This is a genomic window from Pseudomonas sp. B19(2017) (assembly GCF_002113165.1).
Lineage (GTDB): Bacteria > Pseudomonadota > Gammaproteobacteria > Pseudomonadales > Pseudomonadaceae > Aquipseudomonas.
In genome coordinates this window covers 1-56,377 of record NZ_NEJR01000024.1, presented here as the reverse complement: position 1 = coordinate 56,377, position 56,377 = coordinate 1, and the positions used below count along the sequence as shown (strand labels likewise).

Here is a 56,377-nt window from a genome sequence, read left to right as displayed (position 1 = left end):
AGGCGACGACCTGTTCCTGCGTGTGCCGGTCGGCACCACCGTGATCGACGCCTCCACCCAGGAAGTGATCGGTGACCTGGTTACCCCGGGTCAGAAGCTGATGGTCGCCCAGGGCGGCTGGCACGGTCTGGGCAACACCCGTTTCAAGTCCAGCACCAACCGTGCGCCGCGCCAGACCACCCCAGGCAAGCCGGGTGAGCAGCGCGACCTGAAGATGGAAATGAAAGTGCTGGCCGACGTCGGCCTGCTGGGCTTGCCGAACGCTGGCAAGAGCACCTTCATCCGCTCGGTTTCGGCCGCCAAGCCGAAAGTGGCCGACTACCCGTTCACCACCCTGGTGCCGAACCTGGGCGTGGTCAGCGTCGACCGCTGGAAGAGCTTCGTCATTGCCGACATCCCCGGCCTGATCGAAGGTGCTTCCGAAGGCGCCGGCCTGGGTATCCGCTTCCTCAAGCACCTGGCGCGCACCCGCGTGCTGCTGCACCTGGTGGACATGGCGCCGCTGGACGAAAGCAGCCCGGCCGATGCCGCCGAAGTCATCGTCAACGAGCTGACCCGCTTCAGCCCGTCGCTGGCCGAGCGTGAGCGCTGGCTGGTGCTGAACAAGGCCGATATGGTCATGGAAGACGAGCGCGACGAGCGGGTCAAGGAAGTGGTCGAACGCCTGCAGTGGGACGGCCCGGTCTACGTGATCTCGGCCATCTCCAAGCAGGGCACCGAAAAGCTCAGCCACGACCTGATGCGCTACCTCGAAGACCGCGCCGACCGCCTGGCCAACGACCCGGCCTATGCCGAAGAGCTGGCTGACCTCGACCAGCGCATCGAAGACGAAGCCCGTGCCCAGCTGCAGGCCCTGGACGACGCCCGTACCCTGCGTCGCACCGGCGTCAAGAGCGTGCACGACATCGGCGACGATGATGGTTGGGACGATGATTTCGAGGACGACGAAGACGGCCCGGAAATCATTTACGTGCGCGACTGACCGGTTGCAGTACACTAAACGCCGCTCTTTGGAGCGGCGTTTTTGTATCCACGGTATCTATAGATTCGACATAGGTTGGAAGAAGATGCGAAGCAAGGTGACGGGCGCCAAGCGCTGGGTCGTGAAGATTGGCAGTGCTCTGCTGACCGCCGATGGCAAAGGCCTCGATCGCGGTGCCATGGCCGTTTGGGTCGAGCAGATGGTCGCGCTGCGTGAGGCGGGCGTGGAGTTGGTACTGGTCTCCTCCGGGGCCGTGGCTGCCGGCATGAGCCAGCTGGGCTGGACGTCGCGACCGAGTGCGATGAACGAGCTGCAGGCGGCTGCCTCGATCGGCCAGATGCGCCTGGTGCAGGCCTGGGAGTCGAGCTTTGGCGAGCACGGCAAGCACACCGCGCAGATCCTGCTGACCCATGACGACCTGTCCGACCGCAAGCGCTACCTGAACGCCCGCAGCACCCTGCGCACGCTGGTTGACCTGGGCGTGGTGCCGGTGATCAACGAGAACGATACCGTGGTCACCGACGAGATCCGTTTCGGTGACAACGACACCCTGGCGGCGCTGGTAGCCAACCTGGTCGAGGCTGACCTGCTGGTGATCCTTACCGACCGCGATGGCATGTTCGATGCCGACCCGCGCAACAACCCCGACGCCCAGCTGATCTACGAGGCCCGCGCCGACGACCCGGCACTGGATGCCGTGGCCGGCGGTACCGGTGGCGCCCTGGGCCGTGGCGGCATGCAGACCAAGCTGCGTGCCGCGCGCCTGGCAGCCCGTTCCGGTGCCCACACCATCATCATCGGTGGCCGCATCGAGCGCGTGCTGGACCGCCTCAAGGCCGGCGAACGCCTGGGGACCTTGCTGTCGCCCGAGCGCGGCATGCTTGCTGCGCGCAAGCAGTGGCTGGCCGGCCACCTGCAGACCCGTGGCACCCTGGTGCTGGACGCCGGCGCGGTGCAGGCGCTGCGCCAGGCCAACAAGAGCCTGCTGCCGGTTGGCGTGAAGACCGTCCAAGGTAGCTTCCGTCGTGGCGAGATGGTGGTGTGTGTCGGCCCGGACGGCGTTGAAGTGGCCCGCGGCCTGGCCAACTACAGCGCGCTGGAAGCGCAAAAGATTATCGGCCAGCCATCCGATGTCATTGAAAGCGTGCTGGGCTATATCGCCGAGCCGGAACTGGTGCACCGCGACAATCTGGTGTTGGTATGAGCCTGTTCAAGCGCGTGATCGGCGTGGCAGCGCTGGTGCTGCCAATGCTGGCCGGAGCGGAGGAAATCGGCCAGGTGTCCACCGTGTTCAAGTTCCTCGGGCCGAATGACCGTATTGTGGTCGAGGCCTTCGACGACCCAAAGGTCGAGGGCGTGACCTGCTACCTGTCGCGCGCCAAGACCGGCGGCGTGAAGGGTGGGCTGGGGTTGGCGGAAGACCGTGCCGAGGCCTCGATTGCCTGCCGTCAGGTTGGGCCGATCAGTTTCAAGGGCGAGCTGAAGGATGGCGAGGAAGTGTTCAAGGAACGCACCTCGCTGGTGTTCAAGACCATGCAGGTGGTGCGCTTCCTCGACAAGAAGCGCAATACGCTGGTGTACCTGGTGTATAGCGACCGCATGATCGAAGGCAGCCCGCAGAATGCGGTGACCGCGATTCCGATCCTGCCTTGGGCGCATTGATAGCCTGATAGTTCGCCGGGAGGCCTTCGGCCTCCATCGCCGGCAAGCCAGCTCCCACAGTTACCTCACAAGCCTCGGGGCTTGTGCAATACCTGTGGGAGCTGGCTTGCCGGCGAAAGGGCCGCAAAGCGGCCCCAATTACCTCAGGCCAATTCCTCGGCCTGATGATCCTCCCGCACAACCGCTTTCACCTCATCCCGACGGCTGATGAACTTCCAGTCCGCTTCGTCGATGTAGATGCCATTCGGCCCGCTGCCACCTTCCAGGTCGATCGCCACGCGCGCCGACACCTGCGGCTTCACGCTCGCCAGAATCGGCACGAAGCCCAGCTGCAGGCTGGTCTCCAGCAGCGCCGCCTGGTTGCGTTCGTCGATGTCCGCCGCTTCGTCCAGGTAGTACGGCAGGCGGATGCGCCCGGCCAGGTCGCGGTCCATCAGGTGCAGCAACAGGTACATGTTGGTCAGCGCCTTGATGGTCATGGTAGTGCCGTTGGATGCCGCACCGTCGATGTCGGCATGGATCACCGGCTGGCCGTTGACCTTGGTAATTTCAAACGCCAGCTCGAACAGGTCCTTCAGGCCCAGTTGGTTGTGGTTGGCCGCCACCAGTCTTGCCAGGTATTCCTTGGCCTCTTCGTTCTTGTTGTCCTGCTCGGCGCTCTGGGTCAGGTCGAATACCGACAGGGTTTCGCCCTCTTCGTACTGACCGGCGCTGTGGATGATCTGGTCGATGTGCTTGAGCGCTTCCTTGTTCGGCGCCAGCACCACGCGGAAGCTCTCCAGGTTCGATACCTGGCGCTTGTTGATCTCGCGGTTGAACAGGGCCAGCTGGTGTTCGAGGCTGTCGTAGTCGCTGCGAATGTTGCGCAGGGTCCGGGCGATGTCGGTGACTGCGGCGCGGCGGGCCTTGGCCAGGGTCAGCGCTTCGTCGGTGCGGTGCGCGTAGGCGTTCACAAGCAGCTGCAGGCGGCGTTCCATGTCGTCTTCGCTGTCGAACTTGGCCACGCCTTTCAGGCGTACCTGGGCGTACAGCGCCTCGATCTGGTTATCCACCCGCTGCAGGCTCTGCCAGCTGTCCTGGTAGTCGTTGAGCAGTGGCAGCAGGTTGTCCATCGAATCGTCGATGGCTTCCATGTACGGCGTGCCGTAGGGCAGGTCGGCCGGCAACAGCTGACGACGGCGCAGGGCGTCTTCCAGGGTGCGCTGCTTGGCCTCGAGGTCGCCGATCTGCCGGCCGACCAGCTGCAGCTTGGCGGACAGTTGCTGGACACGTTCGGTGAAGGCGTCGCTGGAGCGCTTGAGTTCGTCCTGGGCGGCTTCGAGCTGCGACAGCTGTTCCAGTTTCTCGGGCTCTTCGGCGGCCAGGGTTTCGCTGCGGCGGAAGTCTTCCAGCGCTTTTTGCGCGTCCAGTACTTCCTGGTACAGCGTTTCGGTCTGCGCCTTGGAGGCGGAGCGGTCGGCGGCCACGGCTTGCTGGGTCTTGAGCTGCTTCAGCTCTTTTTCCAGGCGCTCTTTCTGGTCACGCAGAGCGGCACGGTCGGCCAGGGCCTGCAGTGCCGGTGGGTCGATGTGCGACAGGTCGATCGACAGCCCCGGGGCTTCGAAGCGTTCGCCTTTGAAGCCCTCGAGCACCGCCTCCAGCGATTTTACCCACAGGTCGCTGTCGTCCAGTTCGATACCGCGGTCGCCCAGCGGCAGGCTGAACAGCGCGCCGTTGAACAGGCGCATCAGGCGGTCGACGTCCTGCTGCGAGAACTCTTCGCGCAGGCGGGCATAGCTGTTGTTGTCGGCGTGGTCGAGCTGTTGCCTGACCTGCTTCAGGCGCTTTTCCAGGTCGCGGACGCGTTCGTCCAGGTCTTCGGCGCTGAACTGCCGCGACTGGGCCAGGGCGCCGGCCAGTTCGTCGTGGGCGTCCTTGGCCGCCAGCAGTTGCTGCTCCAGCACCTTGACGTCATCGACCAGGGCGAAGCGGTGCTTGAGCACCGACAGCTCGCCCAGCCAGCGCTGGATACCGGTAATTTCACGCTCAAGGCGCATCAGTTCCTGGGTGCCACCGCGCTGGTCGTTCTGCAGGCGGTCCTGCTCGCCACGGTAGTGCTCGGCCTGGATCACCAGCTCTTCCTTGCGCGCCATGGCGTATTCCTGCCAGGTGCCCAGCAGGGTGTCGAGCACAGGCGAAATGCGGTGCAGCTTGCCGCGCAGGATGTCGCGCTGGGCCACACCACCGGCCAGGGCTTCGACCAGCGGCCCGGCGGCGACCAGGGCGTTGTAGTCCTGTTCCATGCGGCGCACGTCGCGGAAGGCTTCCTCGCACGCGGCGATGTAGTCGACGCTACCGGAGCGCAGGCTGTGCTCGAAGGCATCGAGGAACAGCTGCTTGAGCTTGGCGGCGGTGATTTCGCGCATGTGCAGCAGGTTGATGAACAGCGCGCGGAAGGTTTTCAGGCTTTGCTCGCTGGTCGAGCGCAGCGGGATCATGGTCAGGTCCAGCGGCACCGAGGTGTGCCCACCGACCAGCAGACGCCGCAGCTCATCCGGCTTCAGCTCGTAGGCCTTGATCCCTAAGCGCTCGAGGTTGGTGAACAGCTCTTTCTGGCGCAGGCAGGTGTCGTTCTTCTGGTAGTGGGCCAGGTCCAGTTCGCCCTTGTAGGCAAAGAACTGGTGGCCGAAACCGCCGCCCGGGCCGCGGCCGACAACGCCGATGACGTGCGGGCCGTGGGGCAGGCTCAGTTCACAAAGAATGTACGAGGTGTCGCTGGCGAAGTAGAAGCGGCGCGACTGCTCGAGGCTGTACTTGCCGAAGCTCATGTCGGACATGCGCGCCAGGATCGGGAACTGCAAGGCGTTGATCGACGCCGATTTACCCAGGTTGTTGGCACCGTAGACCGACAGCGGGTGTTCCAGCGGGAACAGGCCAAGGCTGTAGCCGGCGGTGTTGAGCAGTGCGAAGCGGCGGATGCCGTAGCGTTCCTGGCTCATGCGTCAATCTCCTGTTGCTCTTCGCGGATGGCCCGGGCCAGGGCTTCCTCTTCGCTTTCCTCGCCCTCGAAGGGGCTGAGGTCGAGCGGGTCGTCGGTGCGGTTGAGTTCTTCGGGGCTTTCTTCCTCGACCAGCACCGGGGTCGGCAACGGCAGGTCGCTATGCAGGGTGGCCGCCAGGTCGCGGTCCTGCTGCACGGCCAGGCACACGTCGAGGAAACGGTGCATCGGTGGCAGGAAGCGGTAGATGCCACCTTCCTCGAAGGCGAAGCCGAGCTGGGTCATGCGGCGCAGGATTTTTTCTTCCAGCTCGTCCACGGTCTGCACTTCGGCCTGAAGGAACAGGTCGCGGTACTTGTCCAGCAGCGAGGGAAGTTCGTCACGGCCGATGCTGCCGCCATCGAGCACGGCCATCGGGTCGCGACCCTGGTCGGCCAGGTGTTCGACCAGGATGAAGGTGAACAGCGACAGGCGCTGCGCGGTCTTGTTGACCTGCGCGGCGGTCATGTCCGGCACGAAGTAGTAGAAGCCACGGGTGTCACACACCAGTTCGAAGCCCAGGGCCTTGAACAGGGTGCGGTACTGGTCCTGGAAGTTCGACAGCTGGGCGTACAGCTCGGGGTCGCGGCGGCTGACGTGGAAGCCTTTGAACAGCTCGCGGAAGATCGGCGCGAGCTGGGACAGTTCGGAAAGATCAAGATGCATGGGCTGGGCTCGCGTTGGATTCGGTAGGCGCGCTGGCGGCGTCTTCGCGGCTGGAGGTCAGGGCGAACGAGCGCAGGCTGACCAGGTGTTCCTGAGTGGTGTATTCGCGGCGGTCGAGGCGTTCGCGCTTGAAGCGCTTTTCCCGCGACAGGCGCGAGAACCAGTACAGCAGCTCGTCGGTGGCGCCTTCGGGCTCCTGCTCCAGCAGCCAGACCATCAGGTCGGGCAGCGGCAGGGCCTGTTCGCAGCGTTCGGCCATTTCCTTGACCGTGCGCGGTGCACGGGGCAGGGCGCCGGACTGGGTCTTGTGGGCCTTGGGGAAACGCGCCGGCTTGGGTTCGAAGCGGGCCAGGGCGTAGACGTAGGCCTCGACCTGGCTGGCGCTGCCGAGGAAGGTGCTTTGCGGGCGGGTGAACATCGGCATGGCTGCTTGCGGCACGGCATCGATGCCCTTGCGCCGGATCACCGACAGGGCCAGCGCGGCGCCACGGGTCACGGCGTTGTGCCGGCGGGCTTCTTCACGCAGCGGCAGCAGCAGTTCGCGGGCATGGCGCAGGGTCAGCTGGGCGCTGGTCTGCATTTCCAGGATGCGCGCGTGGGTGCGCAGCAGCATGTCGTCGTCGACCAGGTGGCCCAGGCGCGCCTGTTCGCCCAGCAGTTTCAGCAATACGGTCTCGACCTTGCGTACGCCCTGTTCGAAGGCGCCGTCGGCGTTGACCAGCTGGATCATCGGCTCGACATACTCGTCCCAGGTCGCCAGTACTTCGGCATAGCGCTGGCGTAGCGGGATCTGGCGGTTGCTGGTCTTGGCCCGTTCGGCCACGGCCACCAGTGCCTGCTCGTCGTTGTCGAGCTTCTTCAGTACATCGCGCACGCGCATGTCGAGCAGGCGCAGCTGGCGTGCCAGGTCGTCGCTGTCGCGATTGTCGAAGGCGTCCTGGATATGCCCGGCCAGGCGCTCCAGGTGGCGCAGGTAGGCTTCGATCTCCAGGCACAGGCCTAGCCGGTGTTCGCGGCGCAGGTAGGCGAGGAAGTCGTGGATCTGCGCGTTGAGCTCGAAACGGTTCGGGCTCTTGGCCACCGGGACCAGGATATCCAGACGGATCCACACGTCGAGCAGCTGGGTGATGTCCTGCGGGGTGCTCTCGACCTGCTGGCGGCCCACATGCTGACGCAATTCGACCAGGCTCAGGGTGCCCTGGTCGAAACGCTCGCACAGCGGCTCGATCAGGGCCCAGTGTTCGGCTAGGGCGCGCAGGACGCGCTTGGGTTCGATCATTGGCTTCGACTCGTTGCCAAGAAAAAGGGGGCGATTGTACTGCATCCGGGGGGGAGGTTTTCACCCCTTGGTCTGTAATGAGAGATATCCTTTATCCTTGTAGGGGTTCACTGGCCCTTTCGCGGGTGAACCCGCCCCCACAGGGCCTTGTGCAGTACCTATGGGAGCGGGTTCACCCGCGAAAGGGCCGGTACAGGCAACAAAAATCCGCCGACCAGTTGCGGCACTCGAATGCCAACGGCGTTAGAATGGCCAATTGTCTCCACCCCTCGGAACCCGCACCTTGCTCACCGAACCCCGTCGCCGCGCCTACCTTTCCGCCATGCAAGTGGTGCACTGGCTGCCGCGCGCCGAACTGCCGTTCGCCGCACCGTCGCGGCCCGAGCTGCTGCTGCCGCTGGCGCCGGTCGAGGACCTCGAGTTCGATGTCAGGCCGGCACCGGCTGCCACCGAGGCGCCAGCCACCCCCCAGGCTCGCTCCGGCGAGCGGCCGAAAATCGAGATTCCGCGCCCGGGCAGTGCGCCCAAGCCGGTCGCCAAGCCCGCCGAGGCCGAGGAGCAGGCCGCACCGCCACGCCCGGCCCCGGTGCCGCCCCCACGCTTCTCGCTGCAGTTGCTGCGCGCTGGCAGTTGCCTGCTGCTGGTGGAGTTGGCCACCGGCCAGCCGTTCCAGAGCCGCGACCCGTCCTACCTGCTGCTCAAGGACATGCTGCGCGCTGCCGGCCTGCCCGACGCCCCGCAGATCATCGGCGAGCCGGTGCGCTGGCCGCTGCTGGTGCGCGGCAACATGGACCAGGGCCCGGAGGCGGCGCGCGATTTTGTCCAGGGCTTTGTCCAGGCGCGCCTGGAGGACGCCCCGTGCACTTGCCTGTGGCTGGTCGGCCTGCCGGCGCTGCGCTTTGCCGCCAATGCCGATGGTGACGCCTATTACCAAACCCTGAAGCTCGAGGGCCTGGGCGAAGCCTGGGCCTTGCCGGGCCTTGAATTGTTGATGGACGAGCCGCAGCGCAAGGCGGACGTCTGGAAAGCCATGCGCCAGCTGATGGCGCGCTGGAAGAGCGTTGAATGAGTGACTCGATCAGCTTCCGCCCGATGACCGAGGCGGATCTGGATGCCGTACTTAAGATCGAATATGCCGCGTTCAGTCATCCCTGGACCCGCGGGATCTTTCAGGATGCGCTCAAATCGTACGAAGTCTGGCTGATGTTCGACGGCCAGCAGCAGGTGGGGCATGGCGTGATCAACGTGATCATCGACGAGGCGCACCTGCTCAACATTACCGTCAAACCGGAAAACCAGGGCCGCGGGCTGGGCCTGCGTCTGCTTGAGCACCTGATGGCCCGGGCCTACCAGCTCAATGGTCGCGAGTGCTTCCTGGAAGTGCGTGCCAGCAACCAGTCGGCCTATCGTTTGTACGAGCGCTACGGTTTCAACGAAATCGGCCGCCGTCGCGACTATTACCCGATCGCCGGCGGCCGCGAGGATGCGCTGGTGATGGCCTGCACCCTGCTCGAAGACTGAGCAGGCCTGCACCGGCCCTTTCGCGGGCACGCCCGCGAAAGGGCCGGTGTGTCGATCACAAATCCAGCGGCTGAACCTCGGCCGGCTTGTCCAGCTCGCGCAGGCTTCTGGTCACGCTGCCGGTATTGCATTTGGCGGCCGCCTGCTCCGGCGTGTACTTGCGCACGGTGCGGAAGAATAGCTCGCAAGTCTGTTTCTTCTGCGTTACCTGCCACTTGGTCGAGCAAGCATCCAGCGTCAGCCTGGCATCGGCCCGTTGATTGCGCCCCATCCCTGCCTGCCAGCAGGCCGCAGTCAGGTCCTGCCCCATCATTTTCAGGCCGGCGGCATCGGCTGCATCCTGGTCGCCACCGTGGCTGTCCTTGTTCGCCGCATACCAGATTGCACTAGGGTGGTTGGCACCCAGCACCGGCACCTTGGCACCTGGCTGCGGGCTGATGCTGACCAGACCCAGCACATCTACCCGCGGCCCGTACTGCTGTTGGATCCAGCTGCGTACCGGCGCACCGAAGGCCACCATCGGCAGGGGCCTGGCGGGGTTCTGCAGGGTCATTTCGCTGACCATGCGTACCTGGTAGTCCTTGAAGTAGCTGTAGGTTTCCTTCAGCGTTTCGCCCGCGCTGGCCGGTGCGGCGATGGGAGCGATATCGATGATGGTCTGGTAGGCCGGGGTCTGGCTGGCGTCGACGCCATTGAATGTCAGCAGCTCGGCCCAGCGGTCGGTGGTGTTGGAGCGCAGGTAGTCCTGGGCCTGGGTCAGTGAATAGTCCGGCGGGAAGTGCAGCAGCTCGATGCTGCGCCGGTTCTGCAGGGCCATGCCCAGTGGCAGGAACAGGTACCAGTCGTAGGACCATTTACCGTCCTTGTTCAGCCGGGTGGCTCCCTGATAGGCCAGTTCACCGCTGTCGAGCAGCTTGCGCAGCGGCTTGGCATAGCTTGCGGGTACGCCACTGATGGTTGCGTGCAGGCGGTCATTGTCGCGGCTAACCTGCACTTGGGCGGCGGCATGGCCGTCGCGGCGTACGCTCTGGGTCAGGTAGTGTTCGACGGTCTGCTCCAGGGTCCAGTCGCGATAACAGATCACGTGGCAGTTGTTGGGGTAGGCGAAGAGGCGGGTAACGCGCTGGGCGTCGCCCAGGTCGATGCGTGCGTCGGCGGCGGCAAGGCCGCTGAAGGCCAGGGCGGCGAGGCTCGGTAAGGCAATCTTGTGCATGCTTAACTCCTTGTTGGGCGCTGCCGTGCTCGGCAGTGTGCACATACTGTGGCAGGGGGAGCAGGGATGAAAAGGGCTGGATGGCTGCCGCTGGCACTGGGCATGCTGTGTGCTGCAGTGCAGGCCGATGAGCGTGACTTGTGGTTGTTCGCGCAATGGGCAGGGGACCATCAGACACGGCCGTTTCGCCAGATGCTGGTGGATGCACGCCTGTATGGTGTGGTGCCGATCCATCAGTTGCTGCGTTCGGCTTCGGACTGGAAGCTGTGCCGTGCGTCCCCTTTCGCCGTGCCACCTGCCAGTAACTGGCCGGCCGTGCGGTCGACGCTCGCGCTGATCAAGACGCTCGACGAGCAAGGCATCCTGCGCCAGTTCGAGGTGGTTTCGGCCTACCGCGATCCACGCCTGAACGTTTGCGCCGGGGGGGCCGCCAACAGCGCCCACACTCGCGCCTTCGCCGTCGATATCCTGCTACCCGCCTGGGCGGACCCCAACCCGCTGTGCCGTTTCTGGCAGCAGCATGGCCAGGCCTGGAACATGGGCCTTGGGCGCTATCCGTCCGGGCGTATTCATGTGGATACCGCGGGTTATCGTACCTGGGGTGGTGACGGCCGTTCGGCTTCGTCGTTCTGCATCAAGCCCGGATGAGCCAGGCAGTCCCGGCATTCGCCCATCACCCATGCGGCGAAGCGCTGGCGCTTGCCGCCATCTTCCAACGGCTGCGGGCTGAGCAGGTGGTAGGCCGAGCCGTCGCGCACAAAGCCGAACGGCGCCTGCAACTGCCCGCTGTCGAGTTCATCACGCACCATCAGGGCTGAGGCCATGGCCAGGCCCAGGCCGGCGCTGGCAGCCTGGATCGACAGGTAGAAATGTTCGTAGTCGCTGCGCTCGGTGTGCCGGGCCTGCTGACCGCTCAGGCGCAGCCAGGTGGGCCACGCGCCGGGGCGGGTGGCGCTGTGCAGCAGGCGTTGGCCTTCAAGCTGGATGGGAGCGGTGGGGTGACACACCGGGCCGATCCATTCGTCGCAGATCTTCTGGTGGTACAGCTGCTTGTCCCAGTGGAAGTCATCGCGGCGTATTGCCAGGTCGACACCGCTGCGGGCGAAGTCCAGTGGCCCGCCTGCGGCCACCAGGTGCAACTGCAGGTCGGGGTGGGCGGCATGGAAGCGGGGCAGGCGCGGGATCAGCCAGCGCATGGCGATGGTCGGTTCGCACGACAGCACCAGCACATTGTCGCGGGCCTGTTGCTGCAAATGCTGCACGGCGCCTTCTAGTTGCTCGAAGATCGCCTGGGTGGTGCCCTGCAAGGCACGGCCGGCAGGAGTGAGGAAAATGGCCCGGTTGCGGCGCTCGAACAGCTCCACGCCAAGGCTTTCTTCAAGCAGGCGCACCTGGCGGCTGACTGCGCCATGGGTGACGTGCAGGTGCTCGGCGGCGCGCACGAAGCTCTCGGTCCGGGCGGCTATGTCGAAGTAGCGGAAGGCGTTGAGTGGCGGCAGTTTCATGGCATCCCTGTTTGCCTGTGCCGGCCTCTTCGCGGGCTTGCCCGCTCCCACAGGGTTTCACAGCGACTTGTGGGAGCGGGCGAGCCCGCGAAGAGGCCGGCACCGGCACTACACCTCTGTGAAGAAAACTATCAGATTTGCCTCACTATAAATCGATTTTTCCTGGGCCATAAGCTCTCGATAATTACCTGGTCTGTGCATTTCCATCGCCTATCGAGAGCCACCAGCATGACCGAACTCATCGCCGTCGCCCTGTTCACCCTGCTCGCCGTCATCAGCCCTGGTGCCGACTTCGCCATGGTCACCCGCAGTAGTTATGAACAGGGTCGCAAGGCCGGGCTGGCTGCCGCCGTTGGCATTGCGCTGGGGGTGCAGGTGCATGTTCTGTACACGGTGCTGGGCATCGCGGTGATCATCAGCCAGAGCCCGGCTTTGTTCCTGGGCATGAAAGTGCTGGGCGCGGGTTACCTGGTTTACCTGGGTTACCAGTCGCTGACCAACACCCGGCGCATCAGCCTTGACGGCGTCGCCAGCTCTGCGGCTAGCGTAACGCAGGCCCTGCGCACGGGCTTTCTGACCAACGCCTTCAACCCCAAGACCATGCTGTTCGTCATCAGCGCCTTCACCCAGGTGGTGCAACCCGGCAGCCCGCTGGTACTGGATTTTGCCTACGGCGCTTTCATGTCCGTTGCCCACTGGCTGTGGTTCAGCCTGGTGGCGGTGTTCTTCTCCAGCACGGCATTGCGCAAGGCGATGATCGAGCGGCAAATGCTGGTGGATCGGCTGATCGGCCTGGCGCTGATCGGGCTTGGTCTGGCCGTCGCTGTTACCGGCGTGCGTTGAGGCAGGAGAAGGAGGGCGGGCCTGGGTATTTTTCGCAGGTAAAGAAAAAGGGCTTACCTTGCGGTAAGCCCTTCGTCTTGTTTGGTGGCTACACAGGGACTTGAACCCCGGACCCCAGCATTATGAATGCTATGCTCTAACCAACTGAGCTATGTAGCCGATGGCGCGCATTATTCTCTTGAACGGCCCCCCTGTCAACACTCATTTCAAAAAAAATTTGCACGCTTTCAAAAACTTAGCGGCCAGCCCCAGGGTCTGCCTTGCCCAACGGCATGCCGCCGGCTTTTATCTGCCCGCTGCGCCAGCCATCGGCGGCCTTGAGGTCGGCCTGCTGCACCGGGCCGATACGTTCGCCATCGAAGGTTACCCGCTCGCCCGCCGAGACCATGCGCTGTTCGCCGTCCTGGGTAACCATGACTTTGCCGGTTAGTACCACCAGTTCGTCATGGTCAGCGCGGCGAGCGACCTGCAGGCGGGTACCGAACACCTGGATGCGCGCATCGCCCACCGTCACCTCCATGGCCCGGCCATCCAGCATCACTTCAATGGCAACCTGGCCCTGCACCAGGTGCAGCTGGCGCGTGCGGCCGCGCAGGTCGGCGTTCATCGCGCTGGCACCTTCCAGGTGCAGGAGGGTTCCATCGGCCAGTCGCAGGCTACGGCGCTCACCTGTATCGGTGTGCAATTGGCTACCCAGACGCTGCATCAGCGGCCAGTAGAGGTAGGCGGTAGTACCCAGCCCCAGCAGGAACAGAAGCGCCAGCCCCTTGCCCAGATGGCTGCGGCGGGTGGTGACCGGTCGTGGACGGGGGCGAGCAGGCATCGGGGTCATGGGTTCGGTCTGCTCGCGGGGGCGGTTTCGCCCAATGAAGACAGAGGATTTGGCAAGGATGCTATTTATATTGAGAATCATTTGCAAGTACGCCGCATCAGCGAATTAAAAAAGGTAGCTATGTATCTATTCGTTTCCCGATAATTGGCTCCCAACCTACGGATGGAGACCCAGGCACATGGCTATCAGTAGCGCCTCCACTGCATCCACCAGTACGGCGAGCCAAGCCACGCCGCTGGTGATGCGCATCATCGGTTTCTGCGCTTTGGCGCACCTGATCAATGACCTGATCCAGTCGGTGTTGCCGGCGATCTACCCGATGCTCAAGGCCAACTACGACCTGAGTTTCGCCCAGATCGGCATGATCACCCTCACGTTCCAGATCACCGCCTCGCTGCTGCAGCCCTGGGTCGGCTTCTTTACCGATCGCCGGCCTGCGCCCAATCTGCTGCCGCTGGGCACCCTGTGCACCTTGGTGGGTATCGTGATGCTGGCCTTCGTCGGCAGCTTCCCGATGATTCTGCTGGCCTCGGCGCTGGTGGGTATCGGCTCGTCGACCTTCCACCCGGAGACCTCGCGGATCGCGCGCCTGGCCTCGGGCGGGCGCTTCGGCCTGGCCCAGTCGACTTTCCAGGTTGGCGGCAACACCGGCTCGGCGTTCGGCCCGTTGCTGGCGGCGGCCATTGTCATTCCGTTCGGCCAGACTCACGTGGCCTGGTTCGGCCTGGCTGCGCTGTTCTTCCTCGGCGTCACCCTGATGCTGCGTGGCTGGTACAAGGAGCACCTCAACCAGGCCAGGGCGCGCAAGGCCGTGCAGGCGACCCATGGCATTTCCCGCGGGCGGGTGGTTGCGGCGCTGATCGTGCTGGGCCTGCTGGTGTTCTCCAAGTACTTCTATATGGCGAGCTTCACCAGCTACTTCACCTTCTACCTGATCGAGAAGTTCGGTGTGTCGGTGGCCAGCTCGCAGCTGCACCTGTTCCTGTTCCTCGGTGCGGTGGCGGCGGGAACCTTCTTTGGCGGGCCGATCGGTGACCGCATCGGGCGCAAGGCCGTGATCTGGTTCTCGATCCTCGGCGTGGCGCCGTTCACCCTGGTGCTGCCGTATGCCGACCTGTTCTGGACCACTGTGTTGAGCGTGGTGATCGGCTTTATCCTGGCTTCGGCGTTTTCAGCGATCGTGGTGTATGCGCAGGAGCTGGTGCCGGGCAGCGTGGGCATGATCGCCGGGATCTTCTTCGGCCTGATGTTCGGCTTTGGTGGCATTGGTGCCGCCTTGCTGGGGTATGTGGCGGACCTGCGTGGTATCGAGTACGTGTACGAGGTATGTTCGTTCCTGCCGTTGTTCGGGTTGTTGGCGGTATTCTTGCCGAGTACCGGCAAGCGCTGAGATTGCCGGGGGCTGCTTTGCAGCCCATCGCCGGCAAGCCAGCTCCCACCTCGACCGCATCGCCCTCGAGCCATGCGCAGCCCCTGCAAGACAGTTGCTCTCCACCTGTGGGAGCTGGCTTGCCGGCGATGGGGCGCGTAGCGGCCCCCGACGATTGACGGCCTGACACCCTTGGCCTAGAGTGCCGCCTCTTTTCCCAACCACCTGCGTAGTAGTCAAAGCAATGTGCCGTACCCAGTCCCTGCCAGACGCCCGCCAGCCTGCCTTCCAGGCCCTGCGTCGTGCGTGGCCGAGCGACACGGTGCTCAAGCGTCGCCGCAGCGTGCTGTTTGCCTTCACCTTCTCGCCACACCTCGCCTGAGCTGATCTGCGCTTTCGCGTCGCTCGCCGCCCTGGCGTGCGCGCCTGTGTCTGCACGTCTTTTCGGTTTGCAAGGAGTGGTACATGAACATGCGTTTGCTGGCGGGCCTGTTGTTCGCCGTTTCGGTCGTGGGTTTCAGTCTGGGGGCCAGCCTGCCGCTGGTGTCGTTGCGCCTGCATGATGCCGGTGCGAGCACCCTGGAAATCGGCATCATCTCGGCCATCCCCGCTGCGGGCATGATGCTCTCGGCGTTCCTGGTCGACGCCTGCTGTCGCCACCTCACCCGGCGCACCATCTACCTGCTGTGCTTCAGCCTGTGCACGCTCAGCATTGCCTTGCTCGAGTCGGCGTTCGGCTCGCTGTGGCTGCTGGCGCTGTTGCGCCTGGGCCTGGGGCTGGGCATGGGTATCGCCATCATCCTCGGCGAGTCGTGGGTAAACGAACTGTGCCCGGAGCACAACCGCGGCAAGATCATGGCCCTGTACGCCACCAGCTTCACCGGCTTTCAGGTGCTTGGCCCGGCCATGCTGGCGGTACTGGGCGCCGACAGCCCTTGGATCACCGGTGTGGTCACCGCCTGCTATGGCCTGGCGCTGCTGTGCATCGTGCTGACCGTGCCCAACGACCATGTGGAACATGAAGAGGGCGAAAAAAGCTTCGGCCTGGCTGGTTTCTTCCGTGTAGCGCCGGCGTTGTGCGTAGCGGTTTTGTTCTTTTCTTTCTTCGATGCCGTGGTGCTGTCGTTGCTGCCGGTGTATGCCACCAGCCATGGCTTTGCCGTGGGCGTGGCGGCGCTGATGGTGACCGTGGTGTTTGCCGGTGACATGTTGTTCCAGTTGCCGCTTGGCTGGTTGGCCGACCGGGTGGAGCGCACCGGGCTACACCTGGTGTGCGGGCTGCTGGCAATGGCGATCGGTATCGGCCTGCCCTGGCTGCTGAACCTGACCTGGCTGCTGTGGCCGCTGCTGGCGCTGCTGGGCGCCGTGGCAGGCGGCATCTATACCCTGGCGCTGGTGCTGATCGGGCAGCGCTTCAAGGGGCAGGACCTGGTTACCGCCAATGCCAGCGTGGGTTTGCTGTGGGGTGTGGGTAGCCTGGTAGGGCCCTTGGTGAGCGGTGCGGCGATGGACGTGGCGCCGCATGGTCTGCCCATCGCGCTGGCGTTGATGGCCGGGTTGTTCGTGTGCTTTGCCCGGCAGTCGTACCGGGGCGCGGGGCGGTTGCCGGCAATAGCCGACTGACGCTCAGGAATTGGTCGCGCAAGAACCGGCGTTTGCCCGATGAACGGCTGCGCTAAGCTGGACCTGCAATCGACTTGATGGAGGTGCCATGATCCTGGCCGATCTTTCGCCTGACGCGTACCGCGAGGCCACCGAATACCTGGCGGCGCTCGACCCGGACTGGTCGCGGCATATCGCTGCGACCGGGCCTTGCCTGCACCAGGCCACGCCGGGGCGTGAGCCATACGAGGTGTTGGTACGGGCGATTGCCTACCAGCAGTTGCATGCCCGCGCTGCCGAGGCAATTCTGGGGCGGTTGTTGGCGCTGTTTCCGGACGCCGAGTTCCCTGGGCCGGAACAGTTGCTGGCGGTTACACCGGAAACCATGCGCGCCTGTGGTTTTTCCGCGAGCAAGATGGCGACGATCCAGGGTATCGCCCAAGGCCGGCTGGATGGCCTGGTGCCGACTCGGGAAGAAGCACTGGCCATGCCTGACGAGGCGTTGATCGAGCGGCTGGTAGCATTGCGCGGGGTAGGGCGGTGGACGGTGGAGATGTTGCTGATCTACAGCCTGGCGCGTTCGGACGTTCTGCCGGTCGATGATTTTGGCGTGCGCGAGGGGTATCGGCGGCTGAAGGGGCTGGACAAGGCACCGACGCCTGCGCAGATGCTTTCGCTGGGCGGCGGTTGGCGGCCGTACCGCACCGTGGCGGCCTGGTACCTGTGGCGGGCCTGAGGTCTTGCACTGCCTGTTCTGGCCTCTTCGCGGGTAAACCCGCTCCCACAGGTACTGCATAGACTTTAAAGGCTGTGGAAATTCCTGTGGGAGCGGGTTTACCCGCGAAAGGGCCGGCACAGGCGACAACTTATCTGGAAGCTGACCAATGAACCCCTACACCACCCCCGACCAACGCTGGCAAGCCGTGGCATCCCGCGAAAGCGCCGCCACCGGCCACTTCGTCTACGCCGTGCGCACCACCGGCATCTACTGCCACCCCGGCTGCAAATCACGCCTGGCCAAGCGAACCAACGTCGAGTTCTACGACACCCCGGCCGCCGCCGAAGCCGCCGGCTACCGCGCCTGCAAACGTTGTATAGCCACCACCAGCGCCACGCGCCACAGCCAGCTGGTTACCCGCGCCTGCCGGCTGATCGAAGCCAGCGACCCGGCGCCTAGCCTCGACCAACTCAGCGCCCGACTGGCCGTCAGCCCTTTCCACCTGCATCGCCTGTTCAAGGCCGAAACCGGCCTCACCCCCAAGGGCTACGCCACCGCTTTCCGTGCCCAGCGCCTGCGTGCCCACCTGGAAGATGGCCAGCGCTCTGTCACCGATGCCATCTATGACGCCGGTTACAATTCCAATAGCCGTTTCTACGAAAGCGCCGACCAGCGCCTGGGCATGCGCCCGCGGCAATACCGCGCCGGCGGCGCCGGGGCAACCATCCATTTCGCCCTCGGCCAGTGCTCTCTGGGCGCGATCCTGGTGGCCCAGAGCGAGAAGGGCATTTGCGCGATCCTGCTGGGCGACGACCCCGAGGCCCTGCTGCACGACCTACAGGACCAGTTCCCCAAGGCCCACCTGGTCGGCGGCGACAGTGCTTACGAACGGTTGGTCGCCGAGGTGGTGGGCTTCGTCGAAGCACCCGCGCTGGGCCTGGCCTTGCCACTGGATGTGCAAGGCACTGCGTTTCAGGAGCGGGTGTGGCAAGCCCTGCGCGAGGTGCCGGCCGGCAGCCGGGTCAGCTACACCGACATCGCCGAGCGCATCGGCGCGCCCAAGGCAGTGCGTGCGGTGGCCATGGCCTGCGCGGCCAACCGCATCGCCGTGGCCATCCCCTGTCATCGAGTGGTGCGCCAGGACGGCGACATCAGCGGCTACCGCTGGGGCGTCGAGCGCAAACAACAGTTGCTCAAACGAGAAACGGCACTCTCCTGATCGCGTGAAGCCGCGTAGAATCCCCCGCCAAATCGAATTGTAAAGAGGAATATTCGATGAGGCGTGTGAGCCTTGCCCGTTATTGCCCAGGCCTGATGGTTTTCATGGCCCTGATGCTGGCCATTGCCAGCCCGGCCTGGTCGGCCCCGGCCACGCCCTTGTCCAATCTGGCGGTTGCCGAAGCGAACGTGCTGGATGAAAACGCCAGCATCGAGCAGTTGAGCGAGCGGCTGGACCAGATACGCCAGGGCGTTACCAGCGACGCCAATGACGATCTGCTTTCGCAGTTGCGCCTGGGCGCAATGCAGGTGCAGCGTCAGGCTGATGCGTTGACTGCCCTGCGCACCACTGATGTTGAAAAAGTCGACGACAAGCTCAAGGTCATCGGCCCGGTCCAGCCGGACGAGGCGGCTACCCTGACTCAGCAGCGTAAAGCGCTGGAGGCCGAGAAGAAAGCCTTGGTGGCGCAGCAGGACCAGGCCTCCAAGCTGACCCAGTCAGCGCGCGACTTGTCCACGCAAATCGTCAACCTGCGCCGCAGCCAGTTCAACTCGCAGATCACCAGCCGCGCGGCCTCCCCGCTGAGCCCGGCGTTCTGGCAAAGCATCATTCGCCCCACCCAGGACGATGTGGCACGCCTGCGTGACCTGCGTGGCGAGACGGCTGATGCCATCGGCAGTGCCTTCAGCGCCGAAAATCGCTGGCTGTTCGTTGCCAGCCTGGTGGCAGCAATCCTGGTCTGGACCTTGGTGCGCCGCATGCTCGAGCGTTTGCTGGCCAACGCCATGGTCAGCTGGCTGCCCGAAGGCCGCCTGCGCCGCAGTGCGTTGGCGCTGGGGGTGAGCCTGGCAACCCTGGGTACCATCGCCGGCTCGGTCTCGCTACTACGATGGGGGCTGGAGAGCAGCGCCGAGCTGGGCTCCGATATCGCCAGCCTGGCCAACCATGTACTTGCCCTGGTGGTGTTCAGTGCCTTCATCACCGGCCTGGGCCGCGCCATGCTGATGCTGCAGCGCCCGTCCTGGCGCCTGCCGCCGATTCACGATGAAGTGGCCAGTGCCTTGGGCTGGTTCCCCAAGGTGCTGGCGTTGGCGCTGATGGTCATGATGACCATGGAACGCATCAACAGCGTGATCGGTGCCAGCCTGGCGCTGACCGTGGCAGTCAACGGCCTGACCGCGCTGGTCGTGGCGGTCACCTTCGCCGGTGCGCTGCTGCGTTACCGCCGTACCCTGCGCAAGCATGACCTGGAGCGCCCCACTGGGCTGGCCGGGTTGATCCCGTTCGTGATGGTGATCTGGCTGACGCTGATCCTGCTGGCCCTGCTCACCGGTTACCTGACACTTGCCTATTTCCTGACTGCCAAGCTGCTGTGGGTGGGCCTGGTGGTCACCTGCGCCTATCTGCTGACCACGTTCTTTGGCGACCTCTGCGAAACCCTGCTGTCGCCCCGTCAACCCGGTGGCCTGGCGCTGGCCTCGACCCTGGGCCTGGCGCCACGCCACCAGGCCCAGGCCAGCACCATCCTGGCCGGCATCGGCCGCACCGTGGTGCTGTTCCTGGCGCTGCTGCTGGCACTGATGCCGTCGGGCACCAGCCCCAGCGAGCTGTTGCTGAGCCTGGGTGACTGGGACGGTACCGGCGGCAAGCTGCTGGGCAACATGAACATCGTCCCCCAGGACATCCTGTTGGCGCTGGTGATGTTCCTCGGTGGCTTGTTCGCCATCCGCGTGGTCAAGCGCTGGCTGAGCGATCGCCTGCTGCCGGAAACCGACATGGACGCCGGCATGCGTGCCTCGCTGGTGACCCTGGTGGGTTACCTGGGCTTCATCTTCCTGGCCATGCTGGTGATGTCGACCCTGCGTATCAACCTCACCAGCCTGACCTGGGTGGTCAGTGCCCTGTCGGTGGGTATCGGTTTCGGCTTGCAGCAGATCGTGCAGAACTTCATCTCCGGCCTGATCCTGCTGACCGAGCGCCCGGTGAAGGTGGGCGACTGGGTCAGCCTGGCGGGTGTCGAGGGCGATATTCGCCGTATCAACGTGCGCGCTACCGAGATCCAGATGTCCGACCGCTCGACGGTGATTGTGCCCAACTCGCAGTTCATCTCGCAGAACGTGCGCAACGTGACCATGGGCAATGCCCTGGGCGTGGTCGGCATTACCCTGACCTTGCCGCTGGAAACCGATGCCAACCGCGTGCGTGAACTGCTGCTGGCGGCTTACCAGGAGCACGAGGCGATTCTGGATGCTCCGGCCACGTCGGTGTCGTTCAAGGACCTGACCAGCAGCGGCATGGTGATTGGCGTGAGTGGTTATGTGGCGGGGCCGCGGCAGGTGTCCGGTACGCGCAGCGACCTGTTGTTCACCATCCTTGGGCGGTTGCGTGACGAGGGTATCGCCCTGTCGTCGCCGCAGAGCATGGTGCTGGTGCAGGAGGGCGCTCGCTCGGCTGACGAGTCGGTGTGAGCCTTGGGGGGCGCAAAGCGCCCCCCCCCGGCCTCAATGCTGCTTGGCCTGCCTGATCCTCAGCAAAATCACCAGCAACACCAACAGCACCGGCGGCGCCATGGCCAACAGCCCATCCCGCGCCGTCAGCCCCAACCCCAGCACATTCAGCCCGCCATACAGCAGCTTGAACAAGTTCAGCAGGTAGTAGGTGATGGCAATGATCGACAGCCCCTCCACCGCCCGCTGGATCTTCACCTGGGCATCGGCGCGGGCATTGAGGCTGTGCAGGATCCCGGCGTTCTGTTCTTCCATCTCCACCTGTACCCGCGCCTGCAACAGGTCGCCCAGGTTGGCCACATTCTTCGCCAGTTGCTCCAGGCGCTGTTCGGTGGCCGCGCAGTAACGCACGGTCGGCTTGAACCGGCGTTCGATGAACACCCCAAGGCGCTGGCAGTCGCCCACATGGCTTTCCCGCAGCTCACCCAAGCGCTCGAACACCAGTTGCGCATAGGCTTGCGTGGCGCCGAAGCGGTGGCGGGTCTTCACTGTGCGGCTGACCACCTGGCGTGACAGGTGGGCAATGGCTTCCAGCAGCCCTTTGGAATCATGGCCATCGACCCCGGCACTGCGCTCCGAGAGGCTGACCAAGGTCTTGTCGAAGGCATCCAGCTCCTGGCTCAGGGCCTTGGCGGTGGTCAGGGTCAGCGAGGCCATCATGCGGTACGTCTCGATCTCCAGCAGGCGGCGGATCATGCGGCCCTGGCGATAGGCATTGAGGCGACGGTTGATGAACAGGAAGCGGTTGGTGCCGTCCTCGGTCAGGCGAAAATCGCTCCACACCACTGCATCGCCACCGCCGACGCAGGAGCCGCACGGGTCCTTGAAGCCGTATTGGGGCAACTCCAGTTCCTGCTCGTCACGGACCAGCACCTGCACAGCGTTGATCACTTGTGCCGCTTGCGCGGCGATAGCCTCGGCCAGCACCGGCGGCAGAGTTTTCCACGCGGTGTCGGCGGCAGTGCAGGGCACCACCAGGGTCAGGGTGAAGAACTCGGTGTGCCGCTCCCACTTGAACGGGTGGCCATCCAGGCGCGTGATGCCTTGGGCAGCTGCGGTGTCCAGGGCCTCCGGGCAGCAGCGTTGCAGCAGTGCCGCGCAGGCAGCATCGCCGCCGAGCAAGGCCAGGTGGAAGACATGCGCCGGGCCGTCGAAGTACAGCGACGGGCGGGCGTGCAGTTCATTGTGCAAGGCGGTGCGTTGAGGGTGCATGGGTGGTCCGGCCTGGTGTTGTGATTGTGGGGGTACCAGGAAGTGGGACTTTGCGCGGGGATGGGAAAGTCACGCGGGGGCAGAGTTTTGTGTCGCCTGTACCGGCCTCTTCGCGGGCAAGCCCGCTCCCACAGGGATAGCGCATGGCTTGAGGTCAATGCGGTCGGGGTGGGAGCTGGCTTGCCGGCGAATGGGCCGCAAAGCGGCCCCTTGCGCTATCAGCCTAAACACCGCGTCACATGCTTGACCGACTGGTAGGCCGACAACCCCCACGGCCCCAGTTCACGCCCGATCCCGCTGCCCTTGGTGCCACCCCACGAGGTCTCGACGAACACCGCCTGCACCGAGTTGATCCACACATGGCCAACCTCCAGCGCATCGGCCACCCGCTCGGCGCGCTCCAGGTCGGCGGAGCACACCGTCGCCACCAGCCCGAAACGGCTATCGTTGGCCTCGGCAATCGCCTGTTCCTCGGTCGCAAAGCGACGCGCGCACAGTACCGGCCCAAAGATTTCCTCGGTCCACAGGCGGCTGTCTTTCGGCACATCGGCATACAACGTCGGGCTGACGAACCAGCCATCCCGGTCCAGCGCCTTGCCACCGGCCAGGCACTGCAGGCCTTCTTCCCGCGCCGTGGCAAAGTAGCCGGCCACCTTCAGCCACTGCGCCTGGCTGGTCAGCGGCCCCATGTCGACCTCTTCGCTCAACGGATTATCAACCCGCAGGTTTTCCAGTGCCGCCTGCAAGCGCGGCAGCAATGCATCGGCAATGCCGTCCTGCACCAGCAGCCGCGAAGTGGCCGAACACATCTGCCCGGCGTTCCAGGTGATGCCGGCGACGATCCATTCCACCGCCTGGCCCACGTCGCAATCATCGAACACCACGATCGCCGACTTGCCACCGAGCTCCAGTGTCACCGGCCGGCACTGCGCCGAAGCGCTGCGCATTACCTGGCTGCCGACACTGTTGCTGCCGGTGAACGACAGCTTGTCCAGGCCATTGTGGTTGCTTAGTGCAGCACCGGTTTCGGCCTTGCCATTGACGATGTTCAACACCCCGGCCGGCAGCCCCAGGGCATCGGCGATCTGGCCGTAGGCCTGTTCGATCAGCGGGGTGACTTCCGACGGCTTGAGCACCACGGTGCAACCGGCGGCCAGGGCCGGGGCCAGCTTCCAGGCGCTGGTCACCAGCGGGAAGTTCCACGGCACGATCAGGCCGACTACGCCCACCGGTTCCAGGCGTGTGCGAGCGCTGAAACCCGGCGCAGCCAACGGCACATCGCGGTTTTTCGAGGGCAGTTGCTCGGCCAGTTCGGCGTAGTAGCCGAAGGTGGCGATGGCGTCGTCCAGGTCGATTTCCGCCTCGTGACGTGGCTTGCCGTTGTTGCGCATCTGCAAGGTGATCAGCGCTTCGCGGCGCTGCCCGAGTTGCTCGGCAAAACCGCGCAGGTAACTGGCGCGTTCGCTGGCGCTGGTATTTTTCCAGGCGGGCAGGGCGCCACGGGCAGCGGTCACGGCCTGGTCTACCTGGGCGATGCTGGCGGCCATCAGTTCGGCGAACGGTTGCCCAAGGGCCGGGTCATTGACGCTGATGCAGTCGCTGCCCTGGCCTTCGACCCAGCGGCCGGCGATGTAGTGGGAAGTGGTCATGGTCGGTTTCCAGTCAGGCCATTTCGGCAGTGGTTACCGGCGTGTGCGGGGTGCTTTTGCAACGCACCCAACGCGGGCCCTGGGGGCCATACACGCCAGCAGGTTCGGGGAACAGGTTGAGCAGCAGCAGGTACAGCACACCAGCCAGCCCCAGGGTGACCGGCAGGCTCAGGTCGATACCGCCAGCCAGGTCGCCCAGCGGGCCGACGAACTGCCCTGGCAGGTTGACGAAGCACAGGCCCACCGCCGCGCTGGGGATCCACGCCCCCATGCCGCGCCAGTTCCAGCCGTGCAGGAACCAGTAGTGGCCGCCACGCTGGCCGCGGGTGAACACCTGCAGGTCGTCGGCATGGTAGAAGCCGCGGCGAGTGATCAGGCCGAGGATCATGATCACCATCCATGGGCTGGTGCAGGTGATGATCAGCACGGCGAAGGTCGACACGCTCTGCACCAGGTTGAAGGTGAAGCGGCCGATGAAGATGAAACCGATCGCCAGCACGCCGATCAGCAATGTGGCGCCGGCACGGCTGAGCAGGCGTGGGAACACGCTGGACATGTCCAGGCCGGTGCCATACAGCGCAGTGGTGCCGGTGGACATGCCGCCGATCACCGCAATCAGGCACACCGGCAGGAAGAACCAGCTTGGCGCCACCGCCAGCAGGCCACCGACGTAATTGTTGGCGGCGATGTAGTCCGGCGCCTGGGTGGCCACCAGGGTGGCGGTGCACAGGCCGAACAGGAACGGGATCAGGGTCGCGCCCTGGGCCGCGATCACCGCCAGCATGATGCGCGCCTTGGGCGTTTCACGTGGGATGTAGCGCGACCAGTCGCCGAGGAACGCACCGAACGACACCGGGTTGCTCATGGCCAGGATCGCCGCACCGACGAATGCCGCCCAGAAGCCGGCCTGGCCGAGGTTGACGCTGCCCGCGTACGCGCCATCGAACGGCCCGGCAAAGGCAACGATGCCCAGCAGGAACAGCAGGCTCGAGGCCCACACGGCGATCTTGTTGACCCACAGCATGAAGCGGAAGCCGAAGATGCACACCACCAGCACCAGTACCGCGAACAGGCCGTAGGCCAGGCCCAGGGTCAGGTCGGTTTCCGGCAGGCCGGCCAGGCGCTTGGCGCCGCCGACCAGGGCGTCGCCCGAGCTCCACACCGACAGCGAAAAGAACGCCACTGCGGTGAGAAGCGACAGGAACGAACCGACGATGCGCCCGTGCACGCCAAAGTGAGCACCCGACGACACCGCGTTGTTGGTGCCGTTGAGTGCGCCGAACAGGCCCATGGGGGCGAGGATCAGCGCGCCTGCGCCGACGCCGAGCAGGATCGCCCACACACCGGCCTGGAACGACAGCCCGAACAGCACCGGGAAGCTGCCCAGCACGGCTGTGGCGAAGGTATTGGCGCCGCCGAAGATCAGGCGGAACAGGTCCAGCGGGGAGGCGTCGCGTTGATCGTCGGGGATCTGTTCGACGCCATTGGTCTCGATACCGGTCGAGTGGCTCATGGTGATGCTCCAGCGCGGTTGTTGTGGGCCGGCGCAGTGCGCGGGCCTTCTTGTGGGTGCGATGGCAGGGCGGCAGGGCCGCGTAAAAAAGCAGATCAGGCCGGCGATACGACCGACAGGTGCTCGTGGCAGGCCAGCCAGCGTTCGCCGTGGCGGCGGAAGACGATGGTCTCGCGCTCGCTCAACTGGTGTTCTTCGCCGGCGATGCGGATGTGCGTGGCCACATCGTGCATGAAAACCGCCACGTCACCCTGCAGGCTCACCTGGGCATTGCCCGATTCGCAGGCGAGCACGGCAAACCCTTCGGCCTGCCACTGGGCCCAGAGTTGCTCGTAGGCATGGCGCGACAGCAGCGGTTGCGGCAGGGTGTGGAAAAGGAAGGTGGCGTCTTCGCTGAAGCAGGCGAAATAGCAAACGGTGTCGTTGCTGGCGAACGCCGCAACGAGGTCGGCGGCAGCTTGCCGTACCTGGAGTGTCTGGTCCACGGGAGTGGCCTCACGGTTCTTGTGATTGTGGTGAAGCGATTCTGGTGGCGGTCGGCGAGGGGAAAAATCGCTGCGGGCAAATAATCAGTTCAGGAATTTGTGAAGTGATGGCTGCGCTTTCTTTACCCTCGCGTGATCCGTGGATTAAGGTGACAGCTGATCCCCATGGGCTGTAGGCAATGAGCAAATACCAACCACCACTGACGGTGACACCCCGTATTCTGGCTCTGGTTGCCGAAATCAGCGAGCAAGTGGGGTTGTTGACTGCCTACCGTGATGGCGCGCTGACGCCACAGCTGCGCCGAGGCAACCGTATCCGCACCATCCAGGCAACGCTCGCCATCGAGAACAACACCCTGAGCGTGGAGCAGGTAACCGCTTTGCTGGATGGCAAGCGGGTTCTGGGCTTGCCACGCGAAATCCAGGAAGTCCGTAACGCGTTCGCGACCTACGACGCGATGTCCGGTTGGCGCGCTGAGTCCCAGGACGATCTGCTCACTGCGCACGGCATGCTGATGCATGGGCTTATAGATGACGCTGGTCGCTACCGGCGTGGAGGGGTGGGCATCTATCGCGGCACTCGCCTACTGCATATGGCGCCACCGGCCAGCCGGATGGCGTCGCTGATGCAGGATTTGTTGCACTGGCTCGCTAATAACGATTGGCATCCGCTGATTACCAGTTGTGTGTTCCACTACGAGTTTGAATTCATCCACCCGTTTGCTGACGGTAATGGGCGGATGGGACGGTTATGGCAGACCCTTCTCCTCAGCCAGTGGCGGCCGGTGTTGGCGTACCTGCCTGTGGAAACCGTTATTCGTGAGCAGCAGGACGCTTACTACGCTGCCCTGGCCGCCGCCGACCAAGCTGCAGAAGCAACCCCGTTTGTCGAATTTATGCTCGAGGCCTTGTTGCGGGCGCTTATCGAAGCAGAGGACAGTGACCAAGTAACCGACCAAGTAACCGACCAAGTAAGCGACCAAGTAACCGACCAAGTAGCCAGTCTCCTGAAGGTGCTGCCTGCAGGCGTCGCTTTAAAGAGTAGCGAATTGATGCACCAACTGGGCCTTTCGCACCGTGCCACATTCCGCAAGAGTTACTTGTACCCGGCACTCGCTGCCGGGTTGATCGAAATGACCGATCCCGAATCACCACGGAGCCCCAAACAGCAATATCGGCGGGTTGCAAGGTAGGTTTCGCGCCGCGCATCCTGTGGGAGCGGGCGTGCCCGCGAAGCATGCAACGCGGTGCATGGCACCGGCTTCGCCGGTGTTCGCGGGCGCGCCCGCTCCCACAGGGGCATACCGAAGCGACGATCGTCGGTCAGTTCGCCTCCCGCACTGCACTCAGGAACGCCCGGGTCCGTTCCTGTTGCGGGTTTTCGTAGATCTGCGCCGGCGTCCCCTGTTCGTGGATCTGCCCTTTGTAGAAGAAGCACACCCGATCCGCGAACTCCCGGGCAAAGCCCATCTGATGCGTCACCATCAGCATGGTCAGGTTGTGCTCGCTGCCCAACCGGCGGATCACGTTCAGCACCTCACCACACAGTTCCGGGTCCAGCGCCGAGGTCACTTCGTCGAACAGCATCACCTTGGGACGCATTGCCAGCGCCCGGGCAATCGCCACGCGCTGTTGCTGGCCACCGGACAACTGCGACGGGTAATGCTCGAACTTGTTTCCCAGGCCAACCATCTCCAGCAGCTCGGCAGCCCGTTCGCGCGCCTCGGCCGGCTTCACGCCCAACACCTGGACCGGAGCCTCGATCACGTTCTGCAAGGCGCTCATGTGCGGGAACAGGTTGAAGCTCTGGAACACCATGCCGATCTTCGCCCGCACTTTGCGTACATGGCGCTCGTTGGCGATGAGCTGCGCGCCGTTGCGCCCGGGCATGTGGGTGAGCGATTCGCCATCGACTTCGATCCTGCCCTGGTCGATGCCCTCAAGCGTCATCAGTACCCGCAGCAGCGTCGACTTGCCCGAGCCGCTGGGGCCGATGATCGCCACCTTTTCACCGGGGGCGACATCCAGGTTGAGGCCATCGAGCACGGTGAAGCTGCCGTAGCGTTTGGTCACGTCCTTGAAGCTGACGATGGGTTGGGCGATGACCGGTGCGGGCATGGCGGTGTCCAACGGCAGGGTGGTAGTTGCGGTTGCGAGGTGGGTCACAGGCGCGATCATCAGCGGAGCTCCAGGCGCACTTCAAGGCGCCGCACGAGGTAGGCCAGAGCGACGCTCAAGGCCAGGAAGAACAGACCGACCAGGGTGATCGGCTCGAGGTAGCGGAAGCTTTCCGAGCCGACGTTCTTGGCCTGCTGCATGATTTCCACCACGGTGATGGCCGACAGCACCGGGGTGTCCTTGAGCATGGCGATCAGGTAGTTGCCCAGCGGCGGCAGGATCGGCCGGATCGCCTGGGGCAGAATGACCACCCGGTAGGCGGTCCACGGTGCGAAGTTGAGGGCGACCACCGCTTCCCACTGGCTGCGCGCCACCGAGTCGAGGCCGCCGCGGTAAACCTCGGCCAGGTAACAGGCGTAATGCACGCCGATACCGATGATGCCGGCCTGCATGGCGGTCATGTTGACCCCGTAGTTGGGCAGCACGTAATAGAGGAAATACACCTGGATCAGCAGCGGCGTACTGCGGATGAATTCGATCAGCAATGCCACCGGCCACGACAGCCAGGCCTGGCGGCTGCGCCGGGCGATGGCGAGGAACAGGCCCAGCACCACTGCGATCAGGAAGCCTACCAAGGTGATGCCCAGGGTTTTCAGCGACGCCTGCAGCAATGCGGGCAGGATTTGCGCGACGTAGTTCCAGTCCCAGAAATTCATGACAGGCTCCCCCGCAGACGACCACGGCTCAGGCGCCGTTCGACTCGACGCATGAGGAGGTTGATGACCTGCGCCAGGACGAAGTAGAGCAGCAGGGTAAGGCTGAAGATTTCCAGGGTCTGGAAGGTCGCCTGGTCCAGTTGACGGGCGCGGAAGCTCAGGTCCGACAGGGTGATCAGCGACACCAGCGAGGTATTTTTCAGCAGTTCGATCAACAGGTTGGTGCCAGGGGCGATGGCCGCCAGCAATGCCTGCGGCAGAATGATCCGCCGGAATCGGATGGAGGCGGGCATGTTCAGCGCGGTGCAGGCTTCGTACTGCCCCTTGGCCACCGAGCTGATCGCCCCGCGCATCACTTCGGCACCGTAGGCACCGATATGCAGCCCTAGGCCGACGATGGCCACGGTGTAGGCGCTGAGTTCGAGGTTGAACGGTGGCAGCGGCAATACGAAGAACAGCCAGAACAACTGCACCAGCAACGAGGTGCCACGGAACAGTTCGATGTAGGCCACGCACAGCCAGCTTAGCGGGCGCCATGACGAACGCCGGCCGAGGGCGGCGAGGATCGCGGCGACGATGGCCAACAGCGAGCCGAAGAAGGTGACCTGGATAGTGACCCAGGCGCCTTGCAGTAACAACGGTATCAATTCACCCATGGTTCGACCTGAATAATCGGATTACACAGGGAATGGCACGGCAAGCGCCATGCCACCTCGATTCACTGCTGGGCACAGAGCTCGGCGGCGGTCTTGTCTGTCACGTTGCTGCGGTCGAAGCCGAACGGCGCGACAGTCTTCAGATGCTCCTCGCTGCCCAGCCACTTCTTCATATCGGCGTTGACTGCGTCGCGCAGGGCTTTGTCCTCGGGGCGGAAGGCCAGGGCACCATAGCCGGTGTGGGCCGGGTCATCCGTGAAGTCGCTGATCGCCTCGACCTTGTCGCCACCCTTTTTCGCCAGGCCCTTCATGGTCAGCTGGGTGCCCACGGCAGCATCGGCGCGGCCGGCGCGCACGGCCTGCAACTGGGCGGTGGTGTCCGGCACCTGAAGGATCTGCGCATCCGTGATGCCGGAGTCGCGGGCATAGGCGAGGTTGACCGTGCCGGCCATGATCGCCAGCTTCACGTCCGGGTTCCTGGCGATGTCGGCGTAGCTGTGCAGGTTCTTCGGGTTGCCCTGTGCCACCAGCAGGGTGTCCGGCAGGGCGTACTGCGGGTCGGTGAAGATCACCTGCTTGCAGCGTGCCGGGGTGATATACATGCCGGCGGCAATCACATCGAAGCGCCCGGCGCGCAAACCCGGGATCAACGAACCCCACTCGGTGAGCACGCCATCGACCTGCTTGATGCCCATTTTCTCGAAGATGACCTTGGCGATTTCCGGTGATTCCCCGGTTACCCGGCCATCGGTTTCGGTGAAGGCGAACGGGGTTTCGTTGGCGTAGCCGATGCGGATATGGCTGGTTTCCTTGATCTCGTCCAGGCTGGCGGCCTGGGCGCTGGCGAGCACGCCGAAGGTGGCACAGGCCAACAGCAGGCGCTGGAAGGGGCGTGGAACGTTGAAAGGCTGGCTCATCAATGAAGCTCCTGTTTGTTATAAAAACCGTCGTCGACGGCTCTGTGTTAGGAGGCAGTGGAGCAAAACAGCGAAAGCAGGGTGGGTCGTTTGTTCGAGGCTGCCAGGCAGCGGGAGTTCGACCTTGGGCCGAGCATACAAAAGCTGAAACGGCGATGGCATTGCACTAGGACAATTGCCCGGGGCACTTGTACAGGGGATGCTGTGACCCTGGCCCTGGCAAGTGAAGCGAACATCATGATGCACAGTTGGAAGGCAGCCCTGGACGCGGCCCGCATCGGCGAGTCCAAATACAAGATCCTGGTCCAGGCCGTTACCGGCGAAATCGAGCGCGGCGTATTGGTACATGACCAGCGCCTGCCACCGCAGCGGCAGGTGGCCGATGCCCTGGGCATCAGCGTGCAAACAGTGACCAATGCCTACAAGGAGCTGGAGCGCCAAGGCCTGGTGCGTTGCGAGATCGGCCGTGGCAGTTTCGTCAGCCGGCGCATGAGCGACCGTGTGTCGGATGACATCATCGACCTGCCCGAGCGTACCCTGGTCGACTTCTCCATCACCCGCATCCTGCACACCCAGGTGCATGAACGCATCTGGCGCGACACCTGCGCCGAGCTGGCCGTGGAAGAGGAGCAGCCCTGGATCCATGCCTATCGGCCCATTGCCGGTTTCGAGAGCCATCGCGAGGCCGCGGTACGCTGGCTTGCCGGCTTGGGCATGCAGGTCGAGCGTGACGATGTGCTGGTCACCAACGGCGCCGCCCACGCCATCTTCCTGGCCCTGGCCTCGCTGGCCGGGCCGGATGATGTGGTGCTGTGCGAAGGGTTGACCGACCATGGCGTGATCGGCAATTCACAGGTGCTCGGTTTCACCCTCAAAGGCCTGGAGATGGACCGCGAGGGCATCAACCCGGAACATTTCGAGGATATCTGCAGCAACGAGCGGGTCACCGCGCTTGTGTGCACGCCCAACCTCAACAACCCCACCGTCAGCCTGATGCCCGACAGCCGACGCCAGGAGATTGCCGAAATTGCCCGGCGCTTTGGCGTGCATATCATCGAAGATGACGTTTACGGGCCGCTACTGGGTGGCAGCCATGCGAGGCCGCTCAGTGCCTATGCGCCGGAGCTGTCGTTTTACTGCACCAGCATGACCAAGTCGGTGCTGACCGGCCTGCGCGTGGGCTACCTGGCCATGCCCAAGCGCCTGGCGCTGCGTACCGAGAGCATCTTGCGGGTCAACAGCTGGATGGCCACGCCCTTGGTGGCGGAGATTGCCTCGCGCTGGATCAATGACGGGCGCGCCGCGCAGCTGGTGGCGCTGCAGCGCACCTTGCTGGGCGAGCGTCAGGCGTTGTTGCGTGAATACCTGGGCGAATATGTGCGTGGTCAGCACGCCCATGCCTTGGGTGCCTGGTTGAACATTCCCGAGCGCTGGGAAGTGGACAGCCTGGTGCGCGCCTTGCGCCGTCGGCAGATTGCGGTGACGCCGCCAGAGCCGTTCCTGGTGCGCGGTACACCGCGGCCGCGGGCCGTGCGCTTGTGCGTGGGCGCCGAATGTTCCGAGGCAAAGCTGCGCCAGGCCCTGGGCGATATGCGGGAGTTGTTCGGGCAGTATCCGCAGATTCACGAATTGTAACTGTCCTGTAGCGGCCTCTTCGCGGGCATGCCCGCTCCCACAGGTACGGCGCAGGGTTCAGGACGTGCGCGATTCCTGTGGGAGCGGGCGTGCCCGCGAAGAGGCCGGTGCAGGCAAAAACAAATTCCCCGACAAATTGCCCTAGTACATTCATCACGACAATTTTCGCCTCATACACTCCGCCCAACATCAGCTCACTTGTTGGGTCCCGGTCATGTCAGCGCTCTCGCTTCACGATCTCTACCTCGCCCGCCAGCGTATCCACGGCCTGGTGCGCAGCACGCCGCTGGAACTTTCCCCCAGCCTGTCACGGCACCTGGGCACGCCGGTCTACCTGAAGCTCGAAGCCCTGCAGACCACCGGCAGCTTCAAGCTGCGTGGCGCAAGCAATGCCATCGCCGCACTCAGCGCTGAACAACGCGCATGCGGCGTGGTCACCGCCTCCACCGGCAATCACGGCCGGGCAGTGGCCCACGCGGCTGCGCAACTGGGTGTGAAGGCAACCGTGTTTCTTTCGCAACTGGTGCCAGGCAACAAGGTCCAGGCCATCCGCGACCTGGGTGCCGAGGTGTGCATCGTCGGCCACTCCCAGGACGATGCCCAGCAGGCCGCGCAACAATATGCCGAGCAGCAGGGGGCGGCACTGATTCCACCCTTCGATCACCCTCAGGTCGTCGCCGGGCAGGGCACGTTGGGCCTGGAAATCATCGAGCAGTTGCCCGAAGTGGAGCAGGTGCTGATTCCGCTCTCCGGGGGCGGCCTGTTCGCGGGTGTGGCATTGGCCATGAAGAGCATCAAGCCTTCGATCACCACCCATGGCATCAGCATGCAGCGCGGCGCGGCGATGCACGCCAGCCTGCAAGCCGGGAGGCCGGTCGAGGTAGAGGAGTTGCCGACCCTCGCCGACTCGCTTGGCGGCGGCATCGGCCTGGGCAACAAACACACCCTGAGCATGACCCAGCGCCTGCTCGACCAACTCCACCTGCTGCCGGAAGCCTCGATCGCCAATGGCATGCGCCACGCCTACCAGCACGAACGGCTGGTAGTCGAAGGTGCCGGTGCAGTCGGCATCGCCGCGCTGCTCGATGGCCTGGTGACGGCCCGCGGCCCGGTCGTGGTGGTGGTCAGCGGGCGCAACGTCGACAGCGCACAGCATCAGCGCGTCATCAACGGCGGCGACGCCTGAAACTCACGTTTTCTTCACTGGAGGTATTCGAATGCCGGCCATCACCTTGCTCAGCGAAGCCGACCTGCGTAGCTGCGTCACCCTCGACCGTGACGCGATCGATGCCATCGAGCAGGCCTTTGCCCTGCTTGCCACGGCCAAGGTGGCGATGCCGCCGGTCCTGCGCCTGGATGTGCCCGAGCACAACGGCGAGGTGGACGTGAAAACCGCCTACTTGCCGGGGCTTGAACGTTTCGCGATCAAGGTCAGCCCGGGTTTTTTCGACAACCCCAAACTGGGCCTGCCCAGCCTCAACGGCATGATGATGCTGTTGTCGGCCCGCACCGGTCTGCTCGATGCCTTGCTCCTCGACAATGGCTACCTCACCGCCGTGCGTACCGCAGCAGCCGGTGCGGTGGCTGCACGCTGGCTGTCGCGCCAAAGCAGCCGCCGCGTGGCCTTGATCGGCAGTGGCGAACAGGCACGCCTGCAGTTGCAGGCACTGCGCCTGGTGCGGCCGATCGAGCAGGTCAAGGTATGGGGCCGTGATGCGCAGAGAACTGCAGCGTTGTGTGATGACCTGGGGCGCGACGGGCAACTGCAGGTACAGGCTTGCGACAGTGTCGACCAGGCCATGCAGGCGGTCGATATAGCCATCACCTGCACCCCCAGCCGCGAGCCGCTGATCCAGCCGCATCACCTGCAACCGGGGCTGCACATCACTGCCATGGGCTCGGACGCCGAGCACAAGAACGAGATCGCGCCCACGGTACTGGCCTTGCTCGACCGGTATGTCGCCGACCGCCTTAGCCAGACCCGCGTGCTGGGCGAACTGCACCACGCCCTGCGCGCTGGCGCCGTCAGCCAACAGGCCGTTCATTCCGAGCTGGGCCAGATCATCGCCGGCCTGCACCCGGGCCGTGTACAGGCCGAAGAGGTCACCTTGTGCGACCTGACCGGCACCGGGGCCCAGGACACCGCCATCGCCAACCTTGCCTTCGAACGCGCAATGGCCACCAGCAAAGGCCTGGCGTTCCACAGCTGACACCTTTCGCAACCCACTCACAAGAAGGGCATCTGTATGTCACACACAGTGGTCAACCTGCCGTTCAGCCGGCAGGAATACGCCCAGCGCCTGGCCAAGACCCGCGCTGCCATGCAGGCACAGGGCCTGGAGCTCTTGCTGGTTACCGATCCATCGAACATGGCCTGGCTCACCGGCTATGACGGCTGGTCGTTCTACGTGCACCAGTGCGTGCTGCTGGCGCTCGATGGCGAGCCGATATGGTTTGGTCGCGGCCAGGACGCCAACGGCGCCAGGCGCACGGTGTTCATGCAGCACGACAACATCGTCGGCTATCCGGACATCTATGTGCAGTCACGCGAGCGCCACCCGATGGACTATCTGTGCCAGGAGGTGATTCTGGCCAAGGGCTGGGGCGGCCTGAGCATTGGCGTGGAGATGGACAACTACTACTTCAGCGCGGCGGCCTACCAGGCGCTGTGCAAGCACTTGCCGCAGGCGCGTTTCAGCGATGCCGCCGGGCTGGTCAACTGGCAGCGGGCGGTCAAGTCGCCGCAGGAAATCGAATACATGCGCATCGCCGCGCGCATCGTCGAACAGATGCACGGGTGCATCCTCGAACGCATCGAGCCCGGCATGCGCAAGAACGAGCTGGTGGCCGAGATCTACCGCAGCGGCATCCTCGGTGTCGATGGCCATGGCGGTGACTACCCGGCCATCGTACCGTTGTTGCCGACCGGCGCTGATGCCAGCGCACCGCACCTGACCTGGGACGATTCACCGTTCATCCGCGGCGCCGGCACGTTCTTCGAGATCGCCGGCTGCTACAAGCGCTACCACTGCCCGCTGTCGCGCACCGTGTACCTGGGCAAGCCGCCGCAACACTTCCTCGCAGGGGAAAAGGCGGTGGTCGAAGGTATCGCGGCCGGCCTTGATGCCGCGCGGCCGGGCAACACCACCGGTGACATCGCCAGGGCGTTCTTCGGCGTGCTGGAGAAGTTCGGCATTCACAAGGACAGCCGCTGTGGTTACCCGATCGGCATCAGCTACCCGCCAGACTGGGGCGAGCGCACCATGAGCCTGCGCCCGAGCGACACCAGCGTGCTGCAACCGGGCATGACCTTCCACTTCATGCCGGGGCTGTGGATGGACGACTGGGGCCTGGAGATCACCGAAAGCATCCTCATCACCGAGACCGGGGTCGAGACCCTGTGCAACGTGCCGCGCCAGCTGTTCGTGAAGGACTGACCCATGAATGCAATCGCACAGGCCGCCGCCACGGTGGCCAACCCGATCACCTGTACCCTGGATTTCGAGCAGGACGGCGTGCAGCACGGCTTCCTCAAGCTGCCGTACTCGCGTGACGACTCTGCCTGGGGGGCGGTGATGATCCCGCTGACGGTGGTCAGGAACGGCAATGGCCCGACAGCCTTGCTCACCGGTGGCAATCACGGTGACGAATACGAAGGCCCGGTGGCGCTGAGCAAGCTGGCCCAGCAGCTGCAGGCCGGGCAGGTGAGCGGGCGGGTGATCATCGTGCCGTTCATGAACACACCGGCGTTCCAGGCGGGCACCCGCACTTCGCCGATCGACCGGGGCAACCTCAACCGCAGCTTCCCTGGCCGGCCTGATGGCAGCGTGACGGAAAAGATCGCCGATTATTTCCGCCGCACCTTGCTGCCGTTGGCCGACATCGTCCTGGACATCCACTCCGGTGGTCGCACCCTCGACTTCCTGCCGTTCGCTGCATGCCATGTGCTGCCCGACAAGGCCCAGCAGGCCCGCTGTGAAGCCGGTATGCGGGCCTTCGCCGCGCCCTACAGCATGCGCATGCTCGAGCTGGATGCGCAGGCGATGTACGACACCGCGGCAGAAGAGCAGGGCAAGGTGTTCATTACCACCGAACTGGGCGGTGGTGGCACCTCCACGGCGCAAAGCGTGGCCCTGGCCGAGCGCGGCGTGCGCAACGTGCTGATCCACGCCGGCATCCTGGCCGGCGAAGTGGAGCAGGGCGAAACAACCCTGCTGGACATGCCCGATGGCGATTGCTTCATCGCCAGCGAGCACGACGGCTTGCTGGAGATGTGCCGCGACCTGGGCGAAACGGTCAGCCAGGGCGAAGTGATCGCCCGCATCCATGACATTCGCCGCACCGGCAGCGCCCCGGTCGAGTACCGCGCCCGTCGCCATGGCTTGCTCACGGCCCGGCACTTTCCCGGGCTGGTGCAGTGCGGCGACACCTTGGCGGTGATAGCCGACGTACTGGCCTGAACCTGGCGCCACGACAACGAGGTATGGAGAACAGTCATGTCACACCACTACCCATTCAACAGCCTGTGCCACATCGATGGCCAATGGTTGCACAGCCACAGCGGCAACAGCGTCGCCGTGCATGACCCGGCCAACCGCCAGGTGATCGGCCATGTGCCATTGCTCGACCACGAGCAGATCGTCGCCGCCGTGGATGCCGCCCAGCGGGCGTTCCCGGCCTGGCGCCAGCAGAGCCTGGACAGCCGTGCTGCGCTGCTGCGGCGCTGGTCCGAACTGATGCTCGAGCACCAGGAGGCGCTGGCGCGCATTCTCAGTGAGGAGCAGGGCAAGCCGCTGGCCGAAGCACGCGGTGAAATCGCCTATGCGGCAAGCTTCATCCCTTGGTTTGCCGAGGAGGCCCGGCGCCTCAACGGGCAGACCATTCCCAGCCATATTGCGGGTGCCCAGCTGAGTACACTGAAGGAGCCCGTCGGGGTCTGCGCGCTGCTCACCCCGTGGAACTTCCCCAGTGCCATGATCACCCGCAAGGCGGCTGCGGCGTTGGCAGCCGGCTGCACGGTGGTGGTCAAGCCGGCCCACGAAACACCGTTCTCGGCGCTCGCCCTGGCCCAGCTGGCAGAGGACGCCGGCTTCCCGCCGGGGGTGTTCAACGTGGTGATCGGCGAACCGCAGATGGCCATGGAGACCCTGGTACGCGATAGCCGCGTGCGGGCGGTCAGCTTCACCGGCTCGACCCGGGTCGGCAAGCTGGTGCTGCAAGCTGCAGCTCAGGATGTGAAGAAAGTGGCGCTGGAGCTGGGCGGCAATGCGCCGTTCATCGTCTGTGCCGATGCCGACCTGGAGCTGGCCGTGCGGGTGGCCGTGGCAGCCAAGTTTCAGACGTCTGGCCAGGACTGCTGCGCGGCCAACCGGATCATGGTGCAGCGGCCTTTGTACGAAGCATTCCTGGCGCGCTTTGCCGAAGCGGTGCGGGCGCTGAAGGTTGGGCCGGCGATGGTCGATGGCGAGGAGACGGCGGCAGAGGTCGGCCCGCTTATGCACCAGGCCGCCTTCGATGCCACCCAGGCCCGGGTCGAGGACGCCCTGCAGCGTGGCGCCCGGCGCCTGGTCGGTGGCGAGTGCCATGCGCTGGGTGGCTGGTTCTTCCAGCCGACGGTGCTTGCCGATGTCACGCCGGCGATGCGCATCTACCAGGAAGAAAACTTCGCGCCGATTGCCGGGGTCATGCCGTTCGACACGCTGGAACAGGCCATCACCATGGCCAATGACACCGAGTACGGCCTGGCTGCCTACATCGTCGGCAACCGCCTCGATGTCGTGCACCCGCTGGTGCGCCGGCTCGACCACGCCATGGTGGCGATCAACGGCGTCAAGTTCACCGGCCACCCCATCCCGTTCGGCGGCATGAAAGCCTCGGGCCTGGGCCGCGAAGGCGGCAGCGAGGGCTTCGAACCCTTCGTCGAAACCAAATACGTTTGCCTGCACCACCACGGTCAGTTCTAAGGAGTGTTTGCCATGAGCCAAGATTTCAGCCAGCTGTTCGAACAGGACCGCGCCCACTTCATGCACCCCTCGACCCACGCCCATGACCACGCCAGCGGCGCGCTCAAGGGCCGGATCATCACCGGTGCCGAGGGCATTCGCCTGCGTGACCATGAAGGCCGCGAACTGATCGACGCCTTCGCCGGCCTGTACTGCGTGAACATCGGTTACGGGCGTACCGAGGTCGCTGACGCCATCCATCGCCAAGCCAAGGAGCTGGCCTACTACCACACCTACGTCGGCCACTCGACCGAGGCAATCATCGAGCTTTCCAGCCGCATTATCGACTGGGCGCCGGCCGGGATGAAAAAGGTCTATTACGGCCTGTCGGGCTCCGATGCCAACGAGACCCAGGTCAAGCTGGTGCGTTACTACAACAACATCCTCGGTCGCCCTCGCAAGAAGAAGATCATCTCGCGCGACCGCGGCTATCACGGCTCAGGCATCATGACCGGCAGCCTTACCGGCCTGCCCAGCTTCCACCAGCATTTCGACTTGCCGGTGGAGGGCGTCAAGCATACCGTCTGCCCGCACTGGTACCGCAAGGCACCGGCCGGCATGGATGAGCAGGCCTTCGTGCGCTACTGCGCCGACGAGCTGGAGCAACTGATCCTGGCCGAAGGCCCCGACACTGTCGCCGCGTTCATCGGCGAGCCGCTGATGGGCACCGGTGGCATCATCGTACCGCCCAAGGGCTACTGGAAGGCGATCCAGGCCGTGCTCGACCGTTACGATGTGTTGTTGATCGCCGACGAAGTGGTGTGCGCCTTCGGCCGCCTGGGTTCGAAGATGGGCAGCCAGCGCTACGACATCCGCCCGGACCTGATCACCACGGCCAAGGGCCTGACCAGCGCCTATGCGCCATTGTCGGCGGTGATCGTTGGCGAGAAGGTATGGAACGTGATTGAAGAAGGTTCGCAGAAGGCCGGGCCCATGGGCCACGGCTGGACCTACTCCGGGCACCCGATCTGCGCAGCGGCGGCGCTGGCCAACCTGGATATTCTCGAGCGCGAGAACCTGACCGAGAATGCCGAAACGGTGGGGGCATACCTGAACAGGCGCATGCGCGAAACCCTGGAAGGCCACCCGCTGGTAGGTGAAGTACGAGGTGACGGCATGCTGTGCGCGGTCGAGTTCATGGCCGATCGCGAGGCGCGCACGGCGTTTGACCCAGCGTTGAAAGTCGGGCCACAGGTGTCGGCAGCGTGCCTTGAGCGCGGAATGATCGCCCGGGCCATGCCGCATGGTGACATTCTCGGGTTTGCGCCGCCGTTGGTGCTGAGCGAGGAGGATGCCGAGCAGATCGTCGCCATCACCAGGGCGGCGGTCGATGAAGTGTCTGGCAAGGTGCTCGGCTAGGCATTGCAGGGGCCGCCCTGCGGCCCCCTCGCCAGTCTTGGCAGGCGAACCGACTGACGGTCCTACCCACCCCTCATCCTTGCCTACGCTGATATTCCCAACCTGCAGAAGCAAGGAGAACTGTCATGGCCTTCCAATACAAGCGTCTGGACAAGAACAACGCTGCCGTGCTGCTGGTCGACCACCAGACCGGCTTGCTCTCGCTGGTCAGGGACATCGACCCCGACCGCTTCAAGAACAACGTCCTGGCCCTGTCGGACCTGGCCAAGTACTTCAAGCTGCCAACCATTCTCACCACCAGTTTCGAGACCGGCCCCAATGGCCCGCTGGTGCCCGAACTGAAAGAGCAGTTCCCCGACGCCCCGTACATCGCCCGCCCTGGCAACATCAACGCCTGGGACAACGAGGACTTCGTCAAGGCCGTCAAGGCCACCGGCAAGAAGCAACTGCTGATCGCCGGTGTGGTGACGGAAGTGTGCGTCGCCTTCCCGGCACTGTCGGCACTGGAGGAGGGCTTCGAGGTCTTCGTCGTCACCGACGCCTCCGGCACCTTCAACGAACTGACCCGCGATTCGGCCTGGCGGCGCATGGAGGCGGCCGGGGCGCAACTGATGACCTGGTTCGGCGTGGCCTGCGAGCTGCACCGTGACTGGCGCAATGACATAGAAGGGCTGGGGACCCTGTTCTCCAACCATATTCCGGATTACCGCAACCTGATGACCAGCTACAACAAGCTGGCCAAGTAAACCGACATCGAGGCCACACCCTACCCTGTGGGAGCGGGTAAACCCGCTCCCACAGTCTGCCGAACACCCACCAAATCAATCGGCTAGACGCACGACCTGCGAAAACATCAAGCGAAGCGGCAAACCGCCATGGATCGACCATACTGACTCTTCATCGCCCACAGGAGAGTGCCATGTCGAAGTCGTCCAGGATGAAAGACCCCGAAGACCAGCAGGAAAAACTGGGCGGCAAGGCATACGAGAAGGAACTCAAGCGCCTGCATGTGGAGCTGGTAAAACTGCAGGAGTGGGTGGTGGCCAAGGGATTGAAGGTGTGCATTGTCTTCGAAGGCCGCGACGGCGCTGGCAAGGGCGGCACCATCAAGGCAATCACCGAGCGCGTCAGCCCGCGGGTATTCCGTGTGGTGGCGCTGCCGGCACCAACCGAGCGGGAAAAGACCCAGATGTACCTGCAGCGCTATGTCGGCCATCTGCCGGCCGCAGGTGAAGTGGTGATCTTCGATCGCAGCTGGTACAACCGTGCCGGGGTCGAACGGGTGATGGGCTTCTGCTCGAACGAACAGGCCGACCGGTTCCTGGCTGGCGTGCCGCTGTTCGAAAAGGTCATGGTCGAGTCGGGCATCATCCTTATCAAGTACTGGCTCGAGGTCAGCGCCGAAGAGCAAACCCGGCGCCTGCAGGACCGCATCAATGACGGCCGCAAGTTGTGGAAGCTATCGCCCATGGACCTCAAGTCCTACACACGCTGGGATGACTACACACAGGCCCGTGATGAGATGTTTGCCGCCTCGGATACCGCTTGGGCGCCCTGGTTCATGGCCCACTCCAACGACAAGCGGCGTGCCAGGTTGAACATTATCAGCCATCTGCTGACACGCATTCCCTACAAGGACATCACCCGGGAGCAGGCGGTGAAGCTGCCCAGACGCGGCAAGATCGGCAAGTACAAGGCCGTTCCCTACCCGTTCAAAGAGGTAGAACAGCGTTTCTGATCCCTCCCTGCGGGGAGCAGCGAGGGTGCAAACCTATGCCACATGACGGCAGCCTGCTACAGGCAACGGTGGTGTTTTTGCTGGCCGTGGTACTTCTGGTACCGCTGGCACAGCGTTTGAAAATGGGGGCGGTGCCCGGCTATCTGCTGGCGGGCATCTTGATAGGGCCATCGGTATTCGGCCTGCTGAACAACCCGGATAACGTGGCACGCCTGTCGGAGATGGGTGTGGTGATGCTGCTGTTCGTCATCGGCCTGGAGCTGTCGCCGCGGCGTTTGTGGTCCATGCGGCGTGCGTTGTTCGGCATCGGCTCGCTACAAGTGGGCCTGAGCGCTGTGGTGCTTGGCCTGCTGGCGTACTGGCTGTTCGACCAGTCGAAGCCGGCTGCCATCGTGCTGGGCCTGGGCCTTGCGTTATCGTCCACTGCGTTTGGCCTGCAGGTACTTGCCGAGCGCAAGGACCTGGGCAAGCCGCACGGCCGCCTGGCTGTGGCGATCCTGCTGTTCCAGGACATTGCCGCGATCCCGCTGATTGCCGTGGTGCCACTGCTCGGTGGTGATGTCAGTACAGCCGACGAAGGCGCGTGGCCGGTGCTGGCGGTGGTGGTTGGCATAGGTGTGCTGATCATCTTTGGCCGCTACTTGTTGAGCCCTGTCTTCAAATGGACAGTCGGTTCGGGCCTGCCCGAGCTGTCGACCGCTACCGCCTTGCTGGTGGTGCTGGGCACCGCCTGGGTGATGGAACATGTGGGCGTGTCGATGGCGCTGGGGGCGTTTCTGGCGGGCGTCCTGATGGCCGAGTCGCCTTTTCGCCAAGAACTGGAAACCCAGATCGAGCCTATCAAGGGTTTGCTGCTGGGGCTGTTCTTCGTGGGCGTGGGCATGAGTGCCGACCTGCGCCTGCTGTTCGGCATGCCATTGCTGGTGCTGGGGCTGACCCTGCTGCTGGTGGTTATCAAGCTACCGCTGCTGTATGGCCTGGGGCGCATGGCCGGTGGGCTCAACCAGGCCCAGGCGCTGTGCCTGGGCGTGGTGCTGGCGTCTGGCGGCGAGTTTGCCTTCGTGGTGTTCAAGCTGGCGCTGGACCATCAGGTGCTGGCGCAGCAGGTGCATGACCTGCTGGTGCTGGCCATCACCTTGTCGATGGCGGTGGTGCCGTTGGTAATGATGGCCCTGGCGCGCCGGTTGCGTGACGACAGCCCGGCCCAGGCAAGCCCTGAAGCGGGCCACTGAATCGCGTCACATGACGCACATGGCGTTCGGAGGTGAGGATGCAACCAAGTATCAAGCTGGACAGCAGCCTGTCGCGGGGCTTGCTCGATGTGCTCATCAAGGCCGGCCTGGTGGCAGCGCTGGTCATGTTCGCCTTCCAGACGTTCCAGCCGTTCCTGGAACTGATGCTGTGGTCGGTGATCCTGGCGGTGACCTTGTACCCGTTGTATTGCCGCGTCCAGCGCCGCACAGGGCTCAAGGACGGGCTTTCGGCGACGCTGGTCGTTCTACTGGTACTGGTCGTGCTGCTGGTGCCGATCTACCTGGTGGTAATGTCCATTGGCGAAACGGTGGACAGCCTGGTAACGCTGCTCAAGAGCGGGGCCTGGAGCGTGCCGGCACCTCCCGAGTCGGTGGCCGCCTGGCCGTTGATCGGGCCGAAGGTGCATGCGCTGTGGCTGGCCGCCTCGGAAAACATGGCTGGTGTACTGAACCAGTGGATGCCTCAACTCAAAGGCGCCGGGCGCACGGTGCTGGGCGCAGCAGCCAGCGCAGGGGGGGCATTTTTGCTGTTCATTGCGGCGATCATCGTCTCGGGCATCATCATGGCATTCGGTGACCGCGGCGAAATCGCGGCGCAGCGCATCGCCATGCGGGTGTCGGGCGAGGAGCGTGGCAAGCCACTGGCCAAGCTGTGCACCGCGACCATTCGCGCGGTGGCCCAGGGCGTGATCGGCATTGCCTTCATCCAGATGCTGCTGATCGGGGTCGGCTTCGTCATCAAAGGGGTGCCGGGGGCCGGGATGCTGGCCATCGTCATTCTCATGCTGGGTATTGCCCAGGCACCCGCCACGCTGATCACGGTGCCGGTGATCATTTACGTATTCAACGTCGAAGGCTTTACCGTGGCGACCATCATCTTCGCCATCTATACCTTCGTCGCCGGGCTTGCCGACAACGTGCTCAAACCGCTGCTGCTGGGGCGCGGGGTGGATGTGCCGATGCCGGTGGTGCTGATCGGGGCACTGGGCGGCATGGTGGTCAAAGGCATCATCGGCCTGTTCATCGGCCCGGTGATCCTTGGCGTCACCTACGTATTGTTCTGGCAGTGGGTGGCGCTGCAGGTGCCGGAAAACCCCGTCGAACCGACGGCGTGAGCCAAGGACTGCCATGCCCGGACGCTTTTGTGGTTGTGCACTGAGCCTGGCGGCCATGTTGGTAGGCTGTACCCAGGTGGGCCCGGATTTCCAGCCGCCGCAGGACCCGTGGCTGAGCACCTGGAACACCCCGCTGCTGGAGCAGGCCGGGCGGCAGGCCGCAGCGCCCGACCTGCGCCAGTGGTGGGCGGTGTTCGCCGACCCGGCCCTGGATGCCTTGATCGCTGAGGCTGATGCCAATAACAGCAACCTGCGCGTGGCCGGCTTGCGGATTGCCGAAGCCCGCGCCCAGTTGGCCATCGTGCAGACCGGGCGTTATCCACAGCTGCAGCAGCTGCGCGCCCAGAGCTTGTACCTGAAGCAGGACCAGTCCGGCACTGCCACCGCTCGCGACTCGGTGTTCTGGCAATCCAGCGCGGGCTTCGACATCGGCTGGGAAATCGACTTCTGGGGGCGCTTCAGCCGTGCGATCGAAAGCGCCGACGCCATCTACTTCGCCTCCCAGGCCAACTACGCCGATGCCATGCTGCTGTTGCGTGCGCAGGTGGCCGACACCTACTTTGCCCTGCGCACTGCCGAGGCGCGGCTGGATATCGCCGAAGAAAACGCCCGCCGTCAGGCGCGCAGCCTGGAGATAACCGAGCGGCTGTTCCGTCATGGCGAAAACGACGAACTCGACTGGCAACAGGCGCGCACCCAGTACCTGGCTACCCAGGCCACCATCCCCGAGTTCCAGAACCAGCTCAATGCCCTGCGCAACGTGCTGTGTTCGCTGCTCGGCCGCGCGCCCGGGCCGCTGCCACAGCTGGATGCCGGCCACGGCCAGCTGCCGTTGCCGGACCGTGCCGTTTTGCAGGACGTACCCGCCAGCCTGCTGCAGCGCCGCCCGGACATCCGTGCCGCCGAGCAGGCGGTGGCGGCGCAGTCGGCGCTGGTCGGGGTGGCCGAGGCCGACCTTTATCCACAGCTGAGCCTGCTGGGCAGCATCGGTTGGAGCTTCGTCACGGCCAATCACCTGCCCGATACCTTCGACATCGCCGCCGGGCCCAGCCTGATCTGGAACCCGTTCGACTACGGCCGGCGCAAGAACGCCGTACGCGTGGAAGACGCCCGCTTGCAGCAACTGATCGAGCTGTATCACCAGGATGTGCGCGAAGCCGCCCGCGAGGCCGACGATGCCGCCAGCGGGCTGGTGCGTTCGCTGCAGAGTGCAAGCATTCGCGACCAGGCCTCGCAGGCCGCGCAGCGCTCGCTGAACCTGGCCAGCTCGCAGTACCGCGAAGGCTTTGCCGACTTCCAGCGCGTGCTCGACGCACAGCAACTGCTGCTGCAGCAACAGGACGGCTACCTGGTCAGCCGCGGCAATGCCGTGAGCAGCCTGGTGACGCTGTACAAGGCCCTGGGTGGCGGCTGGGACGCCAGCCGTGCACCGATCGACCCGGCCACGCGCCAGCAGATGCAGCAACGCACCGACTGGGGCGAACTGCTCGATGAACCAGGCCCCAGCGCACATGCACAAGGTGAAACGAAATGAGCGACGCCACGCCAACGCCACCCCCGGCAGCCCCCGATCGCGGCATGCGCTGGGTGCTGCTGCTGATCGCCATGAGCTTGCTGTGGTACCTGCTGGCCGACCGCTTCACCCCCTATACCCAGCAGGCCCGCCTGCAGGCCTACGTGGTACCGGTGAGTGCCGAGGTGGCCGGGCAGGTGAAGCGTGTGGCGGTAGGCAACAATCAGGAAGTGCGCAAGGGCGATGTGTTGTTCGAACTGGACCAGGAGCAGTACCGCATCGCCCTGGCCCGTGCCGAAGCCGACCTGGACACGGTACGCCGGCAGATCGGCGCTCACACCGCTGGCATCGACTCGGCCCAGGCGGCGCTGGTGGCGGCCCAGGCCAACGAGCGCAAGGCGCGGCAGGATGCCGAGCGGCTCAAGCGCCTGATCGATGAAGACCCCGGCACGGTGTCGGTACGCCGCCTGGAGGGCGCTCAGGCCACCCGCGACCAGGCCATCAGCCAGGTGGCGGCAGCCCGTGCCGAAGTGGAACGGGCCCGTGAGCAGCAGGGCGGGGCGCAGGACGACAACGCCCAGCTGCGCAGCGCGGCGGCCAATGTGGAAAAGGCCCGACTGGACCTGGCGCGCACGGTGGTACGCGCCGATGCAAACGGGTTGATCACCGACCTGCGCACCGACGTTGGCCACTATGTCGGTGCTGGCAGCCCGATGATGACCCTGATCGCCATCCATGACGTGTGGATAAGTGCCGACATGACCGAGAACAACCTCGGCCGGCTGCGCCCTGAAACCCCGGTACTGGTGGTGCTCGATGCGCTGCCCGGCACGGTGCTGAAGGGGCGTATTCGCAGCATCGGCTATGGCGTGAGCGTGGGCCAGAGTAATCCGCCGGGTACATTGCCGACCGTGCAGAACAGCCGCGAGTGGTTGCGTTCGGCGCAACGCTTCCCGGTGATCGTCGAACTGGAACGTGACCAGTTGCAGGACAAGAGCGGTTTGCGAGTTGGTGGCCAGGCCGAAGTCATGGCCCTGCCAAGCGAGGGTAACCCATTGAACCTGCTGGGCCGGCTGTTCATGTGGCTGATGAGCTGGCTGTCATATGCCTATTGAGCTGCGCCGCCTGCGCGCCCTGCGCCTGGCCTGGGGTGTGGCGTTGTGTCTGGCGGTGAGTTTCGGCATCGGCCTGCCGGTGCCGATCCTGGCGCCGGTGTTCGCTGTGCTGTTGCTGGCCATGCGCAGCCAGCCCTTGCCCCTGCGTGCGGCACCGGCCCTGGCGGTACTGGTGCTGCTTGCGTGTGGCACCGGGCTGCTGCTGATTCCGCTGCTGCGGCATGCCCCGGTGAGCGGGGTGTTGCTAGTAGGCGTAGGGGTGTTCCTGACCTTGCGTTACGCGCTGAAGGGCGGCAACGGCCTGCTGGCCAATTTGCTGGTCATCGGCCTGACCATGATCGCTGCCGCGGGCACCAGCGACTTCACCCTGGCGCTATCGGTGGTCGAAGCGTTGGCCAAAGGCATGCTGCTGGCGGTGCTGGGCACGGCGGCGGCGCATGTGCTGTTTCCCGAGCCGGCCGATGCGCCAACGCAGCCGGCGCCGCCTTTGCTCGACAGTGACCAGGTGAGCTGGGTGGCTCTGCGTGCCACGCTGATCGTGATGCCGGCGTTTTTGCTGGCGTTGATCGCCCCCGACCAGTACATGCCGCTGATCATGAAGGCCGTGAGTCTGGGGCAGCAGGCCGGCGAGACCCGCGCGCGGCATGCCAGCCGAGAGTTGATCGGCTCGACCTTGCTGGCCGGGTTGCTGGCGATATTGATGTGGGGCGCGTTGAGCCTGTTCGTGCACCTGTGGATGTTTTTCCTGTGGGTGCTGCTGTTTGTTCTTTGGCAGGGGCGCAGGCTTTACCGTGCCGTTGATACCAGGCAAAGCCCGGCATACTGGGTGAGTTGCCTGACGACCATGCTGATCTTGCTGGGGCAGTCGGTGCAGGACAGCGCGGGCGGGCAGGATGTGTACCGTGCCTTTGCCGTGCGCATGGCGCTGTTTCTGGCGGTGTCGGTGTATGCCAGTGGCATGCTCATATGGATTGATCGGCGGCGGGTTCGGAGTGCTTAGTTCTCCTGTACTGGCCTCTTCGCGGGCGCGCCCGCTCCCACAGAGATGTGTGTGGTCCCTGTGGGAGCGGGCATGCCCGCGAAGAGGCCGGCCCAGTAAAACCTAAGGCTTCCAGTCAATCCCGCTGTCTTCCAGGTAGGCATCCACCGCAGCACCCACAGTGGGGTGAAATGCCTTCGCCCCCATATGCTCGAACAACTCGAACTGCCGCATCTTGTCCTTCACCGGGTCCTTCATCTCGGCAAACTGCAACTCCACCCCCCGCGCCTCCAGCGCCCGGTCCAGCTCGGCCAGCATGTCCGCCGAGGTGATATCGATGCTGGTCACCGGCTCTGCCGCAATTACCAGCCGTTGTACCGGCGTAGGCGATGCATCCACCGCCGCCATCACCGTGCTCTGGAACTGCTCGGCATTGGCAAAGAACAATGGCGCGTCCCAACGCAGCAACACCAGCCCCGGAATACGCCGGGCCTGTGGATAACGTTGCACATCATGGTAACCGCGCGTGCCATCTACCCGGCCTAGCACCGCATGATGCGGCCGCCAGCCGTCCCACAGGAATTCGATCACCGATATCGCCACGGCAATGCAGATGCCGGGAATCGCCCCGAATACCGCTACGCCGACGAAGCAGGTGAACGAAAGCCAGAATTCCCATTGCTGCATGCGGAAGATGCGTTTGAGGTCGGCAAACTCGAACAGGCCCAACGCTGCGGCAATCACCACCGCCGCCAGGGCACTGTTGGGCAGGTGTTGCATCAGGTTGGGCGCCACCAGCAGCAACAGGGTTACCGCCAGCGCACCAATGATACCGGTAAGCTGGGTTTTCGAACCCGCCGCCTCGGCCACCGGGGTACGCGACGAGCTGCTGCTGATCGGGATGCCCTGGAACAGCCCCGAGGCCAGGTTGGCAACGCCCAGGCCGAACATTTCCTGGTTCGGATTGACCGGCATTTTCATGCGCGCGGCATAGGAGCGCGAGAGCACGCTGGTATCGGCGAACGACACCAGCGCCACGGCGATCCCGCCCAGTACCACTTCGACCAGGTCGATGTCGCTGACCCAGGGGAAGACGAAGCTGGGCAGCCCTTGGGGCAATTGCCCGAGTACCTTGACGCCCATCTGGTCGAGGTTGAACAAGCTCACGGCAAGCGTTGCCAGTACCACGGCGATCAGAATGCCCGGGATGCGCTTGAACGGTTTGAGCAGCAGGATCAGCACCAGGCTGCCGGCGCCGACGATGAAGCTTGGCCAGTGCCCCTGGCCGGCCAACAGCGCCTGGCCCAGGTGCCAGATGTCGCGTAAGGGCCCTTCGCTGTCGACCTTGATGCCGAACAGTTTGGGCAGCTGGCTGATCAGCACCGTGAGGGCGATGCCGTTCATGTAGCCATAGCGGATCGGCTTGGACAGCAGTTCGGTGATGAAGCCCAGGCGCAACAACCCAGCGATCACGCAGAACGCCCCGGCAACCAGGGCCATCATGCTGGCGATTGCGATTGCCCGTTGCGGGTCGCTGGCGGCGTACTGCACCACCACCGCAAGGATCGGCGCGGCCAGTGCCGAATCCGGGCCCAGTACCAGAATGCGGCTGGGCCCGAACAGGGCGTAGGCCAACAACGGGATAATGGTGGCATACAGGCCGTAGATGCCCGGTACGCCGGAGGCCTCGGCGTAGGCGATGCCCACGGGTACCAGCATGGTGGTGAGCACCAGGCCGGCGGCGATGTCTTTGGGTAGCCAGGCGGGTTGGTAGTGGAGCAGGGTGACCAGCCCGGGTAACCAGCGTTGCCAGTCGAGGCGGGTTTTTTCGGGCATGGGGCATGCGTCCATGGGAGGGGGCTGAATCACAGCTTAGATGCTGAATTCCGGGGCCGCTTTGCGGCCCTGTCGCGACACAAGGCCGCTTCTGCAGGTTTGATGCGAGGTCCAGAAAATGCGCGGTACCTGTGGGAGCGGGCATGCCCGCGAACACCGGCGCAGCCGGTGCCATGCACCGCGTTGGATTCTTCGCGGCTAAAGCCGCTCCCACAGGGTGCTCGCGCCGCTCGCCAAAAGCCAGAAAAAACAAAACCCCTTGAGGCGTTTGCCTCAAGGGGTTCGTGGGTACTGCAGGCTGGCGCTTAGACGTTGAAGCGGAAGTGCATCACGTCACCGTCCTTGACGATGTAGTCCTTGCCTTCCAGGCGCCATTTACCGGCTTCCTTGGCACCGCTCTCACCCTTGAACTGGATGAAGTCGTCATAGGCCACCACTTCAGCGCGGATGAAGCCTTTTTCGAAGTCAGTGTGGATCACGCCGGCAGCCTGCGGAGCGGTGGCACCGACGCGTACGGTCCAGGCGCGTACTTCCTGTACGCCGGCAGTGAAGTAGGTCTGCAGGTTCAGCAGCTCGTAACCGGCACGGATAACGCGGTTCAGGCCAGGCTCTTCCAGGCCCAGGGCCTCGAGGAACATGTCCTTCTCTTCACCGTCTTCCAGTTCGGCGATTTCCGCTTCGATCTTGTTGCACACTGGCACCACTACCGCGCCTTCTTCCTCGGCAATGGCCTTGACCACGTCCAGGTGCGGGTTGTTGTCGAAGCCATCTTCGGCGACGTTGGCAATGTACATCACCGGCTTGCTGGTCAGCAGGTGGAAGCCGCGAATGACCGCCTTGTCTTCGGCGCTCATGTTCTTCATCAGGCTGCGCGCAGGCTTGCCTTCGGTGAAGTGCGGGATCAGCTGTTCAAGGATCGCCTTCTGCGCCAGGGCTTCCTTGTCGCCGCCCTTGGCGTTGCGGGCAACCTTCTGCAGTTGCTTCTCGCAGCTGTCGAGGTCGGCGAAGATCAGCTCGAGGTCGATGATCTCGATGTCGCGCTTGGGGTCGACGCTGTTGGAAACGTGGATCACGTTCTCGTCTTCGAAGCAGCGCACCACGTGAGCAATGGCGTCGGTCTCGCGGATGTTGGCGAGGAACTTGTTGCCCAGGCCTTCGCCTTTCGAGGCACCAGCCACCAGGCCGGCGATGTCGACGAACTCCATGGTGGTCGGCAGGATGCGGTTTGGCTTGACGATTTCAGCCAGTGCATTCAAGCGCGCATCGGGCATCGGCACGATGCCGCTGTTAGGCTCGATGGTGCAGAAGGGGAAGTTCTCCGCCGCGATGCCAGACTTGGTCAGGGCGTTGAACAGGGTGGACTTGCCGACGTTGGGCAGGCCGACGATGCCGCAATTGAAACCCATGGGTATTCCCCTCTCTAAAGGAAATCAGGCCTTCTGGCTGTGCAGCTCGCGCATCGCCTTGGCGAAGTCGCCGGCAAGCACGTCCGGCAGCACGCCGAGGGCAAAATCGATGCTGGCGTCGAGCTTCTCCTGCTCGGCGCGCGGCGCGCGGCCCAGGACGAAGTTGGAGACCAGTTTGGCGTCGCCCGGGTGGCCGATGCCAAGCCGCAGGCGGTGGAAGTCGTTCTGGTTGCCGAGCTGCGCGATGATGTCGCGCAGGCCGTTGTGCCCACCATGGCCACCGCCGCGCTTGAGCTTGGCGACGCCCGGGGGCAGGTCGAGTTCGTCATGCGCCACCAGGATCGCTTCCGGCTTGATGCGGAAGAAATTGGCCAAGGCCGCCACGGACTGGCCGCTGCGGTTCATGTAGGTGGTGGGGATGAGCAGACGAACGTCGTTGCCCTGATGGCTGAATTTAGCCGTCAGGCCGAAATACTTGCGGTCAGCGGTCAACGAGACGCGCTGGGCGCTGGCAATGCGTTCAACGAAAAGAGCCCCTGCGTTATGCCGGGTCTGTTCGTATTCGGGGCCGGGGTTACCCAGGCCGACGATCAACTGGATGGCGGTCACGTCAGGGGCTCTTCCTTGGAGTTGGTGGGTTACAGGGCGCGCGGCACTGTAACCCGATCAACGCCGGCGCGCGAGTGGATTACTCGGCAGCGCCTTCTGCTTCTGGAGCAACGCGTGGAGCGTGAACGTTGGCAACAGCTTTGTCATCACCGTGGGCCAGAGCTACGAACTCTACGCCTTTCGGAGCTTTCAGGTCCGACAGGTGGATGATGGTGCCGATTTCAGCGTTGGCCAGGTCGACTTCGATGAACTCAGGCAGGTCTTTGGCTTCGCAGGAAACTTCGATCTCGGCTTCTACGTGGGAGATCTCGCCGCCTTTCTTGACCGGGGCTTCTTCGTTGATGAAGTGAACCGGTACCTTGGCGGTCAGTTTCTGGCCAGCAACGACGCGAACGAAGTCGGCGTGCATGATGAAGCCTTTGGCCGGGTGGCGCTGCAGGGCCTTGACCACTACGTTTTGCTTGGCGCCGTCGACGTTCAGTTCCAGAACGTGGCTGAAGGCAGCCTCGTTTTCGAACAGCTTGGTGATTTCCTTGGCCAGGATGGTCAGGGACTGGGCGTCCTGGTTACCACCGTAGACAACGGCTGGGATGTTCGCGGAGTGACGCAGGCGGCGGCTCGCACCTTTCCCCAGGTCAGTACGCGCTTGGGCGTTCAGAGTGAATTCGGTCATTTTGTTTCTCCAAAGTAGCCCCCCGAGGGCGTTTGCGACCAGCGCCAACGGGGATGGCAAAAAAGCCCCGCCCCAACAACCAGTGTTGGGGCGGGGCGCTTTTCGTCAGCGTGTGTTCCCCTTAGCGGAACATCGCGCTGATCGATTCTTCGTTGCTGATGCGGCGCACCGCTTCAGCGACAACCGGTGCGATATCCAGCTGGCGGATACGGTCACAGGCTTGAGCAGCGGCGGACAGCGGAACGGTGTTGGTCACCACCAGCTCGTCCAGTACCGACTTCTCGATGTTCTCGATCGCGCGGCCCGACAGGACAGGGTGCGTGCAGTAGGCGTAAACCTTGGCAGCGCCGTGTTCTTTCAGGGCTTTGGCCGCGTGGCACAGGGTGCCGGCGGTGTCGACCATGTCGTCTACCAGGATGCAGGTGCGCCCTTCGACGTCGCCGATGATGTGCATGACCTCGGAGTGGTTAGCCTTCTCACGGCGTTTATCGATGATACCCAGGTCGACGCCCAGGGACTTGGCGACGGCGCGTGCGCGCACGACACCACCGATGTCCGGGGAGACGATCATCAGGTTCTCGAAACGCTGGTCTTCGATATCGTCGACCAGTACGGGCGAGCCGTAGATGTTGTCGACCGGGATATCGAAGAAACCCTGGATCTGGTCAGCGTGCAGGTCGACGGTGAGTACACGGTCGATACCTACGACAGTGAGCATGTCAGCGACGACTTTGGCGCTGATGGCTACACGTGCCGAACGCGGACGGCGGTCCTGGCGGGCGTATCCGAAGTAAGGAATCACGGCGGTGATTCGGGATGCTGAGGAGCGGCGGAAGGCGTCGGCCATCACTACCAGTTCCATCAGGTTATCGTTGGTCGGGGCGCAGGTCGGCTGAATAATGAAGACGTCTTTACCGCGGACATTCTCATTGATCTCAGTGCTGATCTCGCCGTCGGAGAATTTACCGACAGAGACGTCACCGAGAGGGATATGCAGCTGACGTACGACACGCCGAGCCAGATCGGGGTTGGCATTCCCCGTAAAGACCATCATCTTGGACACGCGCAGTACCTGAAGGCTGAGGGTAACCTGGATGAGTATAAGGAAAATGGCAGGGGCGGCTGGATTCGAACCAACGCATGGCAGGATCAAAACCTGCTGCCTTACCGCTTGGCGACGCCCCTGTATCTGTTGCTGCGAACGCTTATGCGCTCGACTTCTTGACCAGACTTTGCAGCTTGCGATGCAACATCGAAACGTTGCTTCCTTTCGCCACAAACCCTGTTTGGGTCGCTGAAAGAAGGGCCAGAACTTTATCAGCTTCGGCTTTGCTTGGGAAGGCCCCAAACACACAACTTCCAGTACCGGTCAGTCGAGCCTCAGTGAATTTACCCAGTGAATTCAACGCATTGCGAACTTCCGGGTAACTCTGCTCTACCACCGGTTGGCAGTCATTTCGACTGTTTCCCTCGGGAACGGGGCGCATCTTAAGGGGGAGTGAATCACGTGTCAACTGCGGATGTGAAAAAATTTCTACTGTGCTGACAGACACTTGCGGCACCAGCACGACATACCACGGCTCTTCCGGGTCGACCGGGGTCAGTTGTTCACCCACGCCCTGGGCGAATGCCGCGTGGCCGCGCACGAATACCGGTACATCGGCGCCCAGGCTCAGGCCCAGTGCGGCCAGGCGGTCTTCATCCCAGTCCAGTTGCCACAGGTGGGCGAGGGCCAACAGGGTAGTGGCGGCATCCGAGCTGCCGCCGCCGATGCCGCCGCCCATGGGCAGCACCTTGCTCAGCCAGATATCGGCGCCCAGCGTCGTGCCGGATTGCTCCTGCAGCTTGCGCGCGGCACGCACGATCAGGTTGCTGTCGTGCGGCACCGCTTCGATCTCGGTATGCAGGCGGATCACGCCGTCGTCACGCACGGCGAAGCTCAGTTCGTCGCCGTGGTCGAGAAACTGGAACACGGTTTCCAGCTCGTGATAGCCGTCCGCGCGGCGGCCGATGATGTGCAGCCACAGGTTGAGCTTGGCCGGGGCGGGCAGGGTGAGAGTTTGCATGTATCAGTGCCCCAGCTGGCGCGGCTGCCAGTCCTTGACCACCAGGGTCACATCGAGGTCCTTGCCGTGCAGCTTGAGGCGCTCGGGCAACCAGTAACCGTTCTGTTCCGTGTAGCTCAGGTACTGCACCTGCCAGCCATCCTGGTCGAGGCTGGCCAGGCGGCTGTCGCCGTCCAGGGTCAGCTTGCTCTTGCTGTCGGGGGCGGGCAGGCCGCGTACCCACCAGACCAGGTGCGAGACCGGCAACTGCCAGCCCAGTTGTTCTTCCAGCAGGGCTTCTGGGCTGGGGGCCTCGTAGCGGCCCTGGTTGGCCACTTCCAGTACCACGCTGCCGGGGCGCCCGGTCAGGCGTGCGGCACCACGGCCCAGCGGGCCGGCCAGGCGGATGTCGTAGTAGTCCTGTCGTTGCAGCCAGAACAGCGTGCCGCTGCCGGAGTCGCGGGGGGCACGGATGCCGACCTTGCCGTTGATTTGCCAGCCGTCGAGGCTGCTCAGCTGCTCTTTATGGGCGCGCCACTGCTGCGGGTCGCCGTGGCCCTGCAGGGCCTCGCGGCTACCGAAGCCGGCACAGCCGGCCAGCAGGGCGATCAGGGTGAAGGTAATGCAATGGCGCAGGAACATGGCGTTAGAGGGTCTCGGATCCGGTCAGGCGCAGGAGGGTCTTGCGCAGGATGGGGCTGTCGGCCTGGGCTTCGAAGCCCTTGGCCCAGACCTGGCGGGCTTCGCGGCGCTTGCCGTTGGTCCACAGCACTTCGCCCAGGTGGGCGGCCACTTCGTGGTCGGGGAAGCTGGCAAAAGCCTTGCGCAGGTAGGTTTCAGCCTCGTCGAGGTTACCCAGGCGGTAATTGACCCAGCCCAGGCTGTCGAGTACCGCCGGATCGTCCGGGGTCAGCTGGTGGGCCTTGTCGATCAGCGCCTTGGCTTCGCTGTAGCGGGTGGTGCGGTCGGCCAGGGTGTAGCCGAGGGCGTTCAGGGCCATGGCGTTTTCCGGCTCGCGGGTGATGATGGCACGCAGGTCTTTTTCCATCTGTGCCAGGTCGTCACGCTTTTCGGCCAGCATCGCGCGGGTGTACAGCAGGTTGAGGTCGTCCGGGTAGCGCTGGATGGCTTGTTGCAGCACCTGGCTGGCCTGGGCGTCCTTGTTGTTGTTGCTGTAGCTTTCCGATTCGATCAGGAACAGCTGGATGGCGTAGTCCGGCTGGGCTTCGCGGGCGTCGGCGAGCAGGCGCGAGGCTTCGGTACCACGGCCGTTGGCGATCAGGATGTCGGCCTGGCGCAGTTGCGCCGGCAGGTAGTCGGGGCCTGGTCCGACCAGGGCGTATTCACGCAGGGCGCCTGCAGGGTCGTGGCGCTCCTCGCGGATGCGGCCCAGGTTCAGGTGTGCGGCGTCTACGTTGCTGTCGCGTTCGATCAGTTCCTGCAGGTAGCCCTCGGCTTCATCCCAGTCCTTGTTTTCCAGGCACACCAGGGCCAGCGAATAGCGCAGCTCGTCATCCTCGGGGTATTGCTGTACCAGGCTGAGGAACTCGCCCTTGGCGTCGGCGATGCGGTCCTGTTCGACCAGGGTGCGGGCGTAGGTCAGGCGCAAGCGTTTGTCGTCGGGGTTGTCGCGAATCGCCCCGCGCAGCAATGGCAGGGCCTCCGGGCCACGGTCCAGGGCTTGCAGCAGGCGCGCGCGCAGCAGGATCGGGGCGATTTCGCCGTTTTGCGGCGGGTGCGACTCGAGCAGCTCCAAGGCTTCTTCGGCCTTGCCGTCCTGGTTCAGCAGCAGGGCCTTGCCGAACACCAGCTGGCTGTTGTTCGGGTATTTCACCAGCAGGCGCTCGAAGCTTTGCAGCAGGCCGTCACGGGTGCTCTGGTCGGTTTCGGCGGCGGACAGGGCGAGGAAATCGAAATGGGTGTCGCCCTGGCCCTGCAGGACCTTTTCCATGTACGCCATGGAGTCGTCATAGCGGCCAGCCCGGGCCAGCTGGATGGCTGCGGCGCGCTGGGCGTCGAGGTTCTGCGGGTCGTTGCGGGCCCAGACCAGCGCGTTGTCCAGTGCCGGTTCGTCGGCACCGAGGTATTCGGCAATGCGGTAGGCGCGCTCGGAAACCCCTGGGTCTTGGGTTTTCGCGGCCTGGTCGGTGTAGTTGGCCAGGGCGATGTCGAAACGGTTGCGCTGGCCGGCCAGCTCCGCCACCAGCAGGCTATAGAGCGTGTCCTGCTTGAACGAGCCATACACCACGGGCTTTTCCGCCTCGCTCTTGCCGGCCTCGGCGACGGGAGGCTCGGCCTTTTGCGGGACCAGGCTCTGGCAGCCCTGGAGCAGGGCGAAGGCAAGCAGCAATGCGTATGGTTTGTTCATAAGGAGGCTTAAAAAGGACTCACCGGCGGTCGGAGCATGATGACACAAGCGCGGGGGCAAACCCACCTGCGAAGGTATGAAGCTGCGCTTCGGTCATGCAGACCGCGCTGCGCGCGCGTGGTTCGTCGCAGAGCCTGCCGCGGCGCCCCGAACACAGGATTCTTGCTCTTGCTCTTGCTCTTGCTTCTAAGCGCGCGATAGTTCAGGCGCCGCAGATTGCGACTTCAGGAGGCCGAGCGAAGGGACTGCGGAGGGAGGTGACGGGCATGGATGCCCGTCAAGCGCTGAGGCCCCATGGATGGGGCCTGCAGCGCGTACTCCCGGGAGCAGGCCCGTAGCGAGGGGACCCCGGAGCGAAGCGCAGGGGCCGGATGATGGGAGCGGACGGTTTTTGTGGGCCTGCCCCGTGACAACGGACGCCAAGAAGCGATACTTACATCGCTATCTTGGAGGTTGCCATGTACCCAACCACTCGCCGCAACTACACCGATGAGTTCAAGATTCAGGCCGTTGCGCTCGCCGAAACGCTCG

General features: G+C 64.3%; 49 protein-coding genes, 2 tRNA genes and 1 pseudogene (1 of these 52 cut by a window edge). 28 read left to right on the top strand and 24 right to left on the bottom strand.

Annotation, left to right across the window (positions count from 1 at the left end):
* The 3 genes from cgtA to CAF70_RS24050 all read left to right on the top strand — a co-directional run.
* A protein-coding gene (gene cgtA, locus CAF70_RS24060) for an Obg family GTPase CgtA (protein WP_085626980.1) crosses the window boundary here: on the top strand, positions 1 to 982 show its 3' portion. 245 nt of this gene lie to the left of the window's left edge; only the last 982 of its 1,227 coding nucleotides appear in the window; its start codon lies off the left edge, out of view; it ends in the stop codon at positions 980 to 982.
* An 85-nt stretch (positions 983 to 1,067) separates the two neighbouring features.
* Complete coding sequence (proB, locus tag CAF70_RS24055) at positions 1,068 to 2,186, top strand: glutamate 5-kinase (RefSeq protein WP_063911189.1); 1,119 nt, start codon at positions 1,068 to 1,070, stop codon at positions 2,184 to 2,186.
* Positions 2,183 to 2,644 (top strand): CreA family protein, encoded by a 462-nt coding sequence (locus CAF70_RS24050; protein WP_085626978.1) that lies wholly within the window; start codon positions 2,183 to 2,185, stop codon positions 2,642 to 2,644. Before proB ends, CAF70_RS24050 begins: the two co-directional genes overlap by 4 nt.
* A gap of 143 nt (positions 2,645 to 2,787) precedes the next feature.
* Here CAF70_RS24050 and mksF read toward each other — a convergent pair whose 3' ends face one another.
* From mksF to mksB, 3 genes are read right to left on the bottom strand one after another with little or no spacing between them, the layout of a single operon-like run.
* Positions 2,788 to 5,622, bottom strand: a complete 2,835-nt coding sequence (mksF, locus tag CAF70_RS24045) for an Mks condensin complex protein MksF (protein ID WP_085626976.1) — start codon at positions 5,620 to 5,622, stop codon at positions 2,788 to 2,790.
* On the bottom strand, positions 5,619 to 6,326 hold the full coding sequence (gene mksE / locus CAF70_RS24040) for an Mks condensin complex protein MksE (RefSeq protein WP_013970824.1): 708 nt from the start codon (positions 6,324 to 6,326) through the stop codon (positions 5,619 to 5,621). Before mksE ends, mksF begins: the two co-directional genes overlap by 4 nt.
* A complete protein-coding gene (gene mksB, locus CAF70_RS24035) occupies positions 6,316 to 7,605 on the bottom strand; it encodes an Mks condensin complex protein MksB (protein WP_085626974.1) in 1,290 nt (429 codons plus the stop codon). Before mksB ends, mksE begins: the two co-directional genes overlap by 11 nt.
* A 283-nt stretch (positions 7,606 to 7,888) precedes the next feature.
* Between mksB and CAF70_RS24030 the strand changes: the two genes are divergently transcribed.
* The gene (locus tag CAF70_RS24030; RefSeq protein ID WP_085626972.1) at positions 7,889 to 8,674 is read left to right on the top strand and encodes an energy transducer TonB; all 786 of its coding nucleotides are present in this window, start codon (positions 7,889 to 7,891) and stop codon (positions 8,672 to 8,674) included.
* Positions 8,671 to 9,126 carry a ribosomal protein S18-alanine N-acetyltransferase gene (rimI, locus tag CAF70_RS24025; protein WP_085626970.1) on the top strand — a complete coding sequence of 152 codons (456 nt, stop codon included), beginning with the start codon at positions 8,671 to 8,673 and terminating at the stop codon, positions 9,124 to 9,126. The genes CAF70_RS24030 and rimI overlap by 4 nt, the downstream gene beginning before the upstream one ends.
* A gap of 55 nt (positions 9,127 to 9,181) precedes the next feature.
* Here the strand turns inward: rimI and CAF70_RS24020 are convergent, their stop codons facing one another.
* Positions 9,182 to 10,339 (bottom strand): hypothetical protein, encoded by a 1,158-nt coding sequence (locus CAF70_RS24020; protein ID WP_085626968.1) that lies wholly within the window; start codon positions 10,337 to 10,339, stop codon positions 9,182 to 9,184.
* Positions 10,340 to 10,405: 66 nt separating this feature from the next.
* On the opposite strand from CAF70_RS24020, the gene CAF70_RS24015 reads away from it, so the two are divergent.
* Positions 10,406 to 10,987 carry a D-Ala-D-Ala carboxypeptidase family metallohydrolase gene (locus CAF70_RS24015; RefSeq protein WP_085626966.1) on the top strand — a complete coding sequence of 194 codons (582 nt, stop codon included), beginning with the start codon at positions 10,406 to 10,408 and terminating at the stop codon, positions 10,985 to 10,987.
* On the opposite strand, the gene CAF70_RS24010 is transcribed toward CAF70_RS24015, so the two are convergent.
* Positions 10,927 to 11,844 (bottom strand): LysR substrate-binding domain-containing protein, encoded by a 918-nt coding sequence (locus CAF70_RS24010; RefSeq protein WP_085626964.1) that lies wholly within the window; start codon positions 11,842 to 11,844, stop codon positions 10,927 to 10,929. The genes CAF70_RS24015 and CAF70_RS24010 overlap by 61 nt on opposite strands.
* A 228-nt stretch (positions 11,845 to 12,072) precedes the next feature.
* On the opposite strand from CAF70_RS24010, the gene CAF70_RS24005 reads away from it, so the two are divergent.
* Complete coding sequence (locus tag CAF70_RS24005; RefSeq protein WP_085626962.1) at positions 12,073 to 12,687, top strand: LysE family translocator; 615 nt, start codon at positions 12,073 to 12,075, stop codon at positions 12,685 to 12,687.
* A gap of 82 nt (positions 12,688 to 12,769) precedes the next feature.
* Here CAF70_RS24005 and CAF70_RS24000 read toward each other — a convergent pair.
* Together CAF70_RS24000 and CAF70_RS23995 are read right to left on the bottom strand one after the other, a co-directional pair.
* A tRNA-Met gene (locus CAF70_RS24000) sits at positions 12,770 to 12,846 on the bottom strand.
* A gap of 100 nt (positions 12,847 to 12,946) precedes the next feature.
* Positions 12,947 to 13,513 (bottom strand): annotated as a pseudogene (locus CAF70_RS23995) (FecR family protein); the annotation flags it as partial.
* Between the two features lie 184 nt (positions 13,514 to 13,697).
* On the opposite strand from CAF70_RS23995, the gene CAF70_RS23990 reads away from it, so the two are divergent.
* The 6 genes from CAF70_RS23990 (at position 13,698) to CAF70_RS23970 (ending at position 20,895) form a co-directional block, all read left to right on the top strand.
* Positions 13,698 to 14,909, top strand: a complete 1,212-nt coding sequence (locus tag CAF70_RS23990) for an MFS transporter (protein WP_085626958.1) — start codon at positions 13,698 to 13,700, stop codon at positions 14,907 to 14,909.
* A gap of 223 nt (positions 14,910 to 15,132) precedes the next feature.
* On the top strand, positions 15,133 to 15,270 hold the full coding sequence (locus tag CAF70_RS27745; protein ID WP_178076427.1) for a hypothetical protein: 138 nt from the start codon (positions 15,133 to 15,135) through the stop codon (positions 15,268 to 15,270).
* Between the two features lie 83 nt (positions 15,271 to 15,353).
* Positions 15,354 to 16,511, top strand: coding sequence for an MFS transporter (locus CAF70_RS23985; protein WP_085626957.1), 1,158 nt, complete (start codon positions 15,354 to 15,356; stop codon positions 16,509 to 16,511).
* A gap of 88 nt (positions 16,512 to 16,599) precedes the next feature.
* Positions 16,600 to 17,226, top strand: coding sequence for a DNA-3-methyladenine glycosylase (locus CAF70_RS23980; RefSeq protein WP_085626955.1), 627 nt, complete (start codon positions 16,600 to 16,602; stop codon positions 17,224 to 17,226).
* 148 nt (positions 17,227 to 17,374) lie between these two features.
* A complete protein-coding gene (gene ada, locus CAF70_RS23975) occupies positions 17,375 to 18,427 on the top strand; it encodes a bifunctional DNA-binding transcriptional regulator/O6-methylguanine-DNA methyltransferase Ada (RefSeq protein WP_085626953.1) in 1,053 nt (350 codons plus the stop codon).
* A gap of 56 nt (positions 18,428 to 18,483) precedes the next feature.
* Positions 18,484 to 20,895 carry a DUF3772 domain-containing protein gene (locus CAF70_RS23970; protein WP_085626951.1) on the top strand — a complete coding sequence of 804 codons (2,412 nt, stop codon included), beginning with the start codon at positions 18,484 to 18,486 and terminating at the stop codon, positions 20,893 to 20,895.
* 33 nt (positions 20,896 to 20,928) lie between these two features.
* Here the strand turns inward: CAF70_RS23970 and CAF70_RS23965 are convergent, their stop codons facing one another.
* From CAF70_RS23965 to CAF70_RS23950, 4 genes are all read right to left on the bottom strand, one after another.
* Positions 20,929 to 22,146, bottom strand: coding sequence for a DUF3422 domain-containing protein (locus tag CAF70_RS23965; RefSeq protein ID WP_085626949.1), 1,218 nt, complete (start codon positions 22,144 to 22,146; stop codon positions 20,929 to 20,931).
* A 218-nt stretch (positions 22,147 to 22,364) separates the two neighbouring features.
* A complete protein-coding gene (locus tag CAF70_RS23960) occupies positions 22,365 to 23,795 on the bottom strand; it encodes an aldehyde dehydrogenase family protein (protein WP_085626947.1) in 1,431 nt (476 codons plus the stop codon).
* 13 nt (positions 23,796 to 23,808) lie between these two features.
* Entirely contained in the window at positions 23,809 to 25,308 is a 1,500-nt protein-coding gene (locus CAF70_RS23955) for a cytosine permease (protein WP_085626945.1), read from the bottom strand.
* A 95-nt stretch (positions 25,309 to 25,403) separates the two neighbouring features.
* Positions 25,404 to 25,793 carry a nuclear transport factor 2 family protein gene (locus CAF70_RS23950; protein WP_085626943.1) on the bottom strand — a complete coding sequence of 130 codons (390 nt, stop codon included), beginning with the start codon at positions 25,791 to 25,793 and terminating at the stop codon, positions 25,404 to 25,406.
* A gap of 179 nt (positions 25,794 to 25,972) precedes the next feature.
* Here CAF70_RS23950 and CAF70_RS23945 point away from each other — a divergent pair, with 179 nt between their 5' ends.
* Complete coding sequence (locus CAF70_RS23945; protein ID WP_085626941.1) at positions 25,973 to 26,986, top strand: Fic family protein; 1,014 nt, start codon at positions 25,973 to 25,975, stop codon at positions 26,984 to 26,986.
* Positions 26,987 to 27,116: 130 nt separating this feature from the next.
* Here the strand turns inward: CAF70_RS23945 and ehuA are convergent, their stop codons facing one another.
* The 4 genes from ehuA to ehuB all read right to left on the bottom strand — a co-directional run bounded on the left by ehuA (position 27,117) and on the right by ehuB (position 30,200).
* Positions 27,117 to 27,911: an ectoine/hydroxyectoine ABC transporter ATP-binding protein EhuA gene (ehuA, locus tag CAF70_RS23940; protein ID WP_256573315.1), complete on the bottom strand. Its 795-nt coding sequence runs from the start codon at positions 27,909 to 27,911 to the stop codon at positions 27,117 to 27,119.
* Positions 27,912 to 27,970: 59 nt separating this feature from the next.
* Positions 27,971 to 28,627 carry an ectoine/hydroxyectoine ABC transporter permease subunit EhuD gene (gene ehuD / locus CAF70_RS23935; RefSeq protein WP_085626939.1) on the bottom strand — a complete coding sequence of 219 codons (657 nt, stop codon included), beginning with the start codon at positions 28,625 to 28,627 and terminating at the stop codon, positions 27,971 to 27,973.
* Complete coding sequence (gene ehuC, locus CAF70_RS23930; protein ID WP_085626937.1) at positions 28,624 to 29,283, bottom strand: ectoine/hydroxyectoine ABC transporter permease subunit EhuC; 660 nt, start codon at positions 29,281 to 29,283, stop codon at positions 28,624 to 28,626. The genes ehuD and ehuC overlap by 4 nt, the downstream gene beginning before the upstream one ends.
* Positions 29,284 to 29,345: 62 nt before the next feature.
* Positions 29,346 to 30,200, bottom strand: coding sequence for an ectoine/hydroxyectoine ABC transporter substrate-binding protein EhuB (gene ehuB, locus CAF70_RS23925; RefSeq protein WP_085626935.1), 855 nt, complete (start codon positions 30,198 to 30,200; stop codon positions 29,346 to 29,348).
* A gap of 240 nt (positions 30,201 to 30,440) precedes the next feature.
* On the opposite strand from ehuB, the gene CAF70_RS23920 reads away from it, so the two are divergent.
* The 14 genes from CAF70_RS23920 (at position 30,441) to CAF70_RS23855 (ending at position 46,930) form a co-directional block, all read left to right on the top strand.
* Positions 30,441 to 31,835 carry a PLP-dependent aminotransferase family protein gene (locus tag CAF70_RS23920; RefSeq protein ID WP_085627001.1) on the top strand — a complete coding sequence of 465 codons (1,395 nt, stop codon included), beginning with the start codon at positions 30,441 to 30,443 and terminating at the stop codon, positions 31,833 to 31,835.
* A gap of 214 nt (positions 31,836 to 32,049) precedes the next feature.
* Entirely contained in the window at positions 32,050 to 33,021 is a 972-nt protein-coding gene (gene eutB / locus CAF70_RS23915) for a hydroxyectoine utilization dehydratase EutB (RefSeq protein WP_085626933.1), read from the top strand.
* A gap of 31 nt (positions 33,022 to 33,052) precedes the next feature.
* The gene (locus CAF70_RS23910; RefSeq protein WP_085626931.1) at positions 33,053 to 34,045 is read left to right on the top strand and encodes a cyclodeaminase; all 993 of its coding nucleotides are present in this window, start codon (positions 33,053 to 33,055) and stop codon (positions 34,043 to 34,045) included.
* 36 nt (positions 34,046 to 34,081) lie between these two features.
* The gene (gene doeA / locus CAF70_RS23905) at positions 34,082 to 35,272 is read left to right on the top strand and encodes an ectoine hydrolase DoeA (protein WP_085626929.1); all 1,191 of its coding nucleotides are present in this window, start codon (positions 34,082 to 34,084) and stop codon (positions 35,270 to 35,272) included.
* A gap of 3 nt (positions 35,273 to 35,275) precedes the next feature.
* Positions 35,276 to 36,295, top strand: a complete 1,020-nt coding sequence (gene doeB / locus CAF70_RS23900; protein WP_085626927.1) for a N(2)-acetyl-L-2,4-diaminobutanoate deacetylase DoeB — start codon at positions 35,276 to 35,278, stop codon at positions 36,293 to 36,295.
* Positions 36,296 to 36,331: 36 nt separating this feature from the next.
* On the top strand, positions 36,332 to 37,798 hold the full coding sequence (locus CAF70_RS23895) for an NAD-dependent succinate-semialdehyde dehydrogenase (protein ID WP_085626924.1): 1,467 nt from the start codon (positions 36,332 to 36,334) through the stop codon (positions 37,796 to 37,798).
* Between the two features lie 12 nt (positions 37,799 to 37,810).
* Positions 37,811 to 39,196 (top strand): aspartate aminotransferase family protein, encoded by a 1,386-nt coding sequence (locus CAF70_RS23890; RefSeq protein ID WP_085626922.1) that lies wholly within the window; start codon positions 37,811 to 37,813, stop codon positions 39,194 to 39,196.
* Between the two features lie 125 nt (positions 39,197 to 39,321).
* A complete protein-coding gene (ycaC, locus tag CAF70_RS23885; RefSeq protein ID WP_010951959.1) occupies positions 39,322 to 39,942 on the top strand; it encodes an isochorismate family cysteine hydrolase YcaC in 621 nt (206 codons plus the stop codon).
* A 173-nt stretch (positions 39,943 to 40,115) separates the two neighbouring features.
* Positions 40,116 to 40,934, top strand: coding sequence for a polyphosphate kinase 2 (ppk2, locus tag CAF70_RS23880; RefSeq protein ID WP_085626920.1), 819 nt, complete (start codon positions 40,116 to 40,118; stop codon positions 40,932 to 40,934).
* A gap of 35 nt (positions 40,935 to 40,969) precedes the next feature.
* Positions 40,970 to 42,166: a monovalent cation:proton antiporter-2 (CPA2) family protein gene (locus tag CAF70_RS23875; RefSeq protein WP_085626918.1), complete on the top strand. Its 1,197-nt coding sequence runs from the start codon at positions 40,970 to 40,972 to the stop codon at positions 42,164 to 42,166.
* 38 nt (positions 42,167 to 42,204) lie between these two features.
* Positions 42,205 to 43,302: an AI-2E family transporter gene (locus CAF70_RS23870; protein ID WP_085626916.1), complete on the top strand. Its 1,098-nt coding sequence runs from the start codon at positions 42,205 to 42,207 to the stop codon at positions 43,300 to 43,302.
* Positions 43,303 to 43,315: 13 nt separating this feature from the next.
* Positions 43,316 to 44,836 carry an efflux transporter outer membrane subunit gene (locus tag CAF70_RS23865; RefSeq protein ID WP_085626914.1) on the top strand — a complete coding sequence of 507 codons (1,521 nt, stop codon included), beginning with the start codon at positions 43,316 to 43,318 and terminating at the stop codon, positions 44,834 to 44,836.
* Positions 44,833 to 45,930: an HlyD family secretion protein gene (locus CAF70_RS23860; RefSeq protein WP_085626912.1), complete on the top strand. Its 1,098-nt coding sequence runs from the start codon at positions 44,833 to 44,835 to the stop codon at positions 45,928 to 45,930. Before CAF70_RS23865 ends, CAF70_RS23860 begins: the two co-directional genes overlap by 4 nt.
* Positions 45,920 to 46,930, top strand: a complete 1,011-nt coding sequence (locus CAF70_RS23855; RefSeq protein ID WP_085626909.1) for a DUF2955 domain-containing protein — start codon at positions 45,920 to 45,922, stop codon at positions 46,928 to 46,930. The genes CAF70_RS23860 and CAF70_RS23855 overlap by 11 nt, the downstream gene beginning before the upstream one ends.
* 102 nt (positions 46,931 to 47,032) lie before the next feature.
* Here CAF70_RS23855 and CAF70_RS23850 read toward each other — a convergent pair whose 3' ends face one another.
* The 9 genes from CAF70_RS23850 to CAF70_RS23810 form a co-directional block, all read right to left on the bottom strand.
* Positions 47,033 to 48,745 (bottom strand): SulP family inorganic anion transporter, encoded by a 1,713-nt coding sequence (locus CAF70_RS23850; RefSeq protein WP_085626907.1) that lies wholly within the window; start codon positions 48,743 to 48,745, stop codon positions 47,033 to 47,035.
* 305 nt (positions 48,746 to 49,050) lie between these two features.
* Positions 49,051 to 50,151 (bottom strand): redox-regulated ATPase YchF, encoded by a 1,101-nt coding sequence (gene ychF, locus CAF70_RS23845; protein ID WP_013970895.1) that lies wholly within the window; start codon positions 50,149 to 50,151, stop codon positions 49,051 to 49,053.
* A gap of 24 nt (positions 50,152 to 50,175) precedes the next feature.
* The gene (pth, locus tag CAF70_RS23840; protein ID WP_008099045.1) at positions 50,176 to 50,760 is read right to left on the bottom strand and encodes an aminoacyl-tRNA hydrolase; all 585 of its coding nucleotides are present in this window, start codon (positions 50,758 to 50,760) and stop codon (positions 50,176 to 50,178) included.
* A 79-nt stretch (positions 50,761 to 50,839) separates the two neighbouring features.
* Positions 50,840 to 51,433: a 50S ribosomal protein L25/general stress protein Ctc gene (locus CAF70_RS23835; protein ID WP_013970896.1), complete on the bottom strand. Its 594-nt coding sequence runs from the start codon at positions 51,431 to 51,433 to the stop codon at positions 50,840 to 50,842.
* A 121-nt stretch (positions 51,434 to 51,554) separates the two neighbouring features.
* Positions 51,555 to 52,496, bottom strand: a complete 942-nt coding sequence (locus CAF70_RS23830) for a ribose-phosphate pyrophosphokinase (protein WP_003247410.1) — start codon at positions 52,494 to 52,496, stop codon at positions 51,555 to 51,557.
* A gap of 47 nt (positions 52,497 to 52,543) precedes the next feature.
* Positions 52,544 to 52,618 (bottom strand) — tRNA-Gln (locus CAF70_RS23825).
* Positions 52,619 to 52,638: 20 nt separating this feature from the next.
* On the bottom strand, positions 52,639 to 53,499 hold the full coding sequence (ispE, locus tag CAF70_RS23820; protein ID WP_025337680.1) for a 4-(cytidine 5'-diphospho)-2-C-methyl-D-erythritol kinase: 861 nt from the start codon (positions 53,497 to 53,499) through the stop codon (positions 52,639 to 52,641).
* A 3-nt stretch (positions 53,500 to 53,502) separates the two neighbouring features.
* Positions 53,503 to 54,120, bottom strand: coding sequence for a lipoprotein insertase outer membrane protein LolB (gene lolB, locus CAF70_RS23815; protein ID WP_085626905.1), 618 nt, complete (start codon positions 54,118 to 54,120; stop codon positions 53,503 to 53,505).
* 4 nt (positions 54,121 to 54,124) lie between these two features.
* Entirely contained in the window at positions 54,125 to 55,846 is a 1,722-nt protein-coding gene (locus tag CAF70_RS23810) for a tetratricopeptide repeat protein (protein ID WP_085626903.1), read from the bottom strand.
* Positions 55,847 to 56,377 lie beyond the last annotated feature (531 nt).

Coding starts and splice junctions, on each gene's coding strand:
- proB (WP_063911189.1), top strand. CDS start 1,068: ATGCGAAGCAAGGTGACGGGCGCCAAGCGCTGGGTCGTGAAGATTGGC.
- CAF70_RS24050 (WP_085626978.1), top strand. CDS start 2,183: ATGAGCCTGTTCAAGCGCGTGATCGGCGTGGCAGCGCTGGTGCTGCCA.
- mksF (WP_085626976.1), bottom strand. CDS start 5,622: ATGAGCCAGGAACGCTACGGCATCCGCCGCTTCGCACTGCTCAACACC.
- mksE (WP_013970824.1), bottom strand. CDS start 6,326: ATGCATCTTGATCTTTCCGAACTGTCCCAGCTCGCGCCGATCTTCCGC.
- mksB (WP_085626974.1), bottom strand. CDS start 7,605: ATGATCGAACCCAAGCGCGTCCTGCGCGCCCTAGCCGAACACTGGGCC.
- rimI (WP_085626970.1), top strand. CDS start 8,671: ATGAGTGACTCGATCAGCTTCCGCCCGATGACCGAGGCGGATCTGGAT.
- CAF70_RS24020 (WP_085626968.1), bottom strand. CDS start 10,339: ATGCACAAGATTGCCTTACCGAGCCTCGCCGCCCTGGCCTTCAGCGGC.
- CAF70_RS24015 (WP_085626966.1), top strand. CDS start 10,406: ATGAAAAGGGCTGGATGGCTGCCGCTGGCACTGGGCATGCTGTGTGCT.
- CAF70_RS24010 (WP_085626964.1), bottom strand. CDS start 11,844: ATGAAACTGCCGCCACTCAACGCCTTCCGCTACTTCGACATAGCCGCC.
- CAF70_RS24005 (WP_085626962.1), top strand. CDS start 12,073: ATGACCGAACTCATCGCCGTCGCCCTGTTCACCCTGCTCGCCGTCATC.
- CAF70_RS23990 (WP_085626958.1), top strand. CDS start 13,698: ATGGCTATCAGTAGCGCCTCCACTGCATCCACCAGTACGGCGAGCCAA.
- CAF70_RS27745 (WP_178076427.1), top strand. CDS start 15,133: ATGTGCCGTACCCAGTCCCTGCCAGACGCCCGCCAGCCTGCCTTCCAG.
- CAF70_RS23985 (WP_085626957.1), top strand. CDS start 15,354: ATGAACATGCGTTTGCTGGCGGGCCTGTTGTTCGCCGTTTCGGTCGTG.
- CAF70_RS23980 (WP_085626955.1), top strand. CDS start 16,600: ATGATCCTGGCCGATCTTTCGCCTGACGCGTACCGCGAGGCCACCGAA.
- ada (WP_085626953.1), top strand. CDS start 17,375: ATGAACCCCTACACCACCCCCGACCAACGCTGGCAAGCCGTGGCATCC.
- CAF70_RS23970 (WP_085626951.1), top strand. CDS start 18,484: ATGAGGCGTGTGAGCCTTGCCCGTTATTGCCCAGGCCTGATGGTTTTC.
- CAF70_RS23965 (WP_085626949.1), bottom strand. CDS start 22,146: ATGCACCCTCAACGCACCGCCTTGCACAATGAACTGCACGCCCGCCCG.
- CAF70_RS23960 (WP_085626947.1), bottom strand. CDS start 23,795: ATGACCACTTCCCACTACATCGCCGGCCGCTGGGTCGAAGGCCAGGGC.
- CAF70_RS23955 (WP_085626945.1), bottom strand. CDS start 25,308: ATGAGCCACTCGACCGGTATCGAGACCAATGGCGTCGAACAGATCCCC.
- CAF70_RS23945 (WP_085626941.1), top strand. CDS start 25,973: ATGAGCAAATACCAACCACCACTGACGGTGACACCCCGTATTCTGGCT.
- ehuA (WP_256573315.1), bottom strand. CDS start 27,911: ATGCCCGCACCGGTCATCGCCCAACCCATCGTCAGCTTCAAGGACGTG.
- ehuD (WP_085626939.1), bottom strand. CDS start 28,627: ATGAATTTCTGGGACTGGAACTACGTCGCGCAAATCCTGCCCGCATTG.
- ehuC (WP_085626937.1), bottom strand. CDS start 29,283: ATGGGTGAATTGATACCGTTGTTACTGCAAGGCGCCTGGGTCACTATC.
- ehuB (WP_085626935.1), bottom strand. CDS start 30,200: ATGAGCCAGCCTTTCAACGTTCCACGCCCCTTCCAGCGCCTGCTGTTG.
- CAF70_RS23920 (WP_085627001.1), top strand. CDS start 30,441: ATGCACAGTTGGAAGGCAGCCCTGGACGCGGCCCGCATCGGCGAGTCC.
- eutB (WP_085626933.1), top strand. CDS start 32,050: ATGTCAGCGCTCTCGCTTCACGATCTCTACCTCGCCCGCCAGCGTATC.
- CAF70_RS23910 (WP_085626931.1), top strand. CDS start 33,053: ATGCCGGCCATCACCTTGCTCAGCGAAGCCGACCTGCGTAGCTGCGTC.
- doeA (WP_085626929.1), top strand. CDS start 34,082: ATGTCACACACAGTGGTCAACCTGCCGTTCAGCCGGCAGGAATACGCC.
- doeB (WP_085626927.1), top strand. CDS start 35,276: ATGAATGCAATCGCACAGGCCGCCGCCACGGTGGCCAACCCGATCACC.
- CAF70_RS23895 (WP_085626924.1), top strand. CDS start 36,332: ATGTCACACCACTACCCATTCAACAGCCTGTGCCACATCGATGGCCAA.
- CAF70_RS23890 (WP_085626922.1), top strand. CDS start 37,811: ATGAGCCAAGATTTCAGCCAGCTGTTCGAACAGGACCGCGCCCACTTC.
- ycaC (WP_010951959.1), top strand. CDS start 39,322: ATGGCCTTCCAATACAAGCGTCTGGACAAGAACAACGCTGCCGTGCTG.
- ppk2 (WP_085626920.1), top strand. CDS start 40,116: ATGTCGAAGTCGTCCAGGATGAAAGACCCCGAAGACCAGCAGGAAAAA.
- CAF70_RS23875 (WP_085626918.1), top strand. CDS start 40,970: ATGCCACATGACGGCAGCCTGCTACAGGCAACGGTGGTGTTTTTGCTG.
- CAF70_RS23870 (WP_085626916.1), top strand. CDS start 42,205: ATGCAACCAAGTATCAAGCTGGACAGCAGCCTGTCGCGGGGCTTGCTC.
- CAF70_RS23865 (WP_085626914.1), top strand. CDS start 43,316: ATGCCCGGACGCTTTTGTGGTTGTGCACTGAGCCTGGCGGCCATGTTG.
- CAF70_RS23860 (WP_085626912.1), top strand. CDS start 44,833: ATGAGCGACGCCACGCCAACGCCACCCCCGGCAGCCCCCGATCGCGGC.
- CAF70_RS23855 (WP_085626909.1), top strand. CDS start 45,920: ATGCCTATTGAGCTGCGCCGCCTGCGCGCCCTGCGCCTGGCCTGGGGT.
- CAF70_RS23850 (WP_085626907.1), bottom strand. CDS start 48,745: ATGCCCGAAAAAACCCGCCTCGACTGGCAACGCTGGTTACCCGGGCTG.
- ychF (WP_013970895.1), bottom strand. CDS start 50,151: ATGGGTTTCAATTGCGGCATCGTCGGCCTGCCCAACGTCGGCAAGTCC.
- CAF70_RS23835 (WP_013970896.1), bottom strand. CDS start 51,433: ATGACCGAATTCACTCTGAACGCCCAAGCGCGTACTGACCTGGGGAAA.
- ispE (WP_025337680.1), bottom strand. CDS start 53,499: ATGCAAACTCTCACCCTGCCCGCCCCGGCCAAGCTCAACCTGTGGCTG.
- lolB (WP_085626905.1), bottom strand. CDS start 54,120: ATGTTCCTGCGCCATTGCATTACCTTCACCCTGATCGCCCTGCTGGCC.
- CAF70_RS23810 (WP_085626903.1), bottom strand. CDS start 55,846: ATGAACAAACCATACGCATTGCTGCTTGCCTTCGCCCTGCTCCAGGGC.